At 71.3% G+C, this 54051-nt stretch carries 59 protein-coding genes, 1 tRNA gene, 2 pseudogenes and 1 riboswitch (1 of these 63 only partly in view); of the genes and pseudogenes, 39 read left to right on the forward strand and 23 right to left on the reverse strand.

What is annotated here, in order from left to right:
* Positions 1-151 precede the first annotated feature (151 nt).
* Positions 152-544, reverse strand: a complete 393-nt coding sequence (locus ACZ6Z8_RS12380; protein WP_030558375.1) for a peptidoglycan-binding domain-containing protein — start codon at positions 542-544, stop codon at positions 152-154.
* A gap of 271 nt (positions 545-815) precedes the next feature.
* Here ACZ6Z8_RS12380 and ACZ6Z8_RS12385 point away from each other — a divergent pair, with 271 nt between their 5' ends.
* From ACZ6Z8_RS12385 to ACZ6Z8_RS12395, 3 genes are all read left to right on the forward strand, one after another.
* Positions 816-1838: a helix-turn-helix domain-containing protein gene (locus tag ACZ6Z8_RS12385; protein ID WP_465608825.1), complete on the forward strand. Its 1023-nt coding sequence runs from the start codon at positions 816-818 to the stop codon at positions 1836-1838.
* 52 nt (positions 1839-1890) lie between these two features.
* Positions 1891-2973 carry a peptidoglycan-binding protein gene (locus tag ACZ6Z8_RS12390; RefSeq protein ID WP_465608827.1) on the forward strand — a complete coding sequence of 361 codons (1083 nt, stop codon included), beginning with the start codon at positions 1891-1893 and terminating at the stop codon, positions 2971-2973.
* Positions 2974-3160: 187 nt separating this feature from the next.
* Positions 3161-3325, forward strand: coding sequence for a hypothetical protein (locus ACZ6Z8_RS12395; RefSeq protein WP_465608828.1), 165 nt, complete (start codon positions 3161-3163; stop codon positions 3323-3325).
* Between the two features lie 248 nt (positions 3326-3573).
* On the opposite strand, the gene ACZ6Z8_RS12400 is transcribed toward ACZ6Z8_RS12395, so the two are convergent.
* Positions 3574-4284 (reverse strand): SDR family NAD(P)-dependent oxidoreductase, encoded by a 711-nt coding sequence (locus ACZ6Z8_RS12400; protein ID WP_465608830.1) that lies wholly within the window; start codon positions 4282-4284, stop codon positions 3574-3576.
* Positions 4285-4374: 90 nt separating this feature from the next.
* Between ACZ6Z8_RS12400 and ACZ6Z8_RS12405 the strand changes: the two genes are divergently transcribed.
* Positions 4375-4878: a MarR family winged helix-turn-helix transcriptional regulator gene (locus tag ACZ6Z8_RS12405; RefSeq protein ID WP_465608832.1), complete on the forward strand. Its 504-nt coding sequence runs from the start codon at positions 4375-4377 to the stop codon at positions 4876-4878.
* A 178-nt stretch (positions 4879-5056) separates the two neighbouring features.
* Here ACZ6Z8_RS12405 and ACZ6Z8_RS12410 read toward each other — a convergent pair whose 3' ends face one another.
* Entirely contained in the window at positions 5057-5662 is a 606-nt protein-coding gene (locus ACZ6Z8_RS12410) for a TetR/AcrR family transcriptional regulator (protein ID WP_465608834.1), read from the reverse strand.
* A gap of 212 nt (positions 5663-5874) precedes the next feature.
* Between ACZ6Z8_RS12410 and ACZ6Z8_RS12415 the strand changes: the two genes are divergently transcribed.
* Complete coding sequence (locus tag ACZ6Z8_RS12415; protein ID WP_465608836.1) at positions 5875-6792, forward strand: alpha/beta fold hydrolase; 918 nt, start codon at positions 5875-5877, stop codon at positions 6790-6792.
* Here ACZ6Z8_RS12415 and ACZ6Z8_RS12420 read toward each other — a convergent pair.
* Positions 6773-7174: a hypothetical protein gene (locus ACZ6Z8_RS12420; RefSeq protein WP_465608837.1), complete on the reverse strand. Its 402-nt coding sequence runs from the start codon at positions 7172-7174 to the stop codon at positions 6773-6775. The two genes, ACZ6Z8_RS12415 and ACZ6Z8_RS12420, sit on opposite strands and share 20 nt — an antisense overlap.
* A gap of 148 nt (positions 7175-7322) precedes the next feature.
* Positions 7323-7718: a hypothetical protein gene (locus tag ACZ6Z8_RS12425; RefSeq protein ID WP_465608839.1), complete on the reverse strand. Its 396-nt coding sequence runs from the start codon at positions 7716-7718 to the stop codon at positions 7323-7325.
* A gap of 583 nt (positions 7719-8301) precedes the next feature.
* Here ACZ6Z8_RS12425 and ACZ6Z8_RS12430 point away from each other — a divergent pair.
* The 4 genes from ACZ6Z8_RS12430 (at position 8302) to ACZ6Z8_RS12445 (ending at position 11663) form a co-directional block, all read left to right on the forward strand.
* Positions 8302-9687 (forward strand): MBL fold metallo-hydrolase, encoded by a 1386-nt coding sequence (locus tag ACZ6Z8_RS12430; RefSeq protein WP_465608840.1) that lies wholly within the window; start codon positions 8302-8304, stop codon positions 9685-9687.
* A 194-nt stretch (positions 9688-9881) separates the two neighbouring features.
* On the forward strand, positions 9882-10466 hold the full coding sequence (locus ACZ6Z8_RS12435) for a rhodanese-like domain-containing protein (protein ID WP_465608842.1): 585 nt from the start codon (positions 9882-9884) through the stop codon (positions 10464-10466).
* A complete protein-coding gene (locus ACZ6Z8_RS12440; RefSeq protein WP_465608844.1) occupies positions 10463-11335 on the forward strand; it encodes a sulfite exporter TauE/SafE family protein in 873 nt (290 codons plus the stop codon). The genes ACZ6Z8_RS12435 and ACZ6Z8_RS12440 overlap by 4 nt, the downstream gene beginning before the upstream one ends.
* Before the next feature lie 61 nt (positions 11336-11396).
* A complete protein-coding gene (locus tag ACZ6Z8_RS12445; RefSeq protein WP_465608846.1) occupies positions 11397-11663 on the forward strand; it encodes a metal-sensitive transcriptional regulator in 267 nt (88 codons plus the stop codon).
* A 192-nt stretch (positions 11664-11855) separates the two neighbouring features.
* On the opposite strand, the gene ACZ6Z8_RS12450 is transcribed toward ACZ6Z8_RS12445, so the two are convergent.
* Positions 11856-12287: a hypothetical protein gene (locus ACZ6Z8_RS12450; RefSeq protein WP_465608848.1), complete on the reverse strand. Its 432-nt coding sequence runs from the start codon at positions 12285-12287 to the stop codon at positions 11856-11858.
* A gap of 489 nt (positions 12288-12776) precedes the next feature.
* Between ACZ6Z8_RS12450 and ACZ6Z8_RS12455 the strand changes: the two genes are divergently transcribed.
* Entirely contained in the window at positions 12777-13127 is a 351-nt protein-coding gene (locus ACZ6Z8_RS12455) for a PadR family transcriptional regulator (protein ID WP_465608849.1), read from the forward strand.
* Positions 13124-14131, forward strand: a complete 1008-nt coding sequence (locus ACZ6Z8_RS12460) for a hypothetical protein (protein ID WP_465608851.1) — start codon at positions 13124-13126, stop codon at positions 14129-14131. The genes ACZ6Z8_RS12455 and ACZ6Z8_RS12460 overlap by 4 nt, the downstream gene beginning before the upstream one ends.
* Before the next feature lie 429 nt (positions 14132-14560).
* Here the strand turns inward: ACZ6Z8_RS12460 and ACZ6Z8_RS12465 are convergent, their stop codons facing one another.
* Entirely contained in the window at positions 14561-14791 is a 231-nt protein-coding gene (locus ACZ6Z8_RS12465) for a transposase family protein (protein WP_465608852.1), read from the reverse strand.
* Positions 14792-15131: 340 nt separating this feature from the next.
* Here ACZ6Z8_RS12465 and ACZ6Z8_RS12470 point away from each other — a divergent pair.
* Positions 15132-15332: pseudogene (locus ACZ6Z8_RS12470) on the forward strand (hypothetical protein); the annotation flags it as partial.
* Positions 15333-15350: 18 nt separating this feature from the next.
* Here the strand turns inward: ACZ6Z8_RS12470 and ACZ6Z8_RS12475 are convergent.
* Positions 15351-16127, reverse strand: coding sequence for a helix-turn-helix domain-containing protein (locus ACZ6Z8_RS12475; RefSeq protein WP_465609158.1), 777 nt, complete (start codon positions 16125-16127; stop codon positions 15351-15353).
* Positions 16128-16339: 212 nt separating this feature from the next.
* Between ACZ6Z8_RS12475 and ACZ6Z8_RS12480 the strand changes: the two genes are divergently transcribed.
* Positions 16340-17341: an alpha/beta fold hydrolase gene (locus tag ACZ6Z8_RS12480; RefSeq protein WP_465608853.1), complete on the forward strand. Its 1002-nt coding sequence runs from the start codon at positions 16340-16342 to the stop codon at positions 17339-17341.
* Positions 17342-17787: 446 nt separating this feature from the next.
* On the forward strand, positions 17788-18456 hold the full coding sequence (locus tag ACZ6Z8_RS12485) for a ribonuclease FAU-1 family protein (RefSeq protein ID WP_465608855.1): 669 nt from the start codon (positions 17788-17790) through the stop codon (positions 18454-18456).
* A gap of 268 nt (positions 18457-18724) precedes the next feature.
* On the opposite strand, the gene ACZ6Z8_RS12490 is transcribed toward ACZ6Z8_RS12485, so the two are convergent.
* Positions 18725-19483 carry a DUF4230 domain-containing protein gene (locus ACZ6Z8_RS12490; RefSeq protein ID WP_465608857.1) on the reverse strand — a complete coding sequence of 253 codons (759 nt, stop codon included), beginning with the start codon at positions 19481-19483 and terminating at the stop codon, positions 18725-18727.
* Between the two features lie 152 nt (positions 19484-19635).
* Here ACZ6Z8_RS12490 and ACZ6Z8_RS12495 point away from each other — a divergent pair, with 152 nt between their 5' ends.
* Together ACZ6Z8_RS12495 and ACZ6Z8_RS12500 are read left to right on the forward strand one after the other, a co-directional pair.
* Positions 19636-20235, forward strand: a complete 600-nt coding sequence (locus ACZ6Z8_RS12495) for a hypothetical protein (RefSeq protein WP_465608859.1) — start codon at positions 19636-19638, stop codon at positions 20233-20235.
* Between the two features lie 31 nt (positions 20236-20266).
* On the forward strand, positions 20267-20905 hold the full coding sequence (locus ACZ6Z8_RS12500; protein WP_465608861.1) for a hypothetical protein: 639 nt from the start codon (positions 20267-20269) through the stop codon (positions 20903-20905).
* Positions 20906-21686: 781 nt separating this feature from the next.
* On the opposite strand, the gene ACZ6Z8_RS12505 is transcribed toward ACZ6Z8_RS12500, so the two are convergent.
* On the reverse strand, positions 21687-22079 hold the full coding sequence (locus ACZ6Z8_RS12505; RefSeq protein WP_465608862.1) for a rodlin: 393 nt from the start codon (positions 22077-22079) through the stop codon (positions 21687-21689).
* 279 nt (positions 22080-22358) lie between these two features.
* On the reverse strand, positions 22359-22508 hold the full coding sequence (locus ACZ6Z8_RS12510) for a hypothetical protein (protein ID WP_465608864.1): 150 nt from the start codon (positions 22506-22508) through the stop codon (positions 22359-22361).
* Between the two features lie 105 nt (positions 22509-22613).
* Here ACZ6Z8_RS12510 and ACZ6Z8_RS12515 point away from each other — a divergent pair.
* Positions 22614-22760 (forward strand): annotated as a pseudogene (locus tag ACZ6Z8_RS12515) (ATP-binding protein); the annotation flags it as partial.
* A gap of 55 nt (positions 22761-22815) precedes the next feature.
* Here the strand turns inward: ACZ6Z8_RS12515 and ACZ6Z8_RS12520 are convergent.
* Positions 22816-23361: a DUF6882 domain-containing protein gene (locus tag ACZ6Z8_RS12520; protein ID WP_465608866.1), complete on the reverse strand. Its 546-nt coding sequence runs from the start codon at positions 23359-23361 to the stop codon at positions 22816-22818.
* Positions 23362-23653: 292 nt separating this feature from the next.
* Between ACZ6Z8_RS12520 and ACZ6Z8_RS12525 the strand changes: the two genes are divergently transcribed.
* The gene (locus tag ACZ6Z8_RS12525; protein ID WP_465608868.1) at positions 23654-24544 is read left to right on the forward strand and encodes an SDR family NAD(P)-dependent oxidoreductase; all 891 of its coding nucleotides are present in this window, start codon (positions 23654-23656) and stop codon (positions 24542-24544) included.
* 67 nt (positions 24545-24611) lie between these two features.
* Positions 24612-25193: a TetR/AcrR family transcriptional regulator gene (locus tag ACZ6Z8_RS12530; RefSeq protein WP_465608870.1), complete on the forward strand. Its 582-nt coding sequence runs from the start codon at positions 24612-24614 to the stop codon at positions 25191-25193.
* Positions 25194-25208: 15 nt separating this feature from the next.
* On the opposite strand, the gene ACZ6Z8_RS12535 is transcribed toward ACZ6Z8_RS12530, so the two are convergent.
* The 3 genes from ACZ6Z8_RS12535 to ACZ6Z8_RS12545 form a co-directional block, all read right to left on the reverse strand.
* Entirely contained in the window at positions 25209-25526 is a 318-nt protein-coding gene (locus tag ACZ6Z8_RS12535) for a hypothetical protein (protein ID WP_465608871.1), read from the reverse strand.
* 401 nt (positions 25527-25927) lie between these two features.
* Complete coding sequence (locus ACZ6Z8_RS12540) at positions 25928-27475, reverse strand: MDR family MFS transporter (protein WP_465608873.1); 1548 nt, start codon at positions 27473-27475, stop codon at positions 25928-25930.
* Positions 27476-27670: 195 nt separating this feature from the next.
* Positions 27671-28876 (reverse strand): amidohydrolase family protein, encoded by a 1206-nt coding sequence (locus ACZ6Z8_RS12545; protein ID WP_465608875.1) that lies wholly within the window; start codon positions 28874-28876, stop codon positions 27671-27673.
* A gap of 318 nt (positions 28877-29194) precedes the next feature.
* On the opposite strand from ACZ6Z8_RS12545, the gene ACZ6Z8_RS12550 reads away from it, so the two are divergent.
* Both ACZ6Z8_RS12550 and ACZ6Z8_RS12555 read left to right on the forward strand, forming a co-directional pair.
* Positions 29195-29914, forward strand: coding sequence for a TetR/AcrR family transcriptional regulator (locus tag ACZ6Z8_RS12550; RefSeq protein WP_465608877.1), 720 nt, complete (start codon positions 29195-29197; stop codon positions 29912-29914).
* A 410-nt stretch (positions 29915-30324) separates the two neighbouring features.
* Positions 30325-30639, forward strand: coding sequence for a hypothetical protein (locus ACZ6Z8_RS12555; RefSeq protein WP_465608879.1), 315 nt, complete (start codon positions 30325-30327; stop codon positions 30637-30639).
* Between the two features lie 252 nt (positions 30640-30891).
* Here the strand turns inward: ACZ6Z8_RS12555 and ACZ6Z8_RS12560 are convergent, their stop codons facing one another.
* The gene (locus ACZ6Z8_RS12560) at positions 30892-31620 is read right to left on the reverse strand and encodes a TetR/AcrR family transcriptional regulator (protein WP_465608881.1); all 729 of its coding nucleotides are present in this window, start codon (positions 31618-31620) and stop codon (positions 30892-30894) included.
* A gap of 89 nt (positions 31621-31709) precedes the next feature.
* Between ACZ6Z8_RS12560 and ACZ6Z8_RS12565 the strand changes: the two genes are divergently transcribed.
* From ACZ6Z8_RS12565 to ACZ6Z8_RS12580, 4 genes are all read left to right on the forward strand, one after another.
* On the forward strand, positions 31710-32570 hold the full coding sequence (locus tag ACZ6Z8_RS12565) for an SDR family oxidoreductase (RefSeq protein WP_465608883.1): 861 nt from the start codon (positions 31710-31712) through the stop codon (positions 32568-32570).
* 552 nt (positions 32571-33122) lie between these two features.
* On the forward strand, positions 33123-34049 hold the full coding sequence (locus ACZ6Z8_RS12570) for a hypothetical protein (RefSeq protein ID WP_465608885.1): 927 nt from the start codon (positions 33123-33125) through the stop codon (positions 34047-34049).
* A gap of 590 nt (positions 34050-34639) precedes the next feature.
* A riboswitch (cyclic di-AMP (ydaO/yuaA leader) is annotated at positions 34640-34808 on the forward strand.
* 2 nt (positions 34809-34810) lie between these two features.
* Positions 34811-35725, forward strand: a complete 915-nt coding sequence (locus ACZ6Z8_RS12575) for a CAP domain-containing protein (RefSeq protein WP_465608886.1) — start codon at positions 34811-34813, stop codon at positions 35723-35725.
* Positions 35726-36309: 584 nt separating this feature from the next.
* Positions 36310-36981 carry a DUF4232 domain-containing protein gene (locus ACZ6Z8_RS12580; RefSeq protein WP_465608888.1) on the forward strand — a complete coding sequence of 224 codons (672 nt, stop codon included), beginning with the start codon at positions 36310-36312 and terminating at the stop codon, positions 36979-36981.
* A 37-nt stretch (positions 36982-37018) separates the two neighbouring features.
* Here the strand turns inward: ACZ6Z8_RS12580 and ACZ6Z8_RS12585 are convergent, their stop codons facing one another.
* Both ACZ6Z8_RS12585 and ACZ6Z8_RS12590 read right to left on the reverse strand, forming a co-directional pair.
* A complete protein-coding gene (locus ACZ6Z8_RS12585) occupies positions 37019-37483 on the reverse strand; it encodes a hypothetical protein (protein WP_465608890.1) in 465 nt (154 codons plus the stop codon).
* Between the two features lie 10 nt (positions 37484-37493).
* Positions 37494-37910 carry a DUF3052 family protein gene (locus ACZ6Z8_RS12590; RefSeq protein WP_465608892.1) on the reverse strand — a complete coding sequence of 139 codons (417 nt, stop codon included), beginning with the start codon at positions 37908-37910 and terminating at the stop codon, positions 37494-37496.
* Positions 37911-38544: 634 nt separating this feature from the next.
* Here ACZ6Z8_RS12590 and ACZ6Z8_RS12595 point away from each other — a divergent pair.
* The 6 genes from ACZ6Z8_RS12595 to ACZ6Z8_RS12620 all read left to right on the forward strand — a co-directional run bounded on the left by ACZ6Z8_RS12595 (position 38545) and on the right by ACZ6Z8_RS12620 (position 44450).
* On the forward strand, positions 38545-39312 hold the full coding sequence (locus ACZ6Z8_RS12595) for a hypothetical protein (protein ID WP_465608894.1): 768 nt from the start codon (positions 38545-38547) through the stop codon (positions 39310-39312).
* Entirely contained in the window at positions 39309-40316 is a 1008-nt protein-coding gene (locus tag ACZ6Z8_RS12600; protein ID WP_465608896.1) for an IS701 family transposase, read from the forward strand. Before ACZ6Z8_RS12595 ends, ACZ6Z8_RS12600 begins: the two co-directional genes overlap by 4 nt.
* Before the next feature lie 259 nt (positions 40317-40575).
* Positions 40576-41022 (forward strand): hypothetical protein, encoded by a 447-nt coding sequence (locus tag ACZ6Z8_RS12605; RefSeq protein WP_465608898.1) that lies wholly within the window; start codon positions 40576-40578, stop codon positions 41020-41022.
* A gap of 13 nt (positions 41023-41035) precedes the next feature.
* Positions 41036-43318 (forward strand): hypothetical protein, encoded by a 2283-nt coding sequence (locus ACZ6Z8_RS12610; protein ID WP_465608899.1) that lies wholly within the window; start codon positions 41036-41038, stop codon positions 43316-43318.
* Complete coding sequence (locus tag ACZ6Z8_RS12615) at positions 43315-43926, forward strand: hypothetical protein (protein WP_465608900.1); 612 nt, start codon at positions 43315-43317, stop codon at positions 43924-43926. Before ACZ6Z8_RS12610 ends, ACZ6Z8_RS12615 begins: the two co-directional genes overlap by 4 nt.
* Positions 43923-44450, forward strand: a complete 528-nt coding sequence (locus ACZ6Z8_RS12620; RefSeq protein ID WP_465608902.1) for a hypothetical protein — start codon at positions 43923-43925, stop codon at positions 44448-44450. Before ACZ6Z8_RS12615 ends, ACZ6Z8_RS12620 begins: the two co-directional genes overlap by 4 nt.
* On the opposite strand, the gene ACZ6Z8_RS12625 is transcribed toward ACZ6Z8_RS12620, so the two are convergent.
* Positions 44437-44586: a hypothetical protein gene (locus tag ACZ6Z8_RS12625; protein WP_465608904.1), complete on the reverse strand. Its 150-nt coding sequence runs from the start codon at positions 44584-44586 to the stop codon at positions 44437-44439. The two genes, ACZ6Z8_RS12620 and ACZ6Z8_RS12625, sit on opposite strands and share 14 nt — an antisense overlap.
* 635 nt (positions 44587-45221) lie before the next feature.
* Positions 45222-45749, reverse strand: a complete 528-nt coding sequence (locus ACZ6Z8_RS12630; RefSeq protein ID WP_465608906.1) for an SMI1/KNR4 family protein — start codon at positions 45747-45749, stop codon at positions 45222-45224.
* Positions 45750-45799: 50 nt separating this feature from the next.
* Here ACZ6Z8_RS12630 and ACZ6Z8_RS12635 point away from each other — a divergent pair, with 50 nt between their 5' ends.
* Together ACZ6Z8_RS12635 and ACZ6Z8_RS12640 are read left to right on the forward strand one after the other, a co-directional pair.
* The gene (locus ACZ6Z8_RS12635) at positions 45800-46570 is read left to right on the forward strand and encodes a hypothetical protein (RefSeq protein WP_465608907.1); all 771 of its coding nucleotides are present in this window, start codon (positions 45800-45802) and stop codon (positions 46568-46570) included.
* A gap of 608 nt (positions 46571-47178) precedes the next feature.
* Positions 47179-48618, forward strand: coding sequence for a tetratricopeptide repeat protein (locus tag ACZ6Z8_RS12640; RefSeq protein WP_465608909.1), 1440 nt, complete (start codon positions 47179-47181; stop codon positions 48616-48618).
* Positions 48619-49283: 665 nt separating this feature from the next.
* On the opposite strand, the gene ACZ6Z8_RS12645 is transcribed toward ACZ6Z8_RS12640, so the two are convergent.
* Entirely contained in the window at positions 49284-49484 is a 201-nt protein-coding gene (locus ACZ6Z8_RS12645; protein ID WP_465609172.1) for a hypothetical protein, read from the reverse strand.
* 99 nt (positions 49485-49583) lie between these two features.
* Between ACZ6Z8_RS12645 and ACZ6Z8_RS12650 the strand changes: the two genes are divergently transcribed.
* Positions 49584-50456, forward strand: a complete 873-nt coding sequence (locus tag ACZ6Z8_RS12650) for a hypothetical protein (protein WP_465608910.1) — start codon at positions 49584-49586, stop codon at positions 50454-50456.
* On the forward strand, positions 50453-50830 hold the full coding sequence (locus ACZ6Z8_RS12655) for a hypothetical protein (protein WP_465608912.1): 378 nt from the start codon (positions 50453-50455) through the stop codon (positions 50828-50830). Before ACZ6Z8_RS12650 ends, ACZ6Z8_RS12655 begins: the two co-directional genes overlap by 4 nt.
* A gap of 262 nt (positions 50831-51092) precedes the next feature.
* Here ACZ6Z8_RS12655 and ACZ6Z8_RS12660 read toward each other — a convergent pair whose 3' ends face one another.
* Positions 51093-51701: a TetR/AcrR family transcriptional regulator gene (locus ACZ6Z8_RS12660; RefSeq protein WP_465608914.1), complete on the reverse strand. Its 609-nt coding sequence runs from the start codon at positions 51699-51701 to the stop codon at positions 51093-51095.
* Positions 51702-51769: 68 nt separating this feature from the next.
* Here ACZ6Z8_RS12660 and ACZ6Z8_RS12665 point away from each other — a divergent pair, with 68 nt between their 5' ends.
* Positions 51770-52636: a class I SAM-dependent methyltransferase gene (locus ACZ6Z8_RS12665; protein WP_465608915.1), complete on the forward strand. Its 867-nt coding sequence runs from the start codon at positions 51770-51772 to the stop codon at positions 52634-52636.
* A 78-nt stretch (positions 52637-52714) separates the two neighbouring features.
* On the opposite strand, the gene ACZ6Z8_RS12670 is transcribed toward ACZ6Z8_RS12665, so the two are convergent.
* A complete protein-coding gene (locus ACZ6Z8_RS12670) occupies positions 52715-53002 on the reverse strand; it encodes a hypothetical protein (RefSeq protein WP_465608917.1) in 288 nt (95 codons plus the stop codon).
* A gap of 220 nt (positions 53003-53222) precedes the next feature.
* Between ACZ6Z8_RS12670 and ACZ6Z8_RS12675 the strand changes: the two genes are divergently transcribed.
* The 3 genes from ACZ6Z8_RS12675 to ACZ6Z8_RS12685 form a co-directional block, all read left to right on the forward strand.
* Positions 53223-53299: transfer RNA gene (locus ACZ6Z8_RS12675), tRNA-Met, on the forward strand.
* A gap of 101 nt (positions 53300-53400) precedes the next feature.
* Positions 53401-53547 carry a hypothetical protein gene (locus tag ACZ6Z8_RS12680; protein ID WP_465608919.1) on the forward strand — a complete coding sequence of 49 codons (147 nt, stop codon included), beginning with the start codon at positions 53401-53403 and terminating at the stop codon, positions 53545-53547.
* Positions 53548-53907: 360 nt separating this feature from the next.
* Positions 53908-54051: the 5' portion of an aegerolysin family protein gene (locus ACZ6Z8_RS12685; RefSeq protein ID WP_465608921.1), read on the forward strand. Its footprint extends 318 nt past the window's final position; the window shows 144 of its 462 coding nt (coding positions 1-144); it begins with the start codon at positions 53908-53910; its stop codon lies off the right edge, out of view.

The raw sequence follows: 54051 nt of genomic DNA on the forward strand, positions 1-54051 counted from the left end.
CGGTCCGTGTTGGCCCGCGCGGGGCCTCCCGGCTGGGTTTGGCTGCGCGCCCCCCGCCCGGGGGGGGGGGGGGGGCGGGTGGGGGGGGGGGGGGGGGGGCCCCCCCCGCCCCCCCCCCCTCGACCGGCTACCCGGTGCCGGGGAGCGGTGATCAGCCGGGGAGCTGGCTGTTGCAGTTGCTCATCCAGGCGCTCATGGTGCTCTGCGTGGAGTAGTCGCCGGAGTGGTGGGCGGCCAGGTAGACGTTGTAGATGTCGGCCTTGATGTCGCCACCGGTCTGCGGGCCGACCTGGCCGTCCTGCTGGATGCCCTTCGAGCCCTGGTAGGCGACCACCGCGTTGTAGGTGTTCTGGCCGAACTGGCCGTCGACCGAGAGGCCGGCGCTGTCGAGGTAGTTCATGGCCTGCTGGACGCACCTTACCGGCTGACCGGTGGAGCCCCACTGGATCGTGGAGGCGGCGTTGGCCGTGCCGACGGCGAGGCCGAGGGCTGCGGTGGCGCCGATGGTGAGGGTAGCCGCACGAAGGGCCCACTTCTTCTGCATGTCGAGTCTCCTCAATCGTTCGCGTCACTTTGGTCACGGGAGCGTTGTCGGTCGCTCCCGTCGTAGTCGTGTGGCCCCGCCCCCATGAAGAGCGGGCGAGTCCACAGGTACTGTCAGTTCCCGGCTCTGCAGCGGGCCTTCCGGAGCCGTTGCAGAGCCGTTGCGGTCTCCCGCTGCCGATGACGATGGGTCACTTCGACTCCTGGGCCAAGGGATTAGTCTCTCGACGAATCCCTTGCCGCGGCTGTCTGGCGGGGCCCAGGATCAGCAGGTGCTGAGGATTCATTTCACCGACCGGGATCTGGCGCTCACCCGGGTCGCGCCGGCCGCCGACATGTCCGCGGAACTGTCGTTGAGTCTCCACCTGCTGGCGACCCGCCGGCCGGAGAGCAGGCTCGGGAAGTGGCACGAGCAACTCGGGCGGCGCTGGAAGCCGCGTTCGGCCATGCTGTTCGACCTGTTTGCGGCGACCGACCTTCCGGAATTCCTGATCGCGCGTCCACAGGGCCGGGACACGGCCGAGGCCACGGCGGACGGGATGGACCGGGACGGTCGCGGCTATCTGCGAGGGCTGGGCCGCCTCCGCCGGCTGACACCGTTCGCCAGGGACCTGGCGAACGGTGACCACCGGTCGCGTGTGCTGCTCGGCGACCTCACGGCGGAGTACCAGTCGGCGGCCATCACGCCGTACTGGGAGCAGATCGACGCTGTGGTGGCCGCGGAGCACCGGTACCGGACGAGGCAGCTGGCCACCGGGGGCCTGAACGCGTTACTGGCCACACTGCACCCGGCCGCCCGGTGGAAGCCACCTGTCCTGAGCCTGCCGATGTCGTCGCCCTGCGTGACGGAGCTTCCCCTGGCGGGTCGCGGCCTGGTGCTTCAGCCGGCCGTCTTCGCGTCCGGCCGTCTGGTGATCGCCGGCTTCGAGCGTCCGGAAGGGCCGCCCGTGCTGTTCTACCCCCTGCCGGCCGACCGGCTGCTGCTCACGGATGACCGGGTCGGCCCGCCACCGGCGCTGACCGCATTGCTGGGCCGGACCCGGGCCGTCGCGCTCGACACCCTGGCCACGGGCGGCCCGCTCAGCACCAGCGACCTGGCCGCCGCGCTCGGCATCGCCCCGGCCACTGCCAGCCAGCACGCCAGCATCCTGGCCGACGCCGGCCTCACCGCCAAACGGCGACAAGGCGGCACAGTGCTGCACCACATCACACTGCTGGGCGAAGTCCTCCTGCGAGGCGGAGTGGAACATGCCGCGCAGAGCGCAACGCGGCTGCTGCAGGCGGAGACGAACTGACGGAGATCCTCGCGCACTACCCCGACACCATCATGAATCTGGAGAGCCTTCTGTGAGTACCCTCCTGTCCACCCGGCGTCGCATGTCGCTGGGCCTGGCCCTGGCGGCCGCACTGACCGGCGTCGGCGCGTACACCGCCTCGGCCGCGTCCGCCACGACGGTACCGGCCCCGATACCTCTGACCTCCTCGGCCTGCCCGGCCGACCTGCAGCAGGGTGAGGCCGACGGCTGCGTCACGCAGCTCCAGCTGGAGCTCAACCTGACCGGCGCCCAGCTCACCGTGGACGGGCAGTTCGGCCCGGCCACCGGCACGGCCGTGCGCACCTTCCAGGCCGCCCACGCCCTGACGGCCGACGGCATCGTCGGCCCGGCCACCAAGTCGGCCCTCGACGCGGCGGCGGGCTCCGCGTCCGGCACCGTGGACCTGCGCACCCAGTGCGGCGACCTGCGGACCGGCGCCACCGGCGCGTGCGTCAGCACCCTGCAGACGATGCTCAACACCTTCAACGCGGGCCGCCTCACCGTGGACGGGCAGTTCGGCCCGGCCACCGACACCGCCGTGCGCAACTTCCAGGCCGCCCACGCCCTGACCATCGACGGCGTCGTCGGCACGGCCGTCAAGAACGCCCTCTACACCAGCACCCCCACCCCGCTGCCCAGCGGCGCCGTCGACCCCACCAAGGTCCTGAACGCCGCGAAGTCCTACCTCGGCGTCCCGTACGTGTGGGGCGGCGGCCACTCCCTGCACGGCGAGGGCCCCGGCCCCTCCCTCGGCACCTGCGACCAATACACCGGCCCCCAGCCCTGCAAGGCCAACACCACCACAGGCCTGGACTGTTCGGGCCTGGTGCGCGCGGCCTTCTGGTTCGGCGCCGGCCTCGACCTCGCCAACGGCGGCGACACCACCGAGCAGACCCTGGACAAGCACCTCACCCCCATCACCGAGTCCCAGCGCCGCCCCGGCGACGTCGAGTACTTCGGCACGGACGCCCACAACACCGTGCACGTCGTCCTCTACGCCGGCACCGACCCCACCACCGGCGCCGACATGATGTACGAGGCCAAGGAGACGGGCACCGACGTCCACTACGTCGGCCTGCGCACCGGCGGCTACTGGTACCACGTCTCGGCCTGACCGCCCGGTCGCGCGCGGGTGACGGCTGCCGTCACCCGCGCGGCACCCGACACCACCCGCCCAGGGCAGCCTTCCGGTCCAGCACGCTGCCACCGTCGGCGTCACGGCGCGGTGGTTCGGCTTCGCCGGCACCCGCGCCCCGCGTACGTTCTTCAAAATGCGCGTCAGTAGTACTGAGAAGGAGATCATGAGACAGACCGACGACCTGTGGGTCCTACCGGAGCATCCCGCCCAGGTGACACGGGTGTGCGTGCCGGTCACCGACGTGCGCGGCGTGCTGGTGGCCAGTCCGCCTGTCGACCTGGACCTTCGCAGTCGACAGGCGTGCGATGCAGCCGCGGGGCCATCCTGAGGGCCGCCGACCTCGTCCTGCCCACGCACGCGACTGCCCACAACCGATCACCATCGTCGCGCTGCTGGCCCCCCGAAAGCGGCCCAGGGTCCGGCGGCTACCAGCAGCGCCGACTCTCTCCGGGCAGCGCGGGGCCCCTTGTACGGCGGGCTCAAGACATGGACGACCTGAACGCGAGCGGAACCTTGGCGGTGATCATCCTGCTACCGCCGAGCCGGCCAACCGTCATCAACCACAGTGACGTCTGTTCAGTTGCCCTCTCGACCCGCAGTCGCTGGGAAGCCGAGTGCCCTACCCGACTCGAGCAGGTCCCCTATCTTCAGCTCGGGCCGATCGCGGTCCTGGTGGAGCCGGAAAATCCGCTCCGCGATCGCGTCGGGATCCGCCTCGCCCGCGCCGGGCTTGATCAGCAGGTCGATCTCCACCAGCGCCGCGAAGACGCCCTCCGCCGCCAGCGGCTGCCTCAGGGCCAGGACGTAGTTGCGCAGCCCCGCGGATGCGATTCCCACCGCACCCATGAACGGCACCGGGTACAGGGCGGATGCCCCCATAGTGAAGAGCAGCACGCCTGTCCCGCGCTCGCGCATCGACGGTAGGACGGCGTTGACGGCCTCCACCGCGCCGAGGACCTGCCGCTTCAGAGCCGGAACCAGGTCTTCAGGGCCGAGCCGGTCGGTCGGGGTGCCCGGGCTGCCGGGGGAGGGGTTGAAGACCAGGGTGTCGATGGCGCCGAAGTCCCGCCGGGCCTGTCCGAGCGCGGTGGCCAGCCCGGCGCGGTCCGTGACGTCGGCGCTGTACCCGCGTGCGGTGATGCCGAGCGCGGTCAGTTCGGACACCAGAGCGTCGAGGTTCCCGGTGGTTCGCGCCACCAGTGCGAGGTCGAAGCCGGCGGCGCCGAAGCGCTTGGCGACGGCCCGTCCCAGACCAGGACCGGCACCGACGAGAGCGAGTGTGGGCATGGCGAGGCCTTCCGTGGGTGATAGCAGATAGCGAAGACTCACAGATAATATAGACACCTCAATGATTTGTCTCCCGCTAGAATGATGCTCGTGACGAACGGCAAGAGCTCCGGACAGGCGACGGCACCAGCCGGCCTCGACGAACGCCTGACCAGCCCCGGGCTGTTGATGGCGCTCCTGGGCCAGCTCGCCAGACAGCGGCTGTTCGACGCCTACGCGGCCTACGACCTGACGCCCCGTCAGTTCCGGGTGCTTTCCCTGCTGCACGACCACGGCCCGGTCGGTCAGCGAGACCTCGGCACCACCATGGGCATCGACCCGAGCGTCCTGGTCACGGTGCTCAACCCGCTGGAGAGCGACGGCCTGATCTCCCGCACCAGGGACCCGGCCGACCGCCGCCGGCACCTGGTCGAACTGACACCGGCGGGCCGGCAGCTCCACACCCGCGCAAGCCGGGCGCAGCGCGAGGTCGACGACGGCCTGCTCGTGGCCCTCGACCAGGGCCAACGGGAACAGCTGCTCACCACGCTCACGCGGCTCCGTGAGAGCCTGCTCAACCCGGTGAGCTGCACCGACGTCCCGGACGCCCGATAGCGTTCCCGGGCTGCGCCAGGGGCCGCCCGGGAACGTCGGACGCCGCGCTCAGCGCGACCGCGAAGTCAGCGGCATGGATGCCGCCTATCCGCTCGACGCCGGACAGCAGGGCGGAGCCCGTCCCCGACGGGCCGCCAACTCGTCGGAAGTGTAAGGCCGGCGGGGCCGCGTTCCACCTTCAGCCGTCGACCTCGGCAGTCCGTGCGCGCAGCGCTTGCGAGAGTGCGTCGGCGGTCACGTCCACAACGGCGCGGAGCTGCTCCGTGCTCGCCCCGGCTCTGCTCATGACGGCGAGGGACTGGTTGACGGCCGCCACGTGCACGGCGAAGGCCTCGGCGTCCTGGTCGGTCATTCGGCCGGCCTTCAGTGCGGCGCGCAGGCGCAGGCGCTGGAGGCCGAGCGCTTCCTTGACGTGCGCCGCGATGCTCGGGTTCAGCGCCGGTATCGCCATGGCCGATTGGGCGATCAGGCATCCGTCGGGCAGGGCGGGATCGGCGATGCGCTCGAGGGTGACATCGAAGAACGCGCGAACGGCGGCAAGTGGTTGCGAGGCCGCGCACGACAGGGCGGCGTCGTACTTGTCGCCGTAGCGCGCGCCGTAGCGATCCAGGCAGCGCAGGAAGAGCGTGTCCTTGTCGCCGAGCGAGGAGTAGATGGAGCTGCGGTTCAGGCCGGTTGCCCGGGACAGATCGTCGATCGAGGTGGCGGCATGGCCGAAGCGCCAGAACTGGACCATCGCGGCGTCGAGCGCCGTGTCCATGTCGAACTGCTTCCTGCCTGCCATGTGGCACTTCCTCGCCGGTCGGTGCGTCGGTGTTCCCGGTTGCGCTGGGTGCGCCATTCTATCTTGAACTGATTAGTTCAAGATGTGCTAGCCTCCGGGCACGGTTCAGGTCGGGTGTCCTCCGTCCTGCGCGACAGCCGACATGCACTCCAAGTCGCCCCCGCCTCGGGCGGAGCACCGAATAGCGCACCTGGCACCGATGGAGGATTCCAGTGACCGACCCTGCGACCAGTCCTGTGTGTGACCTGCCTCCGTACGAACTGGCCGGATTCGCCCACCGCTGGGTCGACGCCGATGGCGTCCGCCTTCATGTCGTCGAAGGCGGCCGGCCCGCCGGACCGGCCGTTGTCCTGCTCGCCGGGTTCCCGCAGACCTGGTGGGCCTGGCGAAAGGTCATGCCCGGCCTTGCCGACCGGTTCCGTGTCATCGCGATCGACCTGCCGGGCCAGGGCCACTCCGAGCGTCCGGCGGGCAGCTACGACACGCACACGGTCGCTGCGCACGTCCACGCCGCCGTGGAGGCGCTCGGCATACCCGTCTACTGGCTGGTCGGGCACGACATCGGCGCCTGGGTCGCTTTCTCCCTCGCCATCAACTACGAGGACCAGCTGCGCGGGGTCGCTCTGCTCGACGCGGGAATTCCCGGCATCACCCTGCCCGAAGCGATTCCCACCGACCCGGATCTGGCATGGAAGACGTGGCATTTCGCGTTCCACCTGGTGCCCGAACTTCCCGAGACGCTGCTCGCAGGCCGTGAGCGGGAGTACGTGAGCTGGTTCCTCAAGGTCAAGGCTCTTGATCCCGGCACGTTCGACAACGCCGAGCTCGACCACTACGCGGCGGCCGTCGCCGCCGACGGCGGCCTGCGCGCGAGTCTCGCCTACTACCGGGACGCCGCCGAGTCGGCGCGCAAGAACCACCAGGCGCTCGAACGGCGGCGCCTGACGGTGCCCGTCCTCGGGATCTCCAGCAGTCACGGCTCCGTTCCGGACATGGCGGCCTCCCTCGGGCCGTGGACCGAGAACACCACCGGAGTCGTCGTGCCGGACGCCGGTCACTTCATCCCCGATGAACAGCCCGGAGCCGTCGCTGCCGCTCTGACCGACTTCATCAGCGCCGACGATCGGTGAGGGCATCCTGGGCACCGCCAAGCGCCGATGGTGATCGCACGGGACGGACGTCGCTGAGCGTCCTGCTCCGGTGGTCAGCTGTCCGTGGGCAGGCGTCGGAGACGCGCCGGCCTCGGCAGGACGGCAAGCAGGAGCAGGCGTAGTACTGCAGGACGGGCACGGCGAGCGCTGTGGGGAAGGCGATGACCAGGGCGAAGACGTTGAAAGAACTCTCGGTGCACAAGCCCTCGCTCCTCTGGCGGGCCGCCTGGCCGTCATCCTCGACGAGTGCCGTGGTGGCTTTCAGGATCCTCAGCGTCGCGTACCGGCAGACCATGCTGCCCAGGAGGGTTGAGTAGTAGAACGCTCCCACGAATCGGTCGCGGCCGAAGGTTCCGATCATCGCCGTCGTCCGGCCGCGCCCACCGTCTACGCGCCTGCCGAGGCCGTTGCTGCGGTGCGCGCCGGATGGCCACCGGCCCTGACCCGGCCGGGCGGCGGCGCGTGAAAGAGGGGCGGTGCGCATCCCGCCCCTCGGTGCATGGTCCGGTTCAGCGGACCTGGACGGTGACCTTCCACGACCTGGTGGTCGAGGGGCACTCGGCGCCGGCCTGGACGGGCTTGCAGGTGGCCTGCGCGGTGACGGTGGCCGTCCCGGGGTCGTGGGCGTCGAAGGTCGCGGTGGCTCCGCCGTCGGGCGTCGTCCTACCGCCGGTGCGGTGCAGGACATCGGCGTTCGAGGACGTGGGCACCCGCCACTCCCAGCGCAGGCCCTGAGCCTCCTGGGCGGTGAGGTTCACCCGGACCGTGTCGCCCTGGGCGGCGCTGACGCTCTGGTTGCTGCTGGCGTTGCTCAGCGTGGTGGTGGCGGCGAGCGCGGCCGGAGCGGCGAGGACCAAGCCGGTGAGGGCGGCGACGGCCGGCAGGCCGTGGCGGGTACGAATCATGACCGGGCCAACGAAGCCGGCGAACCCAGGAAACGGGGCCTGCCCCGGCTGGCCGACGCGGCCGGCCTCCATTGGCCCTTGCGCCGCCCCTCGTCCAGGGGGCCGGTTCGCCGACTCCGATCAGTCGGCGAACCCGGCCCCTGCCTTTCCCGATGCCGCTGGACGGAAGTGCGCCATCATGCCTTCGCCTGGATACCCCCCTAGGTATTTGACGCGAATGTCGCGGTGGAGTTACCTTCGAAGCCTGATGCCCCGGGGGGTATATGGAGAACTGGCGTGAACCGTGAGACCGACCTCGACCTCGACACCTTTGCCTCGGCCCGGATGTGCGACCGCGGCGTCGACGCTCGCTCGGTCGCCGGTGGATCCAGTGGCTGCGTCCGCGCCGGACGCCCCCCTCGTCGCCGACCCGCACCCGCACTGATCCGCGTGCGCCGCCGGTGCACCTTCGTTCGCTGTTCGCGCACCTGAGCAGTGGCCCGTTGTCGAGTGGCCGGGGCCTCGCCTTACCAGTTTCTATACCCCACCCGGTATACAGCCCGGATCTGGCCCGTTGGGGCCCTCGGTCGGAAGGTCGTTCCCCGTGTTCTTCGCCCAGTACTACCTCGACTGCCTCTCCCAGGCGTCGTACATGATCGCCGACGAGTCCACCGGCAAGGCGGTGGTCGTCGACCCTCGCCGCGACATCTCCGAGTACGTGGCCGACGCCCAGGCGCACGGCTTCACCGTCGAGGCGGTCATCAACACCCACTTCCACGCCGACTTCGTCGCCGGTCACCTGGAGATGGCCGCCCGCACCGGCGCCTGGATCGGCTACGGGCGGCAGGCGGAGACCGAGTACCCGATCCGCCACCTCGCCGACGGCGAGCGAATCAGCCTCGGCGAGGTGACCCTGCAGATCATGGAGACGCCCGGCCACACCCCGGAGTCGGTCAGCGTCCTGGTCTACGAACACGCAGCCGACGAGGTCCCCTACGGCGTGCTGACCGGGGACGCGCTGTTCATCGGCGACGTCGGCCGCCCCGACCTGCTCGCCTCGGCAGGCGTCACCGCCGAAGAGCTCGGCCGGATGCTCCACCGCAGTGTCCAGCACAAGCTGATGGGCCTGCCCGACGAGGTTCGGGTCTTCCCCGCCCACGGCGCCGGCTCGACCTGCGGCAAGAACCTCTCCACCGAGAAGCAGTCCACCATCGGCGCCCAGCGCGCCACCAACTACGCCTGCCAGCCGATGAGCGAGGACGACTTCGTCGCCATCGTCACCGCCGGACAGTCCGCCGCACCCGGCTACTTCGCCTACGACGCCACCCTCAATCGCCAGGAACGCGACCTGTTCGACCCCGCCACCGCGCCCCGGCCGCTGTCGCCGGAGGACTTCCGCATCGAGCGCGCGAGTGGAGCGGTCGTGGTGGATGCCCGCAGCCCGCAGGAGTTCGGCACCGGCCACCTGCGCGGCGCGATCAACATCCCCGCCGACGGCCGTTTCGCCGAACAGGCCGGCTCCGTCCTCATCCCCGACAGCCGCATCCTGGTCATCGCTCCCCAGAACCGCGAGCAGGAGATCACCACCCGCCTCGCCCGCATCGGCTTCGACCACGTGGCCGGCTACCTGCGCGACCCCGACGACGCCCTCGCCGCCATGGCCGCCCAGGTCACCCCGGCCAGCCGCATGACCGCCGACCAACTGCGCACCGCCCTCACCGGCGACCACCCCCCGGTCGTCCTGGACGTCCGCAACTGCTCCGAACGCGCCGGCGGCCACATCGACGGCTCACTCCACATCGCACTGGGCGAACTGCCCCAACGCCTGGACGAGATCCCCACCGGCCGCCCCCTGGTCCTGCACTGCGCCGGTGGACACCGCTCCTCCATCGCCGCCAGCCTGCTGCGCCACCACGGCTTCGAGGACGTCTCCGACATCCTCGGCGGCTACGGCGCCTGGGCACTGCTCGCCGAACCCGCCACCGCCTGACCGACCCCCCAGACACTGGGGCCGCGCGGAGGCGACCGGCATCAGCCCTCCGCACCGGCCTCGGCACCCGGAACCTCCGGTGCCCGACGGGAGACGTTCACCACCGCCCCGCCGGACGCCGGTGCCCCGCCACACCCCCACACATACCCCGGCAGGTATTTCAGCCCGCCCGGACAGCCGACACCGGAGACGACATGACCACCGCAGCCCGCACCCCCGCCGGACTCGACGCCGCCGCCCTGAGGGAACTCACCAAGGACGGCAGCGGTCCGCGTCTGCTGGACGTGCGCACCCCCGGCGAATTCCACACCGTCCACATCCCCGGCGCCTACAACGTGCCCCTGGACACCCTGCGCGAGCACCGCGCCGAACTGCTCCACCACCTCGACGAGGACACCGTCCTGATCTGCCGCTTCGGCGCCCGTGCCGCCCAGGCCGAGCAGGCGCTCGCCGACGCCGGACTGACCAACCTGCGAGTCCTTGAGGGCGGCATGGCCGCCTGGGAGGCGGCCGGCGGCCCGGTGACCCGTGGGGCGGCACGCTGGGAACTGGAACGCCAGGTCCGCCTGATCGCCGGTTCGATCGTGCTCGTCTCCGGGCTGGCCGGCCTCGCGATACCCGGCCTGCACCTGATCGGCACTGCCGTCGGGGCCGGCCTCGCTTTCGCCGCACTCACCAACACCTGCGCGATGGGCATGGTGCTCGCCAAGCTTCCCTACAACCGTGGCCCGCGCACCGACATCAACTCGGTGATCGCCGCCCTCAGGAGCCGGCCGTGATCACCCTCGCCATCGCAGCCTCGCTCCTGACCGGAGTCCTCCTCGGAATCCTGGGCGGCGGCGGATCCATGCTCACCGTCCCGATCCTCGTCTACCTGGCCGGCCAGGACACCAGGCAGGCCATCACCACCTCCCTGTTCGTCGTCGGCGTCACCAGCATTGCCGGTCTGATCTCCCACGCCCGCGCCGGCCGGGTGCGCTGGCGTGCCGGAACCCTGTTCGGCCTGGCGGGCATGGCCGGCGCCTACGCCGGCGGGCGAGCGGCCGTCTACATCCCCGGCGCCGTGCTGCTGACCGCGTTCGCGCTGATGATGCTCGCCACGGCGGCCGCGATGCTCCTCGGCCCACGCAAGGCCGCGCAGCAGGTGCACGGCGAACTCCCGCTGCACCGGCTGCTGTTGCAGGGCCTCGCCGTGGGTGCGGTCACCGGCGTCCTCGGCGCCGGCGGCGGCTTCCTCATCGTGCCCGCGCTGGCCCTGCTGGCCGGCCTGCCGATGGGCATTGCCGTGGGCACCTCGCTCCTGGTCATCGCCATGAACTCCTTCGCCGGACTGGCTGGACACGTCTCCGGCGCCCACCTCGACTGGAACATGGCCGTCGCCGTCGCCGCCGCCGCCGTCCTCGGCAGCCTCATCGGCGGCCGCTACGCCGGACGCATCCCCCAGCACACCCTGCGCACCGGCTTCGGCTGGTTCGTCGTCGCGATGGGCCTGTTCGTCCTCAGCCGCCAGACCGGCCCGGCCGTCCTGGCAGCCGTTCCCGCGATCGCGGTCTGGCCCCTGCTCCAGCGCAGGCGCGCACGCCGCACCGAAAGCCCACCCGCGCAAGGGGCGACGGCGCCCGTCCCGGAACCCGCCACCCGCCACTGACCCCATGGATACCCACTGGGGTATCATGGAGGGAAGCAGGGCGCGAGCCAGGAGGAAAACCGTGAAGGTGGAAGAAGAGGCGACGAGCGCGGTCCTCAACCGCCTGCGCCGCGCCCAGGGCCAGCTCGCCGGCGTCATCGCCATGATCGAAGCCGGCCGCGACTGCAAGGACGTCGTCACCCAGCTCGCCGCCGTCTCCCGAGCCCTCGACCGGGCCGGCTTCAAGATCGTGGCCAGCGGCATGCGCCAGTGCCTGTCCACCGCGGACGGCGACACGCCACCGATGTCCGAGGCCGAGCTGGAGAAGCTCTTCCTGGCCCTCGCCTGACCGAACCCGAGCGGCCCGACGGCACCACACGCCGACGGGCCGCTCGTGCGAGCGCGCGGGGCCTCGCGGAAGATCGGCAACGTCGATGCCCGCCGACGGCGCAACGTCAAGGCCGGCGTTCCCAACGATGAGGCGGAGAAGTCCTGACCGTCCGCTGGGCGAAGGCGGCTGACCGCCCCACGGGTGCGGCTGTCACGCGTGGGTGTGGGGGACGGGCTCGCCGGTGAGGGCGTCGGTCAGGGCCCGGCTGCCGAGGGGCCGGTGCAGGTGGACCGTGAGTTCGGCGATGCCGCCGTCCTCGCATCCGATGTCCGGGCCGGATGCGTCGCGGCGCCTGAGCAGCAGGGTGACACGCTCGGCCGTCTCCCGTGCCACCAGGTCGGGCTTGTAGTCGCAGCCGCTCCAGGCCACCTCCATCGAAACCGCGCGGTCGTCCGCTGTGACCGTGGTGTTCTTCGTGGACGGGTCGGCGAGCGCGATGCGGCGCAGGACCGAGGCGTCGCGCCGCGTGTAGGAAAGGGGATAGTCGGCTTCGTCACCCCATGCGACGTAGCACACCGACACCATGACCGCGATCACGCCCACCGCGGCTGCCCAGCGCTTGTCGCGCACCGTCAGTCCCAATCCCCGGCCTCCCCTGTCGTCGATCAGAGTATGACTGCCGGCCGATCGGTCCGTCGATCCGGTACGCCTCCCGTCACTCGGTCGAGCCTTCTTGTCCATTGATCACGGAAAGCACGGACAGGTCGCTCGCCACGACGCGGGCTGCGCGAGTCGGCCCCTGCTGCTCTTCCACGGTCCCGGTCAAGCCATCCGCGCCATCACGGCTGCCGGCAAGGCGCCCAAGGGCTCGTTTACATGACGATCGAGCAAGTCGGCTCCTGATGAGGGAAGTGACCGTCTCGGCCGAGGCTGTCGCTACCCGATCGTGCGTACACTCGCGGACGGCCTCCGGGAAGGCCGTCCGCGAGCACGCCTGACCCGTGCGGGCCCGCCCCCGCCCAGGCGCAGCGGCTTGTTCCAACCGACCGGCGGGGCAGTGGTCATGACGCGCATTCGCTGTGATGAAGATTCGCAGGACAGCATATGCCGGTAGGGGATATATATAGGTGCATGACAGAACGCTCCCTGCAGGAGCCCACGCTGCTTCTGCTGACCGCGCTGGCCGATGCCCCCAGGCACGGCTATGCCCTCATCCGGGAGATCGCCGAGATCTCCGACGGCCGGGTGAAGATGCGCACCGGCACTCTCTACGGCGCGCTGGACCGGTTGCTCGGCCAGGGCCTGATCCGGGTCGAGAGCGAGGAGATCGTCGACGGCCGAGCCCGTCGCACCTATGCCCTCAACGACTCCGGCCGCGAGGTGCTCAGCGCCGAGGCGCAACGTCTGCGCGCCGTCGCCGCCGAGGCCGATCGCCGGCTGTCTTCCGCCTGTCCGCGGATGAAGGGGGCCTTCGCGTCATGAGCGACCGCGCTCTGAGGGGGGCCCTGCGCCTGTACCCGGCCAAGTACCGCCGTGAGTGGGGCGAGGAGATCGCGGCAGTGTTCGCCGGTACCACGGCCGGCGCGAGCCGTTGGGCCGTCGCGCGTGAACTGTTCGACCTGGCCGGGCACGGCGTGCGCGCTCGTCTGGGCCTGAGGTCCGGCGGCACCCTCGCACGACTGGCGGCCATGGCCGCGCCGTTCGCGGCCGCCGCGGCGGCGGGCATCTCCCTGATGGACCTCTACATGCTGGCACGCGCCTGGCTGCGCCACGGGGACGCGGCTCTGTGGGTTCCCTCCGCCCCGTCGTTCTATTACGCGTACTGGATCGGCCGGGGCAGCCAGGCGTTGTTCCTGGCCGCGGCGGCCGCCGCCGTGGTCGGGCGGTGGACGGCCGCGCGGCTGCTCGGACCGGTCGCCGTGCTGCTCGCGGTCGTGACCTGGCTCGTCGCCAATCTCGACTTCATGGCGTACCACCACACGGCGTGGATCTCGAGCCTGATCGGACTGGTCATCCAGGTCGGCCCCCAGGCGCTGTGGGTTCTGATCCTGCTTGCCGCCCCGCCGGACCTGCTGGGCCCGGCCACCTGGCAACGCGGCCTGGCCGCAGCCGCGGGGGTGCTGGTCGGCGGCGTGATGTGGGGCCACACGTACATGTATGACCTCTTCCGATCCCTGAGCATGCTCGACGGTGTGCTCCGTCCCGCCTGGCCGGTCTGCGAGCTGCTGCTGCTCCTGGTGGCTGTGCCGGCCCTGCGGCGCGGTCGGTACGCCCCTGCGGCCGCGGCACTCGCCGGTGCCCCGATCGGCCTGGTCTCGCTGGTTATGACCATTCACGCGCTGTGGAGCTCGTATTCCAGGGGCGAGGCCGTGGCTGAGCTCGGAGTGCTCGCGGCGGTTGCCGTGGTCGGGGTGGTCATCGCGATCGTGGTGGAAAGCCGCTGGAATCCGACCGCACCTGAGGGCAGGCCGCCAACGGCCAGTTGATCACCCCTGCCGGGCATGGGGCACACCCCCAGACCTCTGCGCGAGCGCGGCGGCCGGTTCGGCGCCGCGCTCGCGGGGCGCCGGTGATCACTGGGCTGGCCGACTGTCCATCGGCCGCCGGGTCCGACAGACCGATCCGATGTCTTGCGAAGACGTGCGATGGAAACGAAGACGTGCGATGGAAACCTCGTCCGGTGCCGTCACCGCGCTCTGGCCGGAGCAGGGGCGGCATGGACCTTTCACCAGGCCGACCCCACCGGTGCGATCGTCGCTGCCCTTGGCGCGATCGCAGGCTTCACACCGCCGGCGCGCCCGACAAGCGCCTTCACCTACCTGTTCCGAGCACAGTCCCGACTCCGGTAAGCAGACAAGTACAGCGAGCCTTTCAGCGTTGCAGCTCCAGGGTGAGGACGGCTTTGGCTGCTGACGTCAGCCAGTTCGGGCTGCAACGGGCGTGACGAAGATCTGCCAGTGCTTGAGGGTGGCTACTCCCCGCTCGACGGGATACCGGAATCGAGCATGGACCCGGTTCAGCGATCTTTGCCCGGCGGTGAGTTCCTTGCCGGGCCTTCGCCGGATCGGTACGGCGAACGTGCCGCCGGCACCGATGTACGCCAGATCGGCCAAGGCCGGGATGCCGAGCCGTACGCAGATCTTCACGATTCGCGGGCCTTGCCCAGGGCTGGCCGGAGCGCGACATCGACGGCCTCGCCGGCTGGGTGGCCGTGGTGGAGGGCCGGATCGCCTACAGCGCCCGCCCGCCCGGACGGCCGGCCGGAGCCCGTCGTGCACGAAGAGGCGTGGCAGGCCGGCGCGACGCCGCACACAGCCCTCGCCCAGCACCCCGCCCGCCCCGACCACACCCACGAGGACGAGCCCGACAGCCAGGAGCACGCTCTGCTCGGCGACGTCCCACACCGGGTCCGCCGCCAGGCCGCCGGGATGACTCTGGAGAACATCCAGCACGCCCTGGAACAAGCCCGGGCCCGGGAAGCCGCCCATCTTCCAACTGCCCTCATATGCACCGGACCTCAACCCGGTCGAAGGCCTCTGGTCGCTCCTGCGGGGCGGCGCAAATGGCAAACACCGCTTTCACCGATCCGGATCACCACACCCGCGCCCTCCGACGCGGACTGCGGCGTATCCAACCCCAACCCGCCCTCATCGAGGGATGCCTGCCGGCACCGGCCTGTCACTCACCCCACCGATCCCACCCACCTCAGTAGCGGAACGTGCTCTCCGCGCCGTCGCGCGCGGGCCAGGCTCTGTCATCGGCGGCCAGCCATGGCTCGTGCGCGGCGACGGCGGGAGTTGTCCCGGTGAACGCGCGGACGTCGTGGTGGAGGTGGGACTGATCGGCATAGCCGCCGTCCGCGGCCACCTGCGCGGGGGCGTCTCCACGAACAAGGCGATGGATGGCGTGATCGAAGCGGACCAGCATGGCGGCGCGTTTGGGCGTCAGGCCGATCTGCGAGCCGAAGCGTGACCACGTGCGCTGCCGGCTCCAACCGATCCGGCCTGCGAGCTCGCTCACGCGGGCCTGTCCGTGGCTGGCGACGATCCGGCGCCAGGCCCAGGCCACCTCGGGATCGACCTCCCGGCCCGCATGGAACCGGGTCATCAGTTCGGTGTCGATCAGCGCGAAACGCTCCGGCCAGGTCCGCGCGTGGTGAAGCCGCTCCCGCAGGCGCGCCGCGGCACGGCCCCACAGGTCGTCGAGCGCGATGACGCTCCCGCGCAACTCCGCGAGCGGGAGTCCGAGTACGGGGTGCGCGACAAGCGGAGACAGGCGTATCTGCACACACTCGACGTCCTCGGCGCACACCTGGAAGGCGCTGAAGCCGAGCCCGGCCGTCAGGCTCTCCGACCGCATCCGGCCGACCGCGCCGTGGATGTCGAACGGGCGGTCACCGAGCTCGACGGCCACGGTGACGGCTGGGTGAGGAATGGCTCGTAGGTCGATCGGGCTGTCGCCGCGAATGCGGAACCCGGCCATGTCGACACCGGGCCGCGCGGTCACCCGTGACGGTCGCGCGATCTCCCAGGCAGCGGTGGAGTCTGCCGTCCGGACAACAGGTTGCACCCCTCGACGGTACGAGCGGATCGGCGCCGGAATCAACCACCGTGCGAGGCGCGACATTTCTCCAAGACGCCCCGCGCCCGCCACCGCGAGAGTGATCGCATCCCGCACCGACCGACGGAGGAGCCATGGACGGGACAACCACTCCGCAGAACAAGCGCACCCACAGCCGCCGGGACGCGGCACCGAACGTCCCGCGCAGACCGCGGGCGCGGACCCGCCGGTGGCGGATCACCCTGCTGGCCACCGGCGTGCTGGCCCTCCTCCTCACGGGGAACACGGTGTCCGTGCTCAGCCAGACGGCCGGGGCCTCCGGCGACCAGATCGTCCGCATTCCCGGCGGGGACCTCCACGTCGCCCAGGACGGGCCGCCCGACGCACCCACGGTGGTGCTCCTGCACGGCCTCGGCGGCTCGACGGCCTGGTGGGACCCGGTCCTGCCGGCGCTGCGGGACCTGCACGTGGTGCGGGTGGACCTGCTCGGGCACGGCAGATCGGCCAAACCCGCCGACGGCTACGGCATGGCGGAGCAGGCGCGCCGGGTCGCTGCCGCGCTCGACCGGCTCGGGGTGCACCGTGCGACCGTCGTCGGGCACTCCACCGGCGGCGCCGTCGCCACCGCGCTGGCCGAGCAGCGCCGCGACCTGGTGGGGGCGATCGCTCTGGTCGACACCGGCCCGCGGCTGGACGCGTACACCGGCGACAGCTTCGCCGCCCACCTGATGTCCACCCCGGTGGTGGCGGAAGTCATCTGGCGGCTGCGCACTGACGGCACCGTCCGTGCCGCGCTGAGCTCTGCGTTCACCCGCGACGTGAAGATCCCTGACCGGATCGTCGCGGACGTCCGGGGCATGACCTACCGCAGCCTTACGGCGACAGACGAGGCGTCCAGCGCGTACCTGAAGGAGCGGCCCATTCCTGACCGGCTCGCCGGCCTCGGCCTGCCGACCCTGGTGGTCTTCGGGTCCCAGGACCGGCGATGGCAACCGGCCTCCGCCCAGGACTACCGCCAAGTCCCCCACGCCCGTATCGAGATCCTCGACGGAGTCGGCCACACCCCCATGATCGAGGACCCCGACACCACCGGAACCCTCCTCCACGGCTTCGCGGTCGAAACCGCGCCACACTGATCACTCGTGGGCCACGGTCCTCGGCTGGTTCTCGACGCCGTGAGCGGCTGCCTCCTTGCCCAACTCCTGCCCCAGTTCTACGAACTGGATTGCTGACAGCTTCGGCAAGCTCACGGGGCCAGTCGATCGGCTCCGGTGGGGTGGTGGCGGACGACGGTCAGTGAATCGGGGCGCCGGCCCAGCCCCGAGCGCGGCGCGCGGTGCCCGGCCGGCCGTTCCCATCTCGCCGCCGGGCACCCGCCGCGTTGAAGCCCAGCGCGTTGGCGGTGTCGACGGGGGTATCGGGGGTAGGGGCTGGGGTGCTGACCCGTGGATGCTGACGGTCTTGACTGCTCCCACCCCCGATGAACCGGTGGGCGGCCGAGCGCTACGGCTTACCCATCTCCTGACCCGCCGTCACACCTTCGAGCGGACTTCCCGGACCCGTCGCCGGGAAGGCTTGCCCCGTGACCGACACCAACCTGTTCCAGCCCGGCACCACCGTGCTGCGCCGCGACGTCCACGCCGACCGCGTGTGGACCGCGATGCCCCAGCGGGTGATCGACGACACCGGCCACGTGCTGACCCTGGCCTACTGGCCGGGGATCGAGAGCCTGGCCCCGACGACCTGGATCACCGCGACGCGCACCGGCGACGACACCACCCGCAAGCAGGGCCTTCAAGACCTGGCGGCCGGCACCTGGACCCTCGGCCGCCACCGGTGGACCGGCACCGAGGTGCTGAGCCACTTCCTGGCCGACGAGTGGTTCTCCGTGCACTGCTTCCAGGACGCCACCACCCACGAGCCGCTGCGCTGGTACGTCAACTTCGAGAAGCCCTGCCGGCGCCGTCCTGGCGGCATCGACACCCTCGACCTGTGTCTGGACCTCGTCGTCACCCCCGACCAGTCGGGGCACCACTGGAAGGACCGCGACGAGTACGCCCAGCTGCGCCGCCTCGGTGTGATCGACGACTACCTCCACCACCAGGTCGAGCGAGCCCAAGGGCGGGCGATCGCCATGCTCGACAACCGCACCGGACCGTTCGCCGCCGACTGGCCCACCTGGGCACCGGATCCGTCTTGGCCGCTGCCGACCCTGCCCGACGACGCCGACGAGCCGGCCACCCGACGGTGACCGCGCCGATCCCCGTGCGGGAGCGCGCGGTCCTGGTCCACGACGCCCACCTCGGCCTGATCCGGCACCAGCGGGAGGCCGGCCTCCAGCACTCGCTGCCGGCGGCGTGGTCGAGGACGAGGACGGCGAGGACCCGGTCACGGAGGACCGCTTCTGATCTGCAGGCCTGCGCCGCCGCGGCGCCCGCCGGCAAACGGCTTCTGCGGCAACTCGCTGCAGAACGGTCGGTGGACATCCGGCGGCCGGGCCGCCTGCCCGAACGCCTCGGTCAGCCGACGTGCACGTCCACCGTGGTGAAGCCGAGCGAGCGCAGTAGTTGTTGGAGCGCGTCCCTGGTGTTCTGCTCCGCGTGCTGCAGCAGCCCTGAGGACTGCGCGGCGTTCTGGATCCGCTGGGAGGCCAGCTGCTCCACCTGCTGCTGGTTGCCCGGATTGCCGGAGAAGAAGTCGCCGATCCGGTCGAACAGACCGCGCTCCTGGGAGTAGATGTAGGACTGCTTGGGGTCCAGCGCCACCTGCCCCAGCTCGGCGTGCGGCAGCGAGATCGTGGCGCTGCGCCGGTCGGCGGAGACCGATACGCCGGAGCCGGGGACCTTGCCGAGGTCCACGTAGGCCTCCACGCTCCCGGCTGCCACATACAGCGTCCGGCGGCCGAGCAGGCTCGAGGGCAGGAAGGCGGCCTCGCGGTCGAGGTCGACCACCAGCTGGAAGTTGCCGCTCGCGGCCGTGTAGCGGCTCATGTCCTGGATGGACCTGAGCAGCACCGGCTGGCTGCGGTCGGTGGTCTTCTCGGCGAACGGGTCGGGCAGGCCCGGCAGCAGATGGAGCGAGGCCGAGGCGACCAGGACCGCGGCGACCAGGACCGCGGCGATCGCGGCAGAAGTGATCGACAGGCTGACGTACCGGGGGAGTCGGCGGCCTGCGAGCACGGGTGCGGGTGCTTGGGTGTCGGGAGTGGCTCTCCGACGGGGGCGGCGGAACATGGCGATCTGCCTCCCCGGGGTGAACTGCGCTGACGTGTAGGTCACATGAGCGTCCATTAGGCCGACAGGACGGGTTCCCCGAACCCGGGCGGCCAACGCTTCCGGGGGACTGGCTGTTTGGAATCGCCTGAGCGGGAACCCGAATGACGGGACCGACCAGCCACTCCGAGCCGTGGCCAAACCGAAGGAGGAGCAGGATGAGCATCTGGATCGTTCTGGTGGTGGTCGTGCTGGCAGCCGCGGCAGCCCTCGCCGTGCTGCTGCCACGGCTGAACACCCGTCGGCTGCGACAGCGTTTCGGTCCGGAGTACGACCGGACGGTGCGGGCGCACGGCGGCCGCACCAGGGAGGCCGAGCACGAGCTGGCCGGCCGGCTGCGACAGGCCCGGCGGCTGGCGCTCACCCGGCTGCCGCAGCGCCGCGCCGAAGAGGTCGGCAACCAGCTCGCTGCCCTCCAGGAGCTGTTCGTCGACGACCCCGCCCGCTCGCTGGACGAGGCCATGACCCTTCTGGACGGCACGCTCGAGGAGATCGGCTTCCCGGCCGAGGACCGGCTCGCCATGCTCTCGGTCGACCATGCCGCCCTGGTGCCCGGCTACCGGTCCGCGCGGCAGGTGCTGGAGCGCAGCCGGTCAGAGCGGGTGGGCACCGAGGAACTGCGGACGGCGCTGCTGGCCGTGCGTGACCTGTGCCTCGAGGTGGCCCGCTCCGGCGGCGACGAGGAGGGGAGGACGGCCCCTGCCGGCAACTCCACCGGTGCCATCCGCCACTCCGGCCCGCGCCACGCCACCCGATGACGCCGACGACCCCACGAAGGAGAGGATGACCATGTCCCAGTACGGTTCCGCAGCCCGGAACAATCCCGACGACGTGCCGGCCCCGGACCCCCGCAGCGGTCGGGCGAACCTGGCCAAGCCGGACACCGCCCCCTGGCACGGCGCCTACCCGGACGCCGCTCGCGCCGGCACGGCCCGCCCGGACCCGGCCGGCCCGGACCCGGCTGGCCCGGAGGTCGGCCGCCCGGCAGCTTCGCCCGACCGACGCGCTGCCGGAGGTCGGTTCGCCGTCGTACCGGGAGGCGACCGGGCCGCAGAACGGCCGTCCGAGCCCGCCCAGCCCGCCCGCCCTCTGCCGGGCCCCCGGCTCGGTGACCCGGAACCGGCATTGGCGGCACCTGCGGAGAGCGGATCGGGCGGTTGGCTCGGCGTTGAGCGGACGCAGCGACTGCGGGCCGAATGGCACTCCGTCCAGGCGGGATTCGTCGACGATCCCCGTCAGGCCGTGCAGCAGGCCGACGCCTTGATCGAGAAGTCGGTCGGCCTGCTGGCCGAGGCCGTCACCGAGCGGCGCCACCGGCTGCGCGACGCCGAAGCGGCACCGGACGGCGCACCGGCTGCCAGCACGGAGGACCTGCGCCTCACCCTGCGCGAGTACCGGGCACTGCTGGACCGCCTCCTCGGCACCTGAACCACCAACACACCCGGAGCGGAGGGGACGTCCGGACGGCCCCTCCGGCCGGCACCTAGGGTGCGCTTCGCCCGCCCTGATCTCACCGGAGGGGCCAAGTAGCTGGAGGTCACCGCAGCCGGGCGCTCTTTGTCACCTGCACATCAAGGCGCAGCACCTGGTGCGTGATCTACACGAGGTGAGGGCGAGCCAGCTCTCCGACAACACTCATTCAACGTCGGGAGCTGGCGGCCGTGCCCGTTCGTGGTCACGCGGCGCGGGGCCTTTGGGACCCGACCCTACCGGCGGGTGGACCTTCGCGGTGGCGTACGGGGCCGCGGGCCCCGGGACGCGGCCGCCGGGCCGTCCCCGGTGTTCCCGCCGCGCACCGTGCCGGGGGCGGGGTCGGCACTCGACGAGCCGCCCGCTGCGCTGCCGTCCGGCGGCCGGTCTGCCGTATGAAGCCGCCTGTCCGGGGGCGCCGTTGGCGGGCCGTTCCGTCGCGGGCCTGCCGGTCACCAGCGACCTGCTGTCCGTTCTTGTCAGCCCGGCCCCGGCCCCGGCCCGGGGCGGGCCGGGGCCGGGCGTCCGACCGGGAACGTCGATGACGCCTGCCCGTGTCACCGCGCTGTCCGGTGACCTCCTCCGCGCCGAAATTCCCCGAGGCCGGTCGACGAGTTGCCCGCCCGTTGGCCACGTAGCGCTCGCCGTTCCGGCGCCGGCACCTGGTCCTTCCGTCCACCTTCCCGACCACCTGGCCGCGGCCGTCGCTGCGGTCGAGCAGGACGACCCGGCCACAGCGTCAGTGGCCGTTGGCGGAACCGTTGCCGGACAGGACAGGGATTTCGTCGACCAGGTGCGACAAGGCATCGTCGCCGTCCTGGATGGTGCTGTTGTCGGTGCACTGCTGCTGTTGCTGCGAGGTGAGGACGGGGACGTCCTGCACGCCGACGTTGATCAAAGCAAGGACCGACTGAACCCCGGCCTTCCCAATCCCGATACAGGGCTTGTTCAGGGTTCCCTGGATGAGGCTCATCCGGGGGCTCTGCTTGCCACCGGTGGCGGTGTTGCCGTAGCCGGTCTTGGCACCGTTGGCGCTGGCGACGTCCGTGTCATTGCCGATCGCGACGGCGGCCGGTGCCGCGATGAGTAGAGCGAGAGCGGTGGACGAGCACACTGTGATCCTGCGGATCATGATTCCCCTTCGACCGGGGCCGGCTGATCAGTGATCGCCCAACCGGATTCGTTCATCCGGGCAACTGCTCAGCGCACCAAGGAGACACGCTTCGGACTGTCCGCCCGTCGCGACCCGTGATGTCAGGAACCGTGTCCGAATGACGACTAACGTGTCTCGGCACACAGCACAGTGAGACTGTGCACGGTAGATGGCCAGGGTTTGCACGCTACTTGGCCAACGGGGCGGGCAACTCGCCGACCGGGGCGGGCGGCTGGGGCCGCGCCGTGGCTCCGCCGACTACTTCTCCAGGAGCATCCCGGGTCCCGGGTGGTCGGAGACGTCCCGCCGGATCGAGGAGGGGTGCAGGGCGACGGCGGGGGTCGGCTGCGGCCGGGGGCAGGTGAAGAGCTGGCCCCGGGCCGAATGCGCCTGCCGTCGGGGCCTCATGGCGCGCCCGCGTGCCACGATGCCGGCTGGTGGGTCGGCATCGTGGCGCGTTCATGCCCTACCGCCGGGTGCGCCTGGTCGCCGGCCGGGTGACAGAGGCCGGGGCCGCTCTTCCCCAACCCCGTCGTCGCCGAGCCGCTGCTGGACCGGCTGATCAGCACCAGCCACCAGGTCATCATGAACGGCCCCAGCTACCGCCCGAACAAGCGCCCCAGGAATCCCGCCGAGAAGAGCGGACCGGCTGTCTCATAGAACGGCGGACCACCAGGGTCGGTGCCCGGCGAAGGCCCAGGGCACCGACCCGGCGCTAGCCGACATTGATGTCGAAGGTGGAGACGCTGCCGTCCGCCTTCGTCAGGGTGACCGGCCCGAACGTGATGATCACGTAGGAGGAGTTGCCCCCTGTACCCCTGTAATACCCGGTCGCCCCGGTGACCCGGAACGCCAGGGCTGCGAGCGTCGAAGCAGTCTGCTCGTCGGCATCGATCTTGGGCTGGGCCAGCCCGGGATGTCCGTTGGCTTCCGCCCAGTCGCAGAAGCTGCGAGAGTCGCGGCTCATGTCGGGGAGGAGGCTCTGGTTGGCCCAGGCCCACATCCATGAGCCGGCCCGCGGGGCGAAGCTGCCCAGGATCTGCGCGGGTGCAGTCGCGATCTTGTCGGGGAACGTCCAGGTGATGATGCCGGTCGTCTGGTCCAGATCCCAGCGGTCCGCCGAGCCCAAGCCCCAGGACATGTGAGCCCGACCCACCTGCTCGATCATCTCTTCACCCTGCAGCAGGAGTGCGCTCAGGTCAGCTCGCTCCCCAGCCTGACCTGCACTATCCGCCTTGATCGCCCGCTTGAACATTCCCATGCGGCGGAGTCTGCCAGACGGCTCCGACCGGCCGACGATGCCCCCGCACGTAATTCCCCAGCTGCCCACTGGGGATGCCGGCCGGTGGATGTCTACGTCAGCCCGCGAGACGACCGTCGCTGCGGCAGCGCCGAACCGCCGCTCCTTGAGGGCTCCGGGGCCTGGTGCTCGCGGGGGCTTCGTCGCCGACGGCGGGGCCACATCTGTCGTCCACAAGCGGATGAGTCATCCAGTTGTGCTACCGTCGCCATTAAGCGGATGACTTATCCGAATCGCCGGACTGGAGGAACGCATGAGGAAGACAGCCGTGGTCACGGCCGGGACCGCCGGCATCGGCTTGGAGACGGCTCTGGGACTGGCTGCCGCCGGATTCTCGGTCACCGTGGTCGGGCGCAGTGCCGACCGGGGCGCCCGGGCGGTCGACCGGATCAACGCGGTGAATCCGACGCGGCCCGGTCGGTTCCTGCCCGCCGATCTCGGCTCGCTCGATGACGTGCGCGAGCTCGCCGGCCGGATAGCCGACGACCACGCCGCCTCAGGCGAACCGCTGACCGTGCTGGTGAACAACGTCGGAGCGATGTTCGCGGATCGACAGGAACTGGACGGGGTGGAGGCGTCGTTCGTCGTCAATCACCTTTCGCCGTACCTGCTGACGGAACTGCTGCTGCCCACGCTCACAGCCGGTGCCCCGAGCAGGATCGTGAACGTGACCTCGGGTGCTGTCGGTGTCGCCAAGCGGGTGTTCGACGCGGTCGAGCCGCCCGGCGGCTACTACGGCTTCCACTGGTACGGCCGCGCCAAGCTCGCGAACCTCGCCTACACGCTCGACCTGGCGTCGCGACTCGACGGCACGGGCGTCTCGGTCTTCGCCGCCGACCCCGGAGGCGCCGCGACCGACATGACCAACGGCACCCTGACCGACCCGAAGATCGTCTCACCGGCCCTGCGGCTGCTGTGGCCGCTGGTGCGCCGCAAGTTCGAACGCTCCACCGCGGGCCCGGCAGCCGAGGCCGCAAAGCCCTCCATCATCGCCGCCACCGACGAGTCCCTGGTGGGCCGGACCGGCATCGTCATCGGTGCCGCGGCACGCCCGGCGGCGCCAGTGCGCGCGGCCACCGACCCCCGCGTCGCCGAAGCCGTGCGCCGGCTCAGCCGGCAGTATGCGCCCCTCGTGGCGCCCTGACCCGCCAGACCCGGCCCGGCACGGATAGCGGGGCCATCCGGATGAGCCATCCGATTAGCATGTCCCCATGACGACGACTCCACTGCGCAAGGACGCGGCCCGCAACTGGAACCGGATCGTGGCCGTCGCCCGCGAGCTGGTCGACCAGGGCACGCCGTTGCAGCTCAACGATGTCGCCCGCCGCACCGGACTCGGAGTCGGCACCGTCTACCGCCACTTCGCCACGCCCGAGGCGCTCCTGGAGGCCGTCGCCACCCCCTGCCTGGAGGCCCTGGTCGCCCACGGCAGGCAGGCGGTGGCCGACACCGACGCCTGGCGGGCGCTGGAGAGCTTCCTGACCCGCACCGTCGAGGCGCAGGTCAGCGACGCCTCCCTGGCGCCGGTCACCGCCGCTTCCGTCGACGCCCTGCCGCGCACCACGGAACTCAAGGAGTCCCTGTGGTCGACCGGCACCACACTCCTCGACCGAGCCCGCGCGGCCGGGGCAGTCCGCCCCGACCTGGCCGCAGCTGATCTGGTCCCGCTCATGTGCGGCATCGCCCACGCCGTAGACGTACACGGCAGCGCCCCGGCAGACCGGATCGACACCGCGCACCGCTACCTGGCCGCATTGCTCGGCGGTCTGCGAGCCACACCGACGACGGCGTGAGATCCCCCTCCGCCCCTATCCCCAAAGCGGTACACCGATCGCCGACAGCACGGCCAGCAGCAGACATGCACCGGCGAGCGCCGCCACCGCATACACACAGCCGAGCCCGCCCTCCGCTTGCTCGCCCGACTCGGGCTGCGGAAGTGGCTCCGCCGCCGGCAGCGGCTGGGACAGGTGCTCCCTGAGGTGTTCCTCGGAGCAGTAGCTGAGGTAGAGCGTCCGCGCGCCGCTTCGGACGATCTCGACGTCGATCGTGTCCTCGCTGTCCGTGAACGCGTCACAGAAATCGCAGGGCAGTTGCGAGCAGCAGTCGTCCAGCTCGTCCTCGGTCAACGGTGTACCCAACATGCGCTGATCGTTTCACAGCCAGGGGTGACGACGTGTTGTACCCCTGAACTGGGCTTTAGCCCTCCTGAAGGGGCCGGCGGGCCGTGTCGCAGCGGGCGTGTTGCGTCCCTGCGCCCCGGCCGCGTCCGGCTACTCCCAGCGCATGCCCGGCTCGGTGAGCCGGGGGGAGCGGTGGTCGCGACAGGCCGGGAGTTCGTGCGAGCGGAACGGGCGCACGTCGCCCGGCAAAGCCCCGGGCTGGCGTGGGCCGTCATCCGGAGCGCCCTGCCACCGCCTCCCGCTCGCCGGAGCGCCCTGCCACCGCCTCCGGCTCGCCGGAGCGCCCTGCCACCGCCTCCGGCTCGCCGGAGCGCCCTGCCACCGCCTCCCCGCTGGCCGGGGCGGCGCTACTTCGCTGCCGTTTGCACCTTCGGCCCGGGGGCGGCGTGCACCCTTCCGGGCTCGCCGCGCAGCGGCACCTCCTGCACGAGGACCGCGGCGACGAGGCCGGCGGCCGCCACGATCGAGGCCACAAGGAAGATCTGGTGGGTGCCGTGCACAACCGCCCGCAGATAGGCGTCCTCAGCCACCCGCGGTAGGTGCGCCAGTGCCGTACCGCCCTCGGGTGCGCCGTCGGCCGGGGCGTGGCCTTGGACGGCTCGCGTGAACAGGGAGCCGAATACCGCGACGCCCAGGGAGCCGCCGAGCGTGCGGAACAGATGGGTGGAGGCCGAGGCGGCGCCGATGTCGCGGAGTTCGACGCTGTTCTGCGCGATGGTGTTGGCCATCTGCAGGGTGAATCCGGTGCCGATGCCGACCAGGACCATGTAGGCGCTGGTGACGGTTCGGGAGGTGTGGGTGTCCATCGAGGACAGCAGGGCCATGCCGATGGTGAGGGAGACCGCGCCGATGACGGGGAAGATCTTGTAGTGGCCGGTCCTGGTCATGACCTTGCCTGCGATGTTGGAGGCGATGACGGTGCCGATCATCATCGGCAGCAACAGCAGGCCGGAGTTGGTGGCGGAGGCGCCCTGCACGGTCTGCTGGTACAGCGGCAGATAGAGCGTGCCGCCGAACATGGCCACGCCCGCGACGACGAGCAGCACGGCGGCCAGCGGGAAGTTACGGCTGCCGGTGAAGATCCGAAGCGGCAGCAGCGGCTCGGTGGAGCACCGCTGGGCGGCGACGAAGGCCACGAGCAGCACCACGGTGGCCGCGGCGAGCGTGAGGATCTGCCACGAACCCCAGGCATACGTGCTGCCCGCCCAGGTGGCCGCCAACACGATGGTGCTGACCACGGCCGTCATCAAGGTGATGCCCAGCCAGTCGATGACGACCCTGCCACGCCGGGTGTGCGGGACGTGCAGCAGCAATTGGCACCACACGATGCAGATCAGCCCGATGGGCAGGTTGAGGTAGAAGGCCCAGCGCCAGCCGAGGTGGCCGGTGATGACGCCGCCCGCCAGCGGGCCGCCGATGCTGCCGACCGCCATGACGATGGCGACCATGCCCTGGTAACGGCCGCGTTCCCGAGGCGGCAGCAGGGCGCCGATCAGCGCGAAGGCACCCGCGCCGAGGCCGCCCGCGCCCACGCCCTGTAGGGCCCGGAAGATGATGAGCTCGTTCATCGTCGAGGCCATCCCGCAGAGTGCGGACGCGCTCAGGAAGACCGCTATGGAGGCCAGGAACACGGTCTTGCGGTGGTACAGGTCACCCAACTTGCCCCAGATCGGCGTCGAGCAGGCGGTGGTGAGGGTATAGGCCGCCACGACCCACGACATGTTGTCCACCCCGCCGATGTCGTTCACGATCGTGGGCATCGCGGTGCCCACGATCAGGCCGTCGAGCTGGGAGAGCAGCAGGGCCAGCATGATGCCGAGCAGCACCCAGCGGATGTTCTTGGGGACGACGGGCTCGGCGGCCCCTTCGAGTGGTGCGGAGTTGGCTGCGGTCATGGTGGACCGCTCCTTTCAGAACGCGGCGGGACGGGCTCGGTCAGATCGGGGCGGCATGGGTCCGTACAGTCATCCGACGGCCGCTGCGCTTCCCCAGAGGCGGTCGTTGCTTCCCCGGCTGTTGCTTCCCCCGGCTGTTGCTCCCCGGCTCGGGTCCCGCGCGCCCGCGAGGGACCCGAGCCGAAGCCGGCACGGCTAGTCGGCGGAGACGGTTCCACGGCGCCAGACCGCCCGAATGGACAGGCTGTCCTCGATGCGGGTCGTCGGATCGCCGTCCACCAGGACGAGGTCGGCGCGTGCCCCGGGGGCGATCCGACCGCGGTCGTCCAGGCCGAACCGCCGCGCCGGGACGGAGGTGGCAGCGCGCAGCGCTTGCAGAGGCGTCAGCCCGGCCCTGACCAGGAGTTGCAACTCGTGGTGCACGCTCGCGCCGTGCACCACCCCGCCGTGGGCGGGAACGGGGATGGAGGCGTCGGTCCCCGCGATGATGTCGACCCCTGCGCTGTGGAGGGCAGCCACGCTCTCCAGCACCTGGTCGAGCCTGCCCTCCGGGTACTTGCTGAACGTGCCGCGGAGCGTGGCCAGCCACTGCTGCGGCAGCTTGGCGCCCACCCGCGGATCGTCGGCCAGCGCCTGGCCGGTGCCTCCCATGACGGAGGAACTGATCACCAGGCACGGGGTGACGAAGATGCCGGCGTCGGCGATCGCCGAGACGATCTCCTCGGTGTGCGGCCGATCGATGAACAGATGCGCGAGCCCGTCGACTCCGACATCGATGGCCTGTTCGGTGGCAGCCAGCGTCATCGCGTGCGCGATCACCTTCTTTCCCAGCAGATGCGCCTCTGCCACACCCGCCTTGAGCGCCTCGGCACTGATCATGGGCAGCCCGGGGTGGCCCATCACGGTGCCCTCTTCGATCATGACCTTGATGTAGTCGGCCCCCTGGGCGACCATCGCCCGGACGTGGGCCACAGCCTCGGTCGGGGTCGAGACCGACGGCGGCGTCCAACCGCCCCCGCCCGGCCGGTGCTCGGCCAACTCGGCGATCAGCTCGTGGGGATGGCCGTCCTTCGCCATCAGGCCCAGCAGAGCGGAGCGCACGTCGGCGATGCCGTCGTCCTCGTCGATCTCCTCGCGTTGCTGCGGCGTCCAGTAGCCCTGCATCTCAAGCTCCGTCGTCACACCGAAGGCGCGCGCGAGCCGCAGTCCTTCCAGCGACGTGTGGACGTGGCCGTCGATCAGGCCGGGCAGCAGTGTCCCGCCCTGGCCGTCGACGACTTCCGCCCCTCCCGGGGGCTGCTGTCCGACAGAAACGATCTTGGATCCCTCGATACCCACCATGCGTTCGGAGCGAACATGTTCGCCATCGAAGATTCGGACATTTGCAATGAAAGCGGACATAAAAACCTCCGTTTTTGGCATGTGCACCCAGGCTCGTTCAGGTCGAACCTTGTCCGACCTCGCCCGGCCGCCTCGCTCCAGGGGGCGACCATCTTTCGAGGGCGCTGATATGGCGATGGTAACGAATCTGTTCGTTACGAACAAGTTCGTTCGCTGGGTCGTGAGACCCTTTCCCGGGGGTCCACCTCGTAGAGCTTGGTCGCGATCACACTGCGTCATGGGTGAGCCCGGTCTGGTGCAAGGAAGCGACCCCCTGGTGGCGGCTTGGTGCGCCAGAGGCTGCTTGGAGCCTGCGAACGTGTTCGTTAAACTGATCGCATGACAGCACCTACCGCCCCGCGCAGCCGCCGGGAGCGCCCCGCCAAGCCCGCACTGAGCCGCGCCGGGATCGTGGCGACCTCGGTCACGCTCATGAAGAGCGAAGGACTGGAGCGGCTGACGATGCGCCGCCTGGCCCAGGAACTCGACACCGGGCCGGCCTCGCTGTACGTGTACTTCCGCAACACGGCCGAACTGCACGCCGCGGTCCTCGACGAGCTGCTCGGCGAAGTCGACCTCACTCCCGTGACGGACGACGGCCCCTGGCGCGAGCGTCTCATCGACATCCTCACCTCCTACATCCAGGTCCTCTACGAGCACCCGAGCCTGGCCCGCTCCGCCCTGGTCGCCCGCCCGAGAGGCGAGCACTACCTCGCCTTGCTGGAAGGGCTGTTGGCGGTTCTCGAGTCCGGTGGCGTCAAGGGTGAACGCGCCGCCTGGGGCGTTGACCTCCTGCTGCAGTTCGCCACCACAGCTGCCGCCGAGCACGGAACGCGGCACCAGGCACCGGACGCCCAGGAGGAGTGGGCGGCCTTCACCCAGGCCCTGCGCTCAGCCTCACCCGAGCGCTACCCCAACCTGGCAGCGACATCTGACGACCTGTTCACCGGCAGCCCACGCGAACGCCGCAGCTGGATCTTCCAGGTCCTCCTCAACGGCATCCTCACCGCGCCCGCCCCAGCCGCCGGGATGCCGAGCACGCCGCGAGCATCTGGGTGAGTCGGACGACGGTGTCGATGGCTGCTGATGGCCGACCCCTGCGGCGTGCCGGATCTCGTTCGGGAAGGGGCACCGGGTTGCTCGCACGAGCCAGTTCTCCCACGCGCGCCCGGGGGTTCCGGAGAACCTGCGATCATCATCCGCACGGCGTGTGACGTGTGCGGGAGCGCTGTCGTCCTGCTCGGGCGCTGTCGTCCTGCTCGGGCGGGGTTGTGCGGGGCGGCGTAGGGGTGTGTTCGGCGGCGTGCGGTCGGTGGGGTGCGGCCCCCTTTTCGGGTGAACGGGCGGGCGCCGCCGGGGCGCTGGGCCGGGCGCGGGTAAGTCGGCCACCGGGAGTGGCAGGGCGCCGGGCGGCCGGGGCCTTCGCCGTTTCCGCCCCCACCACCCATGCCCTGTACGGGAGGTTCCCCATGCGTCTGCGTCCGCGCGCGGCCCTCGTGGTCACCGCCGCCCTGATCGCCCTGTCCCTCGTCGACGCCCCGTCCGCCTCGGCCGCCCCCGGTCTCGTGATCGCGATCGGCTCCAGCGGTGCCATGCCGGTCGAGAACCCGCAGGCCGGCGAGTGCTACCCCGGCACCGGCCCCGGCACCACGATCACCAACGCGACCAGCGGCACCATCCTGCTGTTCCCCGACGACAACTGCCAGGGCCCCGCCTCCGACTCCCTGGGACCGTTCGAAACCCTCAGGAACACGGACGTGGGCAGCTTCCGCGCCCTGGACTGACACTCCCAGCAAGGAGCCGGCGCCGCCGTCTTCGATGTCGGAGATGAGCTTGGTGCTCAGGTCGCTCTGGATCGCGAGTCGGGTGTGGCCGGCGTCGGGGCCGGTGCCCCAGGTGAGGGTGACGGTGGTGTACACGTGTCCGGCGCCCGAGTCGTGGTAGGCCACCTCCCAATGGGTGGGGACGTCCTGGGCGCGCAGGACGCCGTCGGCGTGGTTGGCCTCCTCCCAGGCGGAGGGCCGCCTGACGTGCGATCAGGCATGCGGCGCGCCACCGTCCGCCGCCAGGCGCGTGAGCCACTCACGCAGCAGGCGCTGCTCGGCGTCGCTCAGGACATCGGCGTCGTCGGGGAGGGCGGCGCGCAGGGCGCGGGCCGCTGCGGCGGGACCGGACTCCGCGGCGGGGAGCGCCGGCTCAGCGCGGGTGACGGCTGCGACCATGGACTCGCGCAGGACGGTCAACAGTGCCGGATTGCGGCGGTCCGCGGGGGTGGAATGCCAGGTGGTGACCGCGCCCTGGCCGGTTGCCTGGATGATCTGGGCGGCCAGCTCCTCGTCGACCCGCAGCCACCCCCCGGCCGCCAGCCGACGCACCCGCCCATGGAGGATCTCCAGGCCCGCGCGGTGCGCTACGTCCGATCCCCGGCCGGTGGCCCGGTTCATCACCGCGAACAACTCGGGCCGGGAGACCCCGAACTCGACCACCATGTCCCAGCCGCGGCGCAGCTCCTCCACCGGGTCCTGCGGGTCGGGGTCGAGCTGCGCGCGCTTTCTCTCCAGGAACTGCGCGTAACCGTGCTCGGCGACGGCCTCGAGAAGCCCGTCCTTGTCGCCGAAGAGGCGGTAGATCGCCGGCGGCTGCATCCCGGCCGCGGCGGCGACCGCGCGGGTGCTCACCGCGTCAGGGCCGCCGTTCTCCAGCAGCTGGACGGCCGCCTCGACGATGCGGTGCCGAGGGCTGTCGGTGGAGTCGCGCATAGCCATGAACCGATGATACCGAGGATTTGGTTCCACCGGAATTTCCAGTGTTACCGTTGAAGTGATTCCACTGGAACCAGGGTCGGGAGTACCCAATGATCATCGTGACCGGAGCCACCGGAAAGCTCGGCCGCCGCACCGTCGAGCGCCTCCTGGAGCGCGTCCCCGCCGACCGCGTCGGCGTCAGCGTCCGCGATCCCCGCAAGGCCCAGGACCTCGCCGACCGCGGCGTCCGCGTCCGCCAGGGCAGCTTCGACGACCCCGCCTCGCTCGTGCACTCCTTCGAGGGCGCCGAGCAACTGCTCCTCGTCTCCCTCGACCGCACGGGCCAGGAGTGCGTCGCCGGCCACCGCACCGCCATCGACGCCGCCGTGCAGGCCGGCGTCGGACGCATCCTCTACACCAGCCAGATGGGCGCCGCCCACGACGCCCGGTTCCAGGCATGCCGCGACCACGCCCAGACCGAGGACCTGCTGCGCGCCACCGGCCTGCCCTGGACCGCGCTGCGCAACGGCTTCTACGCCTCCAGCGCCCTGCAGTTCCTGGAGTCCGCCCGCCACACCGGCGACATCGCCCTCCCCGCCGACGGCCCCGTCGCCTGGACCGGCCACGACGACCTCGCCGAGGCCACCGCGGTGATCCTCGCCGAGGAGGCCCTCTTCGAGGGGCCCACCCCGCCGCTCACCGGCCCGGCTGCGCTCGACTTCGACACCGTCGCCGAGATCGCGTCCCAGGCCACCGGCCGGCCCTTCACCCGCACCGTCATCCCCGACGACGCCTTCCGCGAGCAGGTCCTGGCGCACGGCGCCCCGGCCCCGATCGCCGACCTCATGCTGAGCATCTTCGCCGCGGCGCGGAACGGCGAGTTCACCGCTGTCGACTCGACGCTGGCCGAGCTGATCGGGCGAGAGCCCGCCACCTTCCGTACCCACCTGGAGCGTGCCTGGGCCGAATAGATCCAGTGGGGCGCGCAGACGGCCCCGGCCTGACTTGCCGCCCACAAGGCTCGTCCTCTGTCGCCCGAGGACGTCGATCACCAGATCGGCGGCCTCGGGCACAAACAGGCTCCCCATCTGATCCCGAACGATCCCAGCGGGTTCCCGTGCCCACCCCCATGCCTGGCTGACCATCCACGGCAGACGCCCGGCCGCCTGCCCCTCAACACGTCTGGACGGCTTCGGCCGTCCCCTCCGGTATGCGCACAGTGAACCTGCTCCTGCGGCGATGCGGGCGTGTGCCCAGCGCCACCGCCGCGACGTCGCCGACTGCGCCCGGGAGGCCGCCCACCGGGCCGTGCGCACCACCGTGCAGCAGTCGGCCGGGTCCCGCAGGGCGGGTTTGGCCTTTGGGCGGGTGATGTCCCGTGGTTCTCGGGCGGGCCGGAGTCGCGGTGTGCGACACCGGGAGCTCGTAGCGGGTTGGCGAGGGCCCGGGCGCAGCCGCTGAACCATATGCCCCTTTGTGGCGTCTTCTGCCCCGGTACCCATCCCGATCAAGGAGATCCCACTGTGAAGGTCCACCCCGTTACCGCTCTGTTCCCGGTGCTCGGCCCCGACGAACTCCTCGACCTCGCCCAGGACATCGAGAGCAACGGCTTGACCGAGCCCGTCATCCTGGACGCCGACGGCGTCCTCCTGGACGGCCGCGGACGACTCGCCGCCTGCGAACTGGCCGACGTCGAACCCCGCTTCACCACCTATCAGGGCGACGATCCGGTCTGCCTGATCGTGTCCGCCAACCGCCACCGCCCGAACACCACCGCGAGCCAGCACGCCATGATCGCCGCGATGGCACGCTCACTGTCCCCGGGCTCACTCCCGTCCGACACCGCCCGCTGCGGCATCAACGTCACCCGGCTGTCCATCGCCACCACCGTGCTCGAACACGCCCCCGACCTCGCCGAACAGGTCCGCATCGGCACCCTCGCCCTCAACGCCGCCTACACCGCCGTCCGCAGACGCAAGGCTGACGCCAAGGCCCTCCTCGCCCAGCACGCACGACTGCGCCAGCACGCCCCCGACCTCGCCGAGCAGGTCATCGCCGGCCACCTCGCCGTCACCGACGCCACCGCGGTCCTCGACTCCCGACAGGAGGAGGAACACCTCCGCCGGCGCGTCGAGGAGATCGACGCCATCCGCCTCGCCGACGGCGACACCACGCCGGCCTTCGCCCGGACCGCCGAAGCGGGCGATGTCGACTGGCGCCACGCCCATCAGATGGCCGAGCAGTACCTCGCCCAGCGCCACGACGCCATCCGCCACGTCCAGCACAGCCTGGCCGGCATCGCGGAACTCTGGAGCGCCGTCCAGGATCTCGCCCACCACCCTCGGAGCCCCTACGCCCGGGAAATCCTCAAGGGCCTCACCGGCCCGGCGCGCACCCTCGCCCACCGCCTCATCGCTCTCGAAACCGCTTGCGCGACAGGCACGGCCTGATCTGCACCCCCGCCGCCGTTACGGCTGAGACAGGTCCGGAAGTCTTCTGCGGCGGCGGAGAGATGACCCGCCGCCGCTGCCTGCGCATACTCCAACGCGCTCCGACGGACCCCGGGTGCCGCATCTGGCCGGCGGCTCCGCGCCCATCCGGGGCCTGGCCGCTGACCGGCTCAGCGCCGCTCCACCCGGCTCCGGGTGCGCGCCCACCGACCTGGACGGGCCAGGGCCCGAGTTGCCGTGCAAGAGGCGGAGACCGCAGGAACGCCGCGCGGCCGTCCATGCGGGCCGTGTCAACGCGAACCCGGGTAGGACCGTGGCCCAGCGGGCGACCTCGCCCGACTGCGCCCCAGCCCTTCCCGGGACGGCGGCCGTCGCGACCGGCATCGACGGTCAGGAGAATTGTCCGATTAGGACATTATGCGATGTTATATAAGCCAATATGGCATTCCGTCAGTTCTTGGTTGGATGTCCATGTGATCTGCATGATACGAACTTGTGTATTCGGGGTCGGTCTGCCTAGCGTTCGGGCTGTTCGCACCTGCGGACCCTGCCGCCGGGACGCCGAGTCCTGTCCACCGGTCGGCCGGACGTCGAGCAGTGCACCGGGCAGGAGCGGGGGAACCAGGTAGTTCGCCGCGCCCTGCTCGGCCCGTTCACGGACGAGATGGGTGTGGCTAGGGGTGAAGCCGCTACGCGCGGCCGGGCTACCTCACGGCCCGAACCCGACAGCTCACCTCGCAGGCGTCGCAGAGGGACGCCCCATGCTGAATTCAGGTACCGGCCGGCATCGCCGTGCGCGCCGGAGACACACCCCGCGTCTGGCCGCCACCGCCGGGATCGCCGGCGCCGGCCTCATGCTGCCGCTGCTGAGCGCGAGCGGAGCCTCCGCCGCGCCCGGCTCCCACCCGCACGCGAGCCACGCCGGCTGGCAGGAGCACCACCAGTACCGGCACCAGAGCGACTCCGACAATCAGCACCGCCACCAGGCCGGCCCACCCTCCGCTCCGGCCGCGCCCGACGCCTCGCACGCCTCGCCGTCGCCGTCCGCCCCGGCCTCCCACGCCCCGGAATCCGCGGCCGCGCGCCCCGGCGGCGAGTCCCAGGGCTCCCATCCGGCGTGGCCCTCTGCTCCGACCCCGGCCCCGGCGTCCCACACGTCCGCGCCGTCGTCCCCGTCCGCCCCGGTCACGCACGCCCCCGCCCCCGCCCCCGCGGCCGCCCCCGCCACCCCGGCCGCGCTGACCGGTTCGAACTCGGACGCCGTGCAGCAGGTCCTCAATCTGATCAACCGGGCGCGGGCCGCGCAGGGTCTGCCCGCCTACACCATCACGTCGGGGCTGACCAGCAGCGCCGAGGCCCACAACCAGACGATGGCCGGCGGCTGCGGCATGTCCCACCAATGCCCGGGCGAGGCCGAGTTGGGGGCACGGGAGACGGCTGCGGGCGTCCAGTGGAACGCCGCCGGGGAGAACATAGGCTACGGCAGCGGGGTCTCCACCTCGGCCCAGGACATCGCCGCCCTGGCGGTCAGCCTGACCCAGGACATGCTGAACGAGACGCCGCCGGACGACGGCCACCGCAAGAACATCCTCAGCAGCGAATTCACCCACATCGGCATCGCCGTCCACCGGGATGCCAGCGGAACCGTCTGGCTCACCCAGGACTTCTCCAACTGACCCGTCCGTCAAGGACGTAGGCCGAGGCCGGACCGACCCCGTCCGGCCGGTTCGGCCGCCTCCGTCCCGCGGGCACCCGGCCCGTGGGACGGAGGCGGCCGGAGGATCAGGACCGGATGTCGAGCGCGCCCACCGGGCGGCCGGCCCAGATCGCCCGGGCGGCCACAGCCGGAAGGAGTCCCCCGTTCGGACGCCGTCCTGGCTGTCGTGTGGGTCATGACTCACCGCGTGCGGTACACCGTCGAGGCGAAGACGGCGATCGACGCGCTGCCCGCTGAGCGTCGTGCTCTCCTGCCTCCCGCGCCCCGTGGCCCCCGGCCTGACCGGCCCCGCCGGACCGGCCCCGCCGGACCGGACGACCGCCGCACCCCCGGGGTCAGAGGGAGTAGCCGCTGGGCCGCAGGGTGGTCGCCGGCCCCAGCGCCGCACGCACGGCCTCGTCCGGGTCCATGATGGCTGGGACTTCCCGATCCCGTCACCGTCCTGTCACAGCAGGCCGTCGGCGCAACCGCCGCCGCGACGGCGGTGTGTACCGGGCAGGTACCAGCGCCGGATCGGCACCGCTCAATCCTTCGGAGGACGTCATGCACGGCAGCAAGCAGTACGGAACGAAGGCCCGGAGAGCCGTGGTCGCCGTGGTCTCGGCCGCCGCAGCGGCCCTGGTGGTCACGGCGTGCGGGCCTGCGAACGACGAGCCCGCCGCCGCACCGACCGCGCCGTCCGCCGCGCCCGAGGCTCCCACCAAGGGCAGCACGCCCTCCGCGGCACCGGCCACGGCAGTCGCTTCGCCCGGCGGAACCGCCACCGCCGCGGCGCCGACCTGCGCGGCCGGCGACCTGAAGGCGGACGCCCACCAGGCCAAGCAGCGGCCCGACGGCACGGGGATCGGGGCAGCGATCGTCGCGTTCACCAACGCCTCCGCACACCCGTGCACGCTCCAGGGCTTCCCGACGGTGGCCGGGGCGGCAAACGGATCTCCGGAGCACAACGCCCCGCTCGCGGTGACCCACAGCGGCTCCGCCGCCCCGGTCCACCTGGCCCCGGGCGGCAAGGCCTGGGTGAAGCTCACCTTCGTCCAGGTCCAGGGCGAGTCCGACGGCTACTGCGTCTCCGGGGCGAAGCCGGTCGCCTACCCCACCCTCGTGCTGGGCCTGCCGGGCGCGGGGGCCCACCAAGTGGCCCTGGACGACGGCCTCTTCGCCGAGTGCGACAACAAGGTGACCACCACCGCACTGCTGGCCACCAGCCCCTCCTGACGAACACCGCCCGACCAGGTCCCCGGCCGGGGCCCCGTCAGCCCCGGCTGAACACGCCGCCGTTGAGGTCGTAGAGCCGCTCGGCCTGCGCCGGGTCGGTGTGGTGCCAGAGACGGTCCCAGCCCGGGAACCGGTCGTCCTTGGGAGTCATCGACCAGTCGATGAAGCCGGGCGCGTCGTCGGCCTCCGCCAGCGCCGCCCACAAGTCGTGGTCCCGGCAGACGAATCCGTGCTGGAGGGCCTCGCCGATCGCCTCCAGCGTCCCGGTCCGGAAGAGGACGCCGCTGTCCCCGCGGTGGAACTGCCACCACTCGGCCCGCACGTGTCCGTCCTCGTCGCGGACCTCGAAGCACCGCAGGACCAGTCCCTCCTTGGCAAGGACTTCGAACGTCGGGTAGTCGTCCAGGTCGTAGGAGGAGGCGTAGTAGATCGCCTGGGTGCGCCGGTGTCCCACCAGCCGGTCGACCGGCGGAAGGCCGACGTCAACGAATCGAAGCTTCACGGCCGGGATGCTAGCGCCCGTCGGAGGTGAGGCAGCAGCCGTCCCAGTGCTCCGCGACGCCGGTGGTCCAGCTCCGGGACAGACCCCTGGCCCGGGCGGCGGTCTCGATGACGCCCGGCTGGACGTGGCCGGCCCGGCCGGCCTTGGGGGTGAGCAGCCAGATCATGCCGCGCTCTCCCAACAGGTCGAGCGCGTATCCGAGCATGGAGGCGAGGTCATCGTCGTCCTCGTCGCGGAACCAGAAGATCACGGCGTCGGCCAGACCGTCCCAGTCCAGGTCGAGGAGGTCCTGGCTGGCGATCACGTCGACACTGTCGTGCAGGCCCTGGTCGATGTCGTCGTCGTAGCCGACCTCCCGCACGACCATGCCGTGCTCGAACCCGAGCCGCAGAGCGCGCTCGGCGAGCTCCTCCTTCGGTACCGCCATCGTGTGCCGTCCCCTCCCGTCCCGGGACGCCGACCGCCCCGCACACGAGTAGCCAATCGCACACCTGTGACAACGGCGGCGTGCCCTGTCCAGGGAGTGGAATTCCGCCCGCGGCAAGCGGCGCGCGCGACACCGTGATCCTTCAACCGGAGACCGACGACCTCGCCGGCTCCGCCCTGGCGCCCTCAACGCCGTGCACCTGGACGGCCGCTGGTCCCGCCTGGACGCCCGGGGCAACCGGAGGGCGTGGACGCACAGTACGACCTGCAGACGGAACGCCTCGCCTGGCCTGTCCGCCCGGAACTCGGCGAGCGCGACTACCCGGCATCTTCGCCACTTCGCCGGCCCCGGTACTCCAGGCGCTCGCCCAGGCGGTGCCCGGCCGGACCGGCCACGGCTACCTGCCGAGCGGACTCCCCGGGACGACGATCCAGCCCGAGCCATCCGTGCTTCGCCTCTCCACCCGATCGGTGCTGCCAGTGCCGCCGGAGCCGCCGGTGCTGCCAGTGCCGCCGGTGCAGCCGGAGCGGCCGGCCTGCGGCCCCGGCCATTGTCCGCAGGTGGCAGGACAGCCCTGCGGAGCACCCGGCACCACCCCGATCGTGAAACCCGGACGCCTGTCACACTGTGCGGCATGACTGAGCCCGAACCTCATGCCCCGTCGCAGCTCTCCGAGGCACTGCACCGCAGGCTGGAGCGGATCGAGCGGCTCCTGGAGCCGGCGGAGCCCGAGGAGCCGCAGCGTCCGGCGTGGCGTTCGGTCACTCTCGGTGAGCAGCGCTGGGCGGTCTCGGTGGCCATCCTGGTCGCGGTGGGCCTGCAGCTGGCCCTGCCGATCCGTCTGACCATCCATCCGCACTGGATGCTGCCCACCCTGGAGGTGGCGCTGCTGGTGGCCTTGGTGGTGCTCAACCCGCACAAGCGCATCGACCAGACGTCGCGGTTGCTGCGCTTGCTGAGCCTGGCCCTGGTGGCGGTGATCAGCCTGGCCAACGGCTGGTCGGCGGTGAAGCTGGTGCGCGACCTGATCCACACGTCCGCCTCGCCGGGCGCCCTGGCTCTGCTCGGTACCGGCGGCGCGGTCTGGGCGACCAACATCATCGCCTTCTCGCTGTGGTACTGGGAGTGGGACCGGGGCGGCCCTGCGGCCCGTGCCCAGGGGGTGAGGTCGTACCCGGACTTCCTCTTCCCGCAGATGCAGCAGGAGGGCATCGCGGAGCCGGGCTGGGAGCCGTCCTACCCGGACTACCTGTACGTGGCGTTCACCAACGCCTGCGCGTTCAGTCCGACGGACACCATGCCGCTGTCGGTCTGGGCGAAGCTGCTGATGATGACGCAGTCGGCGGTGTCGCTGATCACGGTGGTGCTCGTGGTGGCGAGGGCGGTCGGCATCCTGCAGTGAGGGCCCCCGGGACCCGGCTCGTCACCGGCCCTGGCCCTCCCTGGCCCTCCCTGGCCCTGCCCCTGCCCCGGACCGATGACGAGTTCGGTCAGCCCCGGCCGCTTCGATCCGCTCGGGCGGCAGTTCGGTCGCGGAAGCGGTCGAACTGCCAGGTGGGGGTGAGCCTGCACGCGGCCTCCGACACCACGTCCGTGCCCATCTCCTGGCGCCTGTTCGTGCCCGCCGAGTGGCAGGACGACACCGAACGCCGGACGCGGACAGTCATGCCCGAGGAGATCGGGCACCGCGAGAAGTGGCGCTTGGCCCTGGGCCTGATCGACGAGGCGATCACCTGGGGTCTGGAGCCGAAGGTGATCGTCGCCGACGCCGGCTGCGGCCAGATCACCGCGTTCCGCCAGGGCCTGGCGGAACGCGGGCTGGACTTCGTCGTGGCCGTCCGCTCGGACGAGTCCGCACACCCGCACGACGCGGTGCCCACCGCCCCGGCCTGGAACGGGAACGGCCCAAACCCGCCTCGCGCTACCGGACCAAGCCCGGCTCGCTGCAGGCCCTGGCCATCGCCAGTGGACGCAAGGCCTTCCGCCAGTCCACGTGGCGTCCGTTCGAAAGGCCCGATGCGCTCCCGATTCCGGGTGCTCACGGTGCGGCCGGCGGGTGTCGCGGCCCGCACCCACGCCATGGCCCAGGCCGGCGGGGCGGGCACCTGGGACGGCGTCCTGCCCGAGGCCACACTGCTCTGTGAGTGGCCCACCGGCGAGAAGGCGCCCACCGAGTCCTGGCTCACCAGCCTGCCCGCCGACAGTCCGACCCGCCACCTCGTCCGCCTGGCCAAGATGCGCCGGCGCATCGAGCACGACTACCGCGAGATGAAGCACGGCCTGGGGCTGGACCACTTCGAGGGCCGCACCTGGCGCGGCTGGCACCACCACGTCACCCTCGTCACCGCCGCCCACGCCTTCCTCACCCTCCGCCGACTCGACCCAGAAGTCCGAGCACCGGCCTGACCCTCTACCAGGTCCTCGACCGGCTCCAGGGCCTGCTGAGCTGCTGGACCGGTGTCTGCCGCACCTGCCAACGCCCGCTTCCCTCAAGAAAATCCACAAACCGCACCCGACAGGCCGCCCCAGCCTAACGAAGTACTACTCGGGGTTCGGCAAAGGTGTAGATCAGTTGTACCCTTGTCGAACTCTTGACTTACTTGACGAAATCTTTGCCGACGGGGGTGCCGGAGCAGCGTGCCGGCACGGAGGGGGAGCGAGCGACATGTCTGATCGGGCGACCGCGTTCGACCGGATGATGAATCCTTGGGCCTACGACGCGGACGGGAACCTGACCGCCCAGGCCCGCGCCCAGGAGGCGGCCCGCACCCAGATCAACTCGACCTCGGCGTCGGGCGGCGGAGGCGGGGGCGGGGGCGGGGGCGGCTTCAACGCCGACCCCAACGCGCTCACTACCGCGGGGAACAACTCCGACCAGATCCACGCCCGCCTCAACACCGACGGCCGCGGCGCCGACGAGGCCACCGCCAAGGTCTCCACCGCGCTCGCCAACTGGAGCACCGGCAAGGCCGCCGCGGGCGCCGCCGGCACCTGGGACCAGTGCGTCGCCGCGCTCGGCGGCACCATCGGGCAGACCACCCAGGCGCTGCGCGCCACCGCCACCAACTACCGCCAGAACGAGTCGGCCGTCCGGCACGGCCTCGGCGCCTGAGAGGAGAGCTGCGATGGTCGACTTCCACGAGCTCAGCACTGCCGACTTCGGTGTCCTGGACGCCGCCGCCACCGCCTGGACCACCGTGGCCCAGAAGCTCCAGGCGATGGACGGCGACTGGGACACCACGGTGATCGCCCAGGTCAACTCCGCCTGCTGGACCGGCCCCGCCGCCGACCAGGCCCGCCCCGGCCTGCAGCGCACCAACGAGCAGCTGACCGCCGCCGTCACCGAGGCCAACGCCCTCGCCTCCACCTTCAAGGAGGCGTCCACCGAGTTCAAGGCGGCCAGGACCAAGCTGGAGAAGGCGGTCGCGGACGCCCGCACGGCCGGACTGACCGTCACCGACAACGGCACCGTGAGCTGGCCCCCGGCCGACAACGCCACCCGGCACGATTACGAGGCCATGAGGGACTACCAGAAGGAGTGGGGCGACAAGGCCGGGGCCGCCCGCAAGGCGATCGACGCCGCCGTCGCGGAGGCCTCCGCCGCCGACGAGCGGATCGCCTGGGCACTGCGCTCCGACAGCATGACGGACGAGCAGAAGTCCTTCAACAACAAGGCCATCGGCAGCGGCCCCGAGGCGGACGGCAGGCGCGCCGCCCAGCTCGCGGCCAAGGGCGGGGACATCACCGAGCCCGAACTCACCGAGCTGAACTCGCTGTTGGCCTCGCACAGCAACGACCCGAAGTTCTCCACCAAGTTCTACCAGGACCTCGGCCCGGACGGCCTGATCAAGTCCTGGAACGGCATGGTCGGCGACCCGGCGCACCCCCGCGACGACAAGTCCCCGCGCTGGAAGGCCTACCAGGACCTCCAGAAGAACCTCGGGCTCACCCTCGCCACCGCCACCCGCACCACCAACGAGCCGCACCTGTCGGACGAGTGGTCCGCCGCGCTGCGCAAGGCCGGCTCCCAGCCGGTCTGGGACAAGCCGTACCGGGCCTCCGGTCTGGACTACGTGCCGTACGGCTACCAGGTACTCTCCGGCATCCTGATGAACGGGAACTACGACGCCCACTTCATCAACCCGATCGCCCAGCACGTCACCCAGCTCGACACCCAGGACAAGTACTGGCCGGCCCCGCCGCCCGGCTCCAAGATCCAGGGCTTCAACCTGACCGGCGGCGACGAGGCGGGATCCGGCTTCCGGCCCACCACGGCCGTGCTGGAGGCACTCGCGCACAGCCCGGAGGCCTCCACCAAGTTCTTCACCGAGAAGCCGACCGCGTACAACGTGGACGGCACGGTCAACCAGGGCGGCAAGCCCAAGCCGGCCGACTACTTCGACTACTACGTACACGACAAGGACTGGATCCCGGACACCACCTCGCGGGACTCCAAGGTCTGGGACGCCAGCAAGCAGGCCGGGCCCGCCGCGCTCGGCCGCGCCCTGGAGGCGGCCACCACCGGCCACCCGTACGACGAGCCGGGCCCCGTCCCGCCGACCAGGCACACCACCGAGCAGGCCGACCTGATGCAGAAGGTCGTGGACACCTTCGGCCGGCACGGCGGCGACGGCGCGCTGGACGACATCAAGGGCGACGGCAAGCTCGCCGCGATGCGCGGCAGCCTCGGGCACATGACCGCCGAGTACATCGGGGACGTGCAGAACTCGCTCTCCCACGGGCACGACCTGCCGGTCAACGGTTCCCCGGCCACGCTCAACGCCTCGTCCGTGGCCGGCCTGCTCGACGCCCTCGGGCGCGACCCGGACGCCTACGGCGCGGTGGCCAACGCCAACCAGGCGTACACCACCGCGCTCATCCGCGGCCACCTGGACAGCGGGCAGCCCGACTTCGCCCGGCTGGAGTCGGACATCAAGCACAACGCGGAGTCCGGCGGAGTCGTCAGCGGCTACCTCAACCAGGCCCGGGTGGACGAGGTGCAGAACCAGCACGCCGTCTCCGACAAGGAGTTCAACGACGCGCTGGAGAAGAACGTCGGCTACGGCAAGGACGCCTTCAACGCCGTCATCGGCACCGTGACCGAGAAGGTCCCGCTCGGCGGCGAGCTCGCCGGCGCGCTGCTCGACGAGATCGCCGACAGCGTGATCGAGGCCAACAAGCACGACACCACCGAGGACGGCCGCCAGACGAGCCGCGACCACACCGCCGAGGCCGAGGGCCGGGTGGCCCGGGGGGCCGACCAGGCGGTCCGGGACGCCGGCGGCGGCACCGGGATCTCCCGCCAGGACCTCGACCGGCTCGCCAACAGCGCCCGGGACAGCGCGCTCCAGGGCATGTCGCGCGGAACGGCGAACAACGTCAGCACCAACGCGAAGGGCGACGCGTGAGCGGGCTCCCGGCCCGTTGGGCCCGATCCCTCGCGGACCGGTGGGCCGGGCGCCTGCAGGATCCGCTGCTTCTGCCCGGCGTGCTGGTCGTGGCGGTGGCGGCCGCCGGGTTCGTCGGCTACCGAGACTGGCAGAACCACCGCCCGGCCGAGGCCGTCGGCCGGTCCACCCACCTCTGCCACCTGCCCACCGGCCCCGACACCCCGCTCGGGCGGCTGCTGCCGGATGGCGACCAGGACTCCGAGGACCGGACGAAGTCCGTCGTCGGCGACGACCCGCAGACCTGCGTCATCCGGATCGACGGGCGCACCGTGCTCACCCTCACGTCCACGGGACGCCGGGGTGAGCTCACCCTGGCCTCCGAGGCCGCCAAGCGGCCGGACGCGCGCACCTTCGACGCCGGCGGCCTCGGCGCCTCGTGGCCGGGCGGCGCCGCCGCGGCCGCGGGCTGCCTGACCGGGAAGTACGAGCGGTACGACTACTTCGAGCTGGAGATCGTCGCCGGGGAGGCCGTCCGCACCTCCGGCGGCCCCGGCGGCGTCCAGGCCGACCTCGAACAGCTCGCCCGGGCCGCGCTGACGGAGACGAGGGAGGAGCAGTGCTCATGAGGCACCCCCGGGCCCTGATCGCGGGCGGGGCCGCGCTGCTGCTCGGCGGCGGCCTGCTCGGCTGGCACGTGTACCTCGACCAGACGTCCTACCTTCCGCCGGCCGTCACCCTGTCGCACGGCGAGTGCCGGGGCCTGCTCGCCGACCCGGGCGTCGCCGAGGTGCTGGGCGGTGCTCCCCGGATCTCCGTGCGGACGGACTACCGTACGGCGGACGAGACCAACCCGGCCTCCGTACGGTGCTCCGTCAACGGCGAGGACGGACGGCTGCTGACCGCCGAAGCGGCGTTCGGCGCCGTGCTGCCCGGCGGCAACAGTGCCGGGGCGATCGGCTTCGCATGCACGCTGAACGGCAAGCCCACGGGCTACCGGGCTGTCGTCACCCTCACCGGCAAGGACGGAAAGGTCCTCGCGGACGGACCGGGCCGGGCGCGGATGAACGAACTCGCCCGCGGCTTCGCCGAGCGCGCCGCCGGGAAGCAGCTGGGCTGCGCGGGCGGCGCCGAATCGGTCACCACAAGGTGAGCCGACCGCCGTGGGCCCGTGAGCTGTGCGCGCGCTCCCACAGCTCGGTGACCTTGCCGGAGGCGTCGACCGCCACCATGTAGTCGCCGGCCGAGCAGGGGTACGAGCCCTTCTCGTTGTAGGGGTGGCGAGGCACTCGTTGATGTGCTTCACCAGGTCGCCCAGGTTGACGTCCTTCGGCGCGACCAGCACCGAGCTCAGGTGGCCCTTGGCGGTCGGCGCGAACGCGGCGGTCTTGTCGGCGCCCACCGGCTCGAAGCCGACGTCGTTGACGCCGCAGACGTCCTTGGTGTCCTTGTACACCAGGTCGTGGCGGTGGTGCCCTTCCCCGGGCAGATCCACTTCTGGCCGGCGGGCAGCGGCTCGTGGGGTACAGAAGCCCTCGGGCTCGCCGGAGGCGCCCGGGGTGCCCGACGGCGCGGGCTTCGCGGCGCCGCCCGGCGCGACCGGCCGGCTGCTGCCGCCGGGGACGGCGGCGTTCGGAGCCGCGCCGGTCGGGGCGGCGGTCGGGGTGTTCGACCCGCTGCCCGCGCCCTGGTCCGACGAGCTGTCCGGGCCGCGGGCCGCGAGACCGAGCGCGGTGGTGGCGACCAGGGCGGCGGTGAGCAGTCTCTCCGGTGACGTCGCAGGCGACACCCCGGTACACCAACCTGGCGTGGTCGGGCAGGTGGCCGTTGATCTCCGTCCCGGCCGATTCGTGGTGGGAGGACCGCGTGCTTCGCGGAGCTCTACCCGGCGCAGGGCTGTGGGGTGTGGCCTGGGGGTTGTTGGTCAGCGGCAGAGTTCGAGGACGATGTCGTCGAAGTTGGGGTATTCCTGGCCGGCCTGCTCGGTGATGGCTTGGGCCGGGCGGCGCCGTTGTGGGGCGAAGCGTTCGGCGACGGTGGTCCGTTCCGGGCTGGGGCGCGGGGTGTGGTCGAGGTGGTAGTCGGTGGTCGCCTCGAAGGGGCCGGTGCCGGCGGCGAGTACCCACAGGAAGTCGGCGAGGTCGGCCGCGACGACGCCGGTCTCGCCCTCGGATCCCAGGAAGACGACCGGCTGATCGGTGAGCGGTAGCCCGGGGCGGGCCAGCCAGAACGCGGCGTACCCGCCGGCCCCGTTCTGTCCGAACACGCGGAAGTCGTCTCCGGTCGCCTCGCTGTTGCCGGTCCAGAGGCGGAGCCAGTCGGTGGTGTCCTCGGCGGAGAGGAAGGCGTCGAAGGGCTCGAAGTCGATGCCCTCGCCGCCGTCGTAGTGGAACGGCACCGCCAGTGCGGCGGCCAGTGGGGAGGGGAAGCATCGGTCATTGGTGGCTGTCACGCGCAGAACCTACCGGGCCGTTGTCGGTGCCGGGTTCTAGGGTGCGGCGGGTGACGACGACTTCCGGCCCGTACCCGGGTCTTCCCACGCCGATGCCCGTTGTTCTGCCGGATCCGTGGGTGGTGTTGCGGGGTACGGACTGGCCCTCGCTGGGCACCGCGTACGGGACCGCGGAAGGTCTGCCCCGGGTCCTGGCCCCGCTCCTGGGCCCGGACCTGACCGCGGAGGAGGCCCGGCGGGCTCTCAACGCCCTGGAGCCGGTGCAGCACCAGAACACGATCTACGAGGCGACCGCGCCGGTCGCGCTGTGTGTCGCGGCGGTCCTGGGCCGCCGCGCCGAGCACCACCGCGGGGCGGCGGACAGGGTGTGCGCTCTGCTGCTGGGCTTTCTGGCCGGTGTCGCCTACGACAGCGACGATGCCTGCGTCGCGGTCCATCAGCGGTACTTCGAGGAGGACTTCCTGGAGGGTTACCCGCCCATGGTGGCGGTGCGTGCCCTGAGGCCCCTGCTGTTCCAGGCCGTCGCGCCGTTCCTCGACGACCCCGACACCGCTGTTCGCGAGGAGGCGCTGTGCGCCGCCCTGGCGTTCGCGGAACACCCCGACCTGGCCCGTCACCGTGACGGCCTGGCTGGCCGCGCCCGACGCCTCCTGCTCGTCTGTGACACGCGGTGGCGTCGCTGGCAGGCCCTTGACGCCCTGACCGCATGGGGCCACGACACCACAGGCCTCGCCCGGCCCGGCGACGACGACCGCAACCCGTACCTTCCTGGCTCCGCCTGGCCTCTCGGCGACGGAGATCCCTTCAACCCGCCCTTCTGACCATCCCAGCGCATGAGAGGGCTTGCTGCTGGCGTTGCCCGAGCAGGGCCGGCCGGGACCGGTTGGAGTGAGCGCAGTGCGAACAGGACCGCGCCGAGAAGGATCCGGGCCCGCTGATGCTGCCCGCCCCAACCAAGCGCCAGCAGGCGGCCGCGCTGGTCTCCGCTCCGCATGACCCGTGGTGGGAGGACCGGCTACTGCGCCCTGGCGCGTGGGGCCGGTCCGTTCCAGAAATCTGGAACGCGGGGTGAGGACCCCCGGGCCGCCTGGCTGTCGGCCTGCCAACTGGTCCGCCAGGACCGTCCACCCCGTCGGCGAGGCCTCGGTCGCCGTCCCGACTCTTGCTTACCGCTGGCCGTCGGACGGGAGATCTTCCCGTGTGGGGGCGTGAGCTCCGCCCTGTGGACCGGAAATCCTGCGGGCCGGCGAGGCCTCGGCCGCCGTGTGTGGACGTCCACCTCGCCGCCGTCGGCGCCGCCCCGTTGGGGTCTGGTCGACGTCCTCGCCGCCTGGCCGTCGGACAGGAGGGTCGTAGGTCCGATACCCGCCGTGAGCATCGTGGCTTCGGTTGAGCGGAGGCTGTCGGTGGCAGTTCGTAGGGTGCCCGGGTGAACATAGATGATCTTTCCTGGCAGGCGCGCAACCATGGTGGTGTCTATCCGCGGATGGTGCGGACTCTCCTTGATCTGGGGCAGGTGGAACTGCTGGTTCGGGCCGCGCGGGAGCGCGGGGACTGGAACTGCGCGGAGGCGGCAGCCCGGGAATTGTGCGCGGCCGGGGAGTTCGATCGGGCACTCGCGATACTGGACCCATTCACGGAGATCGGCTGGCGGGCAGCTGAGTGGGTCACCGCAGAGATCATGATCGATCAGGGCCATGGCGATGAGGCACTCGCGATGGTGCGCCCGGATCCGGCGGAGCTGAGCGACGGTCACGTGTGTGCCCGCTATGCCGAGCTGCTGGCGAAGGCCGGACGGGTCGAGGAGGCTGTCGACCTGCTCACGCCCCACGTTGGGGAGCACTGGCTTCGCTCCCGCCTGGTGGAGGTGACCGAGGGAAAGGGGCGCGACGACCTGGTCCTGGACGTGCTCACGCGGGAGGCGGAGCGCCTGGAGCTCATCGAGAGCGCGGCGTGTACGCGGTGCGGCGGGTCCTGCGGGACGGGCCGGATGGAACGTTGGGACGTGCTGCTCCTGATCTCCCGGGTCCTGGAGCGGCTCGGGCGTACGGACGAGGCCGTCGAGGTTCTGCGCGCCGAGAGGGCCTCGGGTCGACGACACCCCGTCAACTTCCCGGAGTACTACGCGGAGCTCCTTGCCCGGCAGGGCCTGATCGACGAGCTGGGTGCCCTCGCGGCGGAGGACCACCGCTCAGCCCTCGACGTGTACGCGAAGGCGCTGGAGGACGCGGGGCGGGCGGACGAGGCGGAGGCGGTTCTGCGCGACGGGATTGCGACACATGACCATCCGAAGGACCGGGCGGCGTTGATGCGCCTGCTCGTTCGCGAGGGGAGGGTCGACGAGGCCATCGAGACCGGCCGGCCCACCTACGAGTACTACGACTGCTGGAACTTCCTCCAGTGGGCGCTGGAGCTGCTCGTCGAGGACGGCCGCCCCGGCCGGGCACTTGAACTCCTGGACGCCCGCACCGATGAGTACGTCAAGGAGCACCCGGACCAGGTCCGTTCCCTGAGGCTCTGGCTGCTGGGCGAGGCCGGCCGATGCAAGGAGGGCATCGTGGAGGCCACCGCCTTCAACGAGCAGGAACCGGGCGAGTGGGACACCGCGTTGGCTCGGCTGCTGGAGTTGGACGGTCGGCTGGAGGAAGCTCTCGCGCTGCTTCGCTCCTCCACCCACTACCTGGTTCGCCACGACTTGCCCGACATGCTCATCAGGCACGGCCGCCCGGCCGAGGCCCTCGACGCCATTCCCGCGATCGCCGAGAGCCGAGCCGCCGCGGAACGGCGGGAGCGGGAAGCGGCGGAGCGGCGAGAGCAGGACGATCCCTGGGCCGCTGCGGGCGAGTTCAGTGTGGAGCCCCCGTTCTAGCCAGGGGTGCCGCGGTCAAAGTTCGGTGAGACTGGTCAAACTGACTTGAGACGGGTCACGGGCAGGCTAGAGCCCGTAATCGTCTGATCAAGCGGAGCGCCTCGCACAGACTGGTACAGGCCGGCCCGTGTCTGGGCCCCGATCGGGCAGCGGACCGGTGTCCCTCGTCCGCGCGAGCTGCTTCCCGAACCGCCAGTGGTCCTGCCTGCCGACCGTTTGAGCGCTGCCGGGTGGCATGTTCGCGGCCGAAATTCCGCAGGTCAAAGCCCTGGCCATCGGCTGATCGGCGGGTCTAGCATTCCCGGCACGGCGGCCCCACCACAGCGCCCACCGGGCCGCCGAGCAGAGCAGCCGCGCCTCACCAAGGGCAAGGGCGCGGCGTTCGTTGGCGCGCTGCGCCAGGTCGTGCGGGCGGTGCGCGGCGGTGAACGTGACACCGAGGCGCTGGCGGGGATCGCGGGCGAGAACGTGGAACGTCGCCGCACGAGAACCGGGCAGAAGGCCCGGGTGCGGGGCAAGGACGTCGTCGGCGCGCCCGGCGAGTCGATGGCCGGCAGGGCCGGGAAGCGGGCGATTCGCTCCGGCGCCTCCCACCTGGCTCCGGTGGTGCACGCGACGGGTCAGGCCGGCGGGCGCTTGGCGTTCACGGTGCGGATGCGCGCCGATCAGTTCACGATGTCGGCCGGCTCGATGGAGGACTCCCCGGGCCTGCGCCGCGGCTTCGTCCCGCGCAACAGCCCGAGGGCCACTTCCCACTCATCGTGGGTGAGGTAGTCCCAGATGTCGCTCACCGTGATGTCGTTCTCGGTGGCGATCTCCTCAGGGACCAGCAGGGAGGCGGCTTCCAGTAGCTCGGGGACATCCATGCCCTGATTCTGAACCACGGATCTCGGAGGCTGTGTCGGGGATGCTCGTGGCAGACTCCACGGATGCTGATACCTCGCGGCCGGCCTCTTGTGCGGGCGATGGACGACAGGGAGTTGGCCGCGCTGCTCGCGGACAGGGCGCTCTGGGAGATTCGTGTCCTGGCCGTCCACGCGGGGACGCAGGCCGGAGAGGACTCGTCTGCCGAGGTTATCGAGAAGATCAACAACTGGGCCGACTTCTGCCACGCGATGCTGGGGATCTCCAAGCCGCATCGTTGGCGTCCTTCCCGCGGCACTCCCAGCAGGCTGGAGCAGGCGATGCTGGATCGGCCGATGAGCTACAGATGGAACGTCAGCAGTCCCGAGAGACGCGCATGGATCGTTCAGCAAATCGACAGTGCAGGCTTCCGCTGGACGCCCCCGCCTCCGCTCCCGACGGCCCGTAAAGGTGCGCCGGCCCTCAGCGTGTGGCAGCAGCTTGGCTTGCTGAGAGGCTGGCCGGTGAAGACGCCGCCCGCTCGTAAGCGGTTGCCCCGTCAGGCACGCGTCCTCAAGGCGCTGGACCGCGAAGCGATCTTCGCCCTCTACGAGGAAGCGGGGCGTCTGCGTCTCGGCCTGGGAAAGGCCAGCCCGTGGCTCCGCGCGCACCTCGACCCGGACGCCCCGCACTTCCTGTTCCCTGATCCCGCCAGCTATTACTGGCCTGATCCGGACGCGGGACGCCCTTGGTGGCAGTGCAGTGTGCTCCTGCGTATGGTCGACGGCGAGCAGGTGGGCGGCAGCCTCGCCGTGATGCCCGAGACGTTCACCGCCCTGCCCTCGACGGTGCCGCGTCTCCGGCAGCGCCGCTTGGCCGTAATCGCGCGTACCACCGAGCGGGACGCGGGGCTCTGGAGCCGGGACCACAAGACGGACTGCGGCCCAGATGCCTGCGGATACGCACCAGCCGACGCCCCCGGAGGGAAGCCATGAGCCTGGCTGTCGACGTGTTCACCGTTGACGAGCACGATGAGCCCAATGTGCTCGATGTCCCCGACAACCAATCGGACTTGGCGGGCTTCGAGAGCTGGCGTACCACCGTGTGGGGGTCAGATGCCGTTCGCTCCCTGGGCGCGCGGTTCTTCCCGGCCTTGGCCGACGGCGATCTCAAGGTTGATCCGCACCAAATGGAGGATTTCCTCCACGAATGTGCCCTGATCCGGAGCAACATTGAACTCGTTGCTCCAAGCACTGATCCGGCGAGGTCGCACGGGGAGTACATCCGGCAGATCTCGGTGCGCTTGAAGAACATCGAGAGGGCGGGCAGGCGCGCGCAGAACGTCTCCGGTGGCGTGCTCATCTGGTGAGGCAGCGTGGGGAGGGTGCGGGCGGCTCGGTCGCGTCTGACGGGACGGTCGTTCATGTCGGTGCCGGCAAGATGCTGGGGCATCTGATGACCGCAGTGCCCACGAACCCGTTGACGCGCGGCGCGGTGCCCGCTCCGATATCCGGTTCGCGGACAGGCGCATCGCCGCGCTCGAAGCGGACCTCCTCGCTGCCCGGCAAGGATGAGGGCCGACATCGTTCGCGGCGGATGCACCGCTGTCCGCTGCATGCAGATCGGGGCCGTCAGGTCGCGAGGGCTGATTCGTCCGGTCCGGGGACGAGCGCGGCGACCAGGCGGTGGATCAGTTGGGGGTTGTCGGTGGACTGGGTGCTGCCGTGCATGCGCAGGTGGTGGACCGTCCCGGCGATGGCGAGGGCGAGCATCGCGCAGTCGGTGTGTGCGGGGATCCGGCCGAGCCGCTGCTCGGCCTCCAGGTAGCGGGCGAGCGCGTCCTCGACCGCGCCCGGCCCGGGGGCGCCGGCCTCCCAGGCCTGCCGTACCCGCTCCACCACCGCCTGCCGGGACATCGCCGTCGCGGTGAGCGCCGGCCCCTGCGTGCCGAGCATGGCGAGCGCCACGCGGGAGATGTTCTCCCGCACGTCGCCGAGCCCGGCCAGCTCCGGGAGCGGGCGGACCTCGGCGGCGAGCCGCTCGAAGCGGTCCAGGACCAGTTGCGCGACGAAGTCGTCCAGGTCGGTGAAGTGGTTGTACAGCAGGCCCTTCGCACAGTCCGCCTCCGCGGTGACCGCACGGTTGGTCAGGCCCGCGCTCCCCTCCCGGGCCAGCACCCGCTCGGCCGCCGCGAAGAGCCGCTCCCGCACATCGACGATCGCTACACCGCGTGGTGACATCAGGCCCTCCGGGCAGGGTTGCATGTATGGGCATGTGCCCATACTAGCTGTCCGACGGGGGAGATCTCATGCGTCAGCTCGTCAACACCCAGCAGTCCGAGGCTTGGAACGGCGACGAGGGCCGGCACTGGAGCGATCACCACGACCGCTGGAACGCGGTCAACGAGGGGTTCAACGCACCGCTCCTGGAAGCGGCCCGGATCGGTGCCGGTGACCGCGTGCTGGACGTGGGCTGCGGTGCCGGCCAGACCACCCGGCTCGCGGCCCGGGCGGCGGCCCCGGGTTCGGCGCTCGGCCTGGACCTCTCCGCCCCGATGCTCGCCCGGGCGCGGGCCCTCGCCGCCGAGCAGGGCATCGACCGGATCGCGTTCGAGCAGGGCGACGCGCAGGTCCACCCGCTGCCGACGGCCGGCTTCGACGTCGCGATCAGCCGCTTCGGCATCATGTTCTTCGAGGACCCGGTCGCCGCGTTCGGCAACATCGGTCGGGCCCTGCGGCCGGGCGGCCGGATCGCCTTCGTCTGCATGGCCGACCCGGCCCGTACGCAGTGGGTGCAGGTCTTCAACGCGGTGCGCTCCGCGCTGAGGCTTCCTCCGCAGATCGCCGGCGTCCCTTCCGGGCCGGGAATGTTCTCGCTCGCCGACCCCGCGACGATCCGTCAGGTCCTGGCAGCGGCAGCCTTCACCGACGTTCGCGCCGAACCCGTCGAGGCGCAGTCGCTGTTCGGCCGCGACGTCGACGACGCCGCCGAGCACCTGCTGGGCTCGGGCCCGGTGCGGCACCTGGCGAGCCTCCTCGATCCCGCCGGCGCCGAGGGCCCGGCTGCGGCCGGGCGGGTCCGGGACGCGCTGACCGGCGCACTCGCCGCGTACGCGGGGCCCGGCGGCGTCCTGCTCCGCACCTCCGCCTGGCTGGTCACCGCGGTCCGTCCCTGACCCACCCACCCGACCGCCACACGTCGGTGCCCGGCGGGCCGGGGCGTCGCCGCGGCGACGCCCCGGCCCGCGGGTGGCTCAGCCGACCTTGAGGGTGATGGCGGCGGTGTGGAGCTGCCCGGCGGTCTGGAACTGCAGGAACAGGCGCCAGTTTCCGGCCTGGGGGAACTCGGCGTGGAAGGCGAGGTCGGGGCCGCCCCGGCCGCTGGCGGTCGCCTCGCTCGCGGGGTGGAGGTGGGCGAAGGCCATGTCGCCCTGGTGGAAGGCGGTGAGGTGGGCGTAGGCGTCGAGGTAGGGCTGGAGGTCGGTGACCGGCTTGCCGTCCTTGGTGACGGTGACCGTCATGGGGTGGGCCATGTTGGCCATCGGGGTGCCCTGCAGGGTGACGGTGTAGCCGTCGACCTGGTTGGTGGTGGCTGCGGCCGGCAGCGTCGTGGCGTCCGCCTTGCCGTCGACGTGAGAAGTAGTGGGATTTTCCGCAGTTTGGATGAGAGCCCTGTATGTGTCGGGGGTTTGGGCGGGTCTGGCACGCTGGAAGAAACCGATTTCGTGTTGGCGCGGTTGTCGCCTAGGGTGGTCTCACCGACGCGGGGTGGAGCAGCTCGGTAGCTCGCTGGGCTCATAACCCAGAGGTCGCAGGTTCAAATCCTGTCCCCGCTACCACCAGGGCCGGGGCCGGCGCGTGATCGCGCCGGCCCCGGCTCTGTTCGTTGGTCGGCCCGCCGCGTAAGCAGGATGGCGCCGAAGGCGAGCAGCAGTCGGCGGTGCCGGAGTCGCCGATCGAGTGGCAGCGGATGCACGCGGGCGCCGCCGTGTTCCACGTCCAGCACGGCCACCTCGGCCCCACCGACAAGGCGAAGCACGCGGAGCTGATCTCCTGGCTCACCCGCCAGCGCCACCTGAAAGGTTAGGGCCTGCTGGATGCGGCCCGGGTGTCCGAGTTGGATGCGCTCGGCATGATCTGGTCGAAGAGCGCCAACGCCTGGGAGCGCGGCACCGCATACGCCGGACACGAACTGGGGCGGCGCCGTCGACTCGACCTGGGGCGCCGACCACGGCCCGACCACCTGCCGGACCTGACCCCGCCGCGCCCAGCCGACCCGCCCCCCCCCCGAAGCCCCGGAGGCCGTCACCCATCGATGACGGCCTCCAGTGCCTTCTCGGGGTCGCCGTAGCGCCCGCCCGCCACCGGGCCTGGGCCGAGCCGCGACGGGCGGGTGGATGCGGCCTACGGTGGAAGGCGAGGGATTGTCGTGAGAAAGGGGAAAGCGATGGCTGCCAGGTCGACGCAGGTCACCGTGGACGCCACGAGGGCCAGCGATTTACAGGGCGGGCACGTGAACCTCCGGCTGACCGCCGACGAGCTCGACCACGGCATTTGGAGTGACGGCCAGAGTCCGCCGCAGCTGATCGGA

The organism is Kitasatospora sp. NPDC101108 (assembly GCF_055584725.1).

Excerpts from the sequence above, each read along its gene's own strand:
- ACZ6Z8_RS12380 (WP_030558375.1), bottom strand. The coding sequence starts at position 544 with ATGCAGAAGAAGTGGGCCCTTCGTGCGGCTACCCTCACCATCGGCGCC.
- ACZ6Z8_RS12395 (WP_465608828.1), top strand. The coding sequence starts at position 3,161 with ATGAGACAGACCGACGACCTGTGGGTCCTACCGGAGCATCCCGCCCAG.
- ACZ6Z8_RS12400 (WP_465608830.1), bottom strand. The coding sequence starts at position 4,284 with ATGCCCACACTCGCTCTCGTCGGTGCCGGTCCTGGTCTGGGACGGGCC.
- ACZ6Z8_RS12410 (WP_465608834.1), bottom strand. The coding sequence starts at position 5,662 with ATGGCAGGCAGGAAGCAGTTCGACATGGACACGGCGCTCGACGCCGCG.
- ACZ6Z8_RS12420 (WP_465608837.1), bottom strand. The coding sequence starts at position 7,174 with ATGATCGGAACCTTCGGCCGCGACCGATTCGTGGGAGCGTTCTACTAC.
- ACZ6Z8_RS12425 (WP_465608839.1), bottom strand. The coding sequence starts at position 7,718 with ATGATTCGTACCCGCCACGGCCTGCCGGCCGTCGCCGCCCTCACCGGC.
- ACZ6Z8_RS12435 (WP_465608842.1), top strand. The coding sequence starts at position 9,882 with ATGACCACCGCAGCCCGCACCCCCGCCGGACTCGACGCCGCCGCCCTG.
- ACZ6Z8_RS12455 (WP_465608849.1), top strand. The coding sequence starts at position 12,777 with ATGACAGAACGCTCCCTGCAGGAGCCCACGCTGCTTCTGCTGACCGCG.
- ACZ6Z8_RS12460 (WP_465608851.1), top strand. The coding sequence starts at position 13,124 with ATGAGCGACCGCGCTCTGAGGGGGGCCCTGCGCCTGTACCCGGCCAAG.
- ACZ6Z8_RS12475 (WP_465609158.1), bottom strand. The coding sequence starts at position 16,127 with ATGGCCGGGTTCCGCATTCGCGGCGACAGCCCGATCGACCTACGAGCC.
- ACZ6Z8_RS12480 (WP_465608853.1), top strand. The coding sequence starts at position 16,340 with ATGGACGGGACAACCACTCCGCAGAACAAGCGCACCCACAGCCGCCGG.
- ACZ6Z8_RS12495 (WP_465608859.1), top strand. The coding sequence starts at position 19,636 with ATGAGCATCTGGATCGTTCTGGTGGTGGTCGTGCTGGCAGCCGCGGCA.
- ACZ6Z8_RS12500 (WP_465608861.1), top strand. The coding sequence starts at position 20,267 with ATGTCCCAGTACGGTTCCGCAGCCCGGAACAATCCCGACGACGTGCCG.
- ACZ6Z8_RS12505 (WP_465608862.1), bottom strand. The coding sequence starts at position 22,079 with ATGATCCGCAGGATCACAGTGTGCTCGTCCACCGCTCTCGCTCTACTC.
- ACZ6Z8_RS12510 (WP_465608864.1), bottom strand. The coding sequence starts at position 22,508 with ATGAGGCCCCGACGGCAGGCGCATTCGGCCCGGGGCCAGCTCTTCACC.
- ACZ6Z8_RS12520 (WP_465608866.1), bottom strand. The coding sequence starts at position 23,361 with ATGGGAATGTTCAAGCGGGCGATCAAGGCGGATAGTGCAGGTCAGGCT.
- ACZ6Z8_RS12525 (WP_465608868.1), top strand. The coding sequence starts at position 23,654 with ATGAGGAAGACAGCCGTGGTCACGGCCGGGACCGCCGGCATCGGCTTG.
- ACZ6Z8_RS12530 (WP_465608870.1), top strand. The coding sequence starts at position 24,612 with ATGACGACGACTCCACTGCGCAAGGACGCGGCCCGCAACTGGAACCGG.
- ACZ6Z8_RS12540 (WP_465608873.1), bottom strand. The coding sequence starts at position 27,475 with ATGACCGCAGCCAACTCCGCACCACTCGAAGGGGCCGCCGAGCCCGTC.
- ACZ6Z8_RS12545 (WP_465608875.1), bottom strand. The coding sequence starts at position 28,876 with ATGTCCGCTTTCATTGCAAATGTCCGAATCTTCGATGGCGAACATGTT.
- ACZ6Z8_RS12550 (WP_465608877.1), top strand. The coding sequence starts at position 29,195 with ATGACAGCACCTACCGCCCCGCGCAGCCGCCGGGAGCGCCCCGCCAAG.
- ACZ6Z8_RS12555 (WP_465608879.1), top strand. The coding sequence starts at position 30,325 with ATGCGTCTGCGTCCGCGCGCGGCCCTCGTGGTCACCGCCGCCCTGATC.
- ACZ6Z8_RS12560 (WP_465608881.1), bottom strand. The coding sequence starts at position 31,620 with ATGGCTATGCGCGACTCCACCGACAGCCCTCGGCACCGCATCGTCGAG.
- ACZ6Z8_RS12565 (WP_465608883.1), top strand. The coding sequence starts at position 31,710 with ATGATCATCGTGACCGGAGCCACCGGAAAGCTCGGCCGCCGCACCGTC.
- ACZ6Z8_RS12575 (WP_465608886.1), top strand. The coding sequence starts at position 34,811 with ATGCTGAATTCAGGTACCGGCCGGCATCGCCGTGCGCGCCGGAGACAC.
- ACZ6Z8_RS12580 (WP_465608888.1), top strand. The coding sequence starts at position 36,310 with ATGCACGGCAGCAAGCAGTACGGAACGAAGGCCCGGAGAGCCGTGGTC.
- ACZ6Z8_RS12590 (WP_465608892.1), bottom strand. The coding sequence starts at position 37,910 with ATGGCGGTACCGAAGGAGGAGCTCGCCGAGCGCGCTCTGCGGCTCGGG.
- ACZ6Z8_RS12595 (WP_465608894.1), top strand. The coding sequence starts at position 38,545 with ATGACTGAGCCCGAACCTCATGCCCCGTCGCAGCTCTCCGAGGCACTG.
- ACZ6Z8_RS12605 (WP_465608898.1), top strand. The coding sequence starts at position 40,576 with ATGTCTGATCGGGCGACCGCGTTCGACCGGATGATGAATCCTTGGGCC.
- ACZ6Z8_RS12610 (WP_465608899.1), top strand. The coding sequence starts at position 41,036 with ATGGTCGACTTCCACGAGCTCAGCACTGCCGACTTCGGTGTCCTGGAC.
- ACZ6Z8_RS12620 (WP_465608902.1), top strand. The coding sequence starts at position 43,923 with ATGAGGCACCCCCGGGCCCTGATCGCGGGCGGGGCCGCGCTGCTGCTC.
- ACZ6Z8_RS12645 (WP_465609172.1), bottom strand. The coding sequence starts at position 49,484 with ATGGATGTCCCCGAGCTACTGGAAGCCGCCTCCCTGCTGGTCCCTGAG.
- ACZ6Z8_RS12650 (WP_465608910.1), top strand. The coding sequence starts at position 49,584 with ATGGACGACAGGGAGTTGGCCGCGCTGCTCGCGGACAGGGCGCTCTGG.
- ACZ6Z8_RS12655 (WP_465608912.1), top strand. The coding sequence starts at position 50,453 with ATGAGCCTGGCTGTCGACGTGTTCACCGTTGACGAGCACGATGAGCCC.
- ACZ6Z8_RS12660 (WP_465608914.1), bottom strand. The coding sequence starts at position 51,701 with ATGTCACCACGCGGTGTAGCGATCGTCGATGTGCGGGAGCGGCTCTTC.
- ACZ6Z8_RS12665 (WP_465608915.1), top strand. The coding sequence starts at position 51,770 with ATGCGTCAGCTCGTCAACACCCAGCAGTCCGAGGCTTGGAACGGCGAC.
- ACZ6Z8_RS12670 (WP_465608917.1), bottom strand. The coding sequence starts at position 53,002 with ATGGCCAACATGGCCCACCCCATGACGGTCACCGTCACCAAGGACGGC.